Annotated in this window: 74 protein-coding genes and 1 pseudogene (2 of these 75 only partly in view); 62 read left to right on the top strand and 13 right to left on the bottom strand. The window is 32.0% G+C overall.

The features are described 5' to 3' along the window. A protein-coding gene (locus LQ617_RS13180) for a VOC family protein (protein ID WP_037589607.1) crosses the window boundary here: on the top strand, positions 1-373 show its 3' portion. The gene continues 56 nt to the left of window position 1, outside the view; 373 of the gene's 429 nt are visible here — the last part of the coding sequence; the start codon falls outside the window, past its left edge; its stop codon occupies positions 371-373. Between the two features lie 34 nt (positions 374-407). Here the strand turns inward: LQ617_RS13180 and LQ617_RS13175 are convergent, their stop codons facing one another. Together LQ617_RS13175 and LQ617_RS13170 are read right to left on the bottom strand one after the other, a co-directional pair. Then, entirely contained in the window at positions 408-551 is a 144-nt protein-coding gene (locus LQ617_RS13175; protein WP_164961626.1) for a hypothetical protein, read from the bottom strand. A gap of 319 nt (positions 552-870) precedes the next feature. Further along, positions 871-2052, bottom strand: coding sequence for a tyrosine-type recombinase/integrase (locus LQ617_RS13170; RefSeq protein ID WP_239740562.1), 1182 nt, complete (start codon positions 2050-2052; stop codon positions 871-873). 204 nt (positions 2053-2256) lie between these two features. Here LQ617_RS13170 and LQ617_RS13165 point away from each other — a divergent pair, with 204 nt between their 5' ends. Then, positions 2257-2838: a hypothetical protein gene (locus LQ617_RS13165; RefSeq protein ID WP_239722863.1), complete on the top strand. Its 582-nt coding sequence runs from the start codon at positions 2257-2259 to the stop codon at positions 2836-2838. Here LQ617_RS13165 and LQ617_RS13160 read toward each other — a convergent pair. From LQ617_RS13160 to LQ617_RS13140, 5 genes are read right to left on the bottom strand one after another with little or no spacing between them, the layout of a single operon-like run. Continuing rightward, the gene (locus LQ617_RS13160) at positions 2835-3029 is read right to left on the bottom strand and encodes a hypothetical protein (RefSeq protein WP_239705735.1); all 195 of its coding nucleotides are present in this window, start codon (positions 3027-3029) and stop codon (positions 2835-2837) included. The two genes, LQ617_RS13165 and LQ617_RS13160, sit on opposite strands and share 4 nt — an antisense overlap. Positions 3030-3060: 31 nt before the next feature. Further along, positions 3061-3231 carry a hypothetical protein gene (locus LQ617_RS13155; RefSeq protein WP_239740561.1) on the bottom strand — a complete coding sequence of 57 codons (171 nt, stop codon included), beginning with the start codon at positions 3229-3231 and terminating at the stop codon, positions 3061-3063. A gap of 42 nt (positions 3232-3273) precedes the next feature. Beyond that, the gene (locus LQ617_RS13150) at positions 3274-3606 is read right to left on the bottom strand and encodes a hypothetical protein (protein ID WP_204178616.1); all 333 of its coding nucleotides are present in this window, start codon (positions 3604-3606) and stop codon (positions 3274-3276) included. Further along, the gene (locus LQ617_RS13145) at positions 3603-4544 is read right to left on the bottom strand and encodes an exonuclease domain-containing protein (protein WP_204178617.1); all 942 of its coding nucleotides are present in this window, start codon (positions 4542-4544) and stop codon (positions 3603-3605) included. The genes LQ617_RS13150 and LQ617_RS13145 overlap by 4 nt, the downstream gene beginning before the upstream one ends. 38 nt (positions 4545-4582) lie before the next feature. Continuing rightward, positions 4583-4930: a helix-turn-helix domain-containing protein gene (locus LQ617_RS13140; protein WP_239740560.1), complete on the bottom strand. Its 348-nt coding sequence runs from the start codon at positions 4928-4930 to the stop codon at positions 4583-4585. A 164-nt stretch (positions 4931-5094) separates the two neighbouring features. Between LQ617_RS13140 and LQ617_RS13135 the strand changes: the two genes are divergently transcribed. The 3 genes from LQ617_RS13135 to LQ617_RS13125 are packed head-to-tail and all read left to right on the top strand — an operon-like array spanning position 5095 to position 6324. Beyond that, on the top strand, positions 5095-5295 hold the full coding sequence (locus LQ617_RS13135; protein WP_103322270.1) for a helix-turn-helix transcriptional regulator: 201 nt from the start codon (positions 5095-5097) through the stop codon (positions 5293-5295). A 39-nt stretch (positions 5296-5334) separates the two neighbouring features. Continuing rightward, positions 5335-6111: a phage antirepressor gene (locus tag LQ617_RS13130; protein WP_239740559.1), complete on the top strand. Its 777-nt coding sequence runs from the start codon at positions 5335-5337 to the stop codon at positions 6109-6111. Positions 6112-6123: 12 nt separating this feature from the next. Next, positions 6124-6324 carry a hypothetical protein gene (locus tag LQ617_RS13125; RefSeq protein WP_239705741.1) on the top strand — a complete coding sequence of 67 codons (201 nt, stop codon included), beginning with the start codon at positions 6124-6126 and terminating at the stop codon, positions 6322-6324. Here the strand turns inward: LQ617_RS13125 and LQ617_RS13120 are convergent. Beyond that, the gene (locus LQ617_RS13120; protein WP_239705742.1) at positions 6321-6695 is read right to left on the bottom strand and encodes a hypothetical protein; all 375 of its coding nucleotides are present in this window, start codon (positions 6693-6695) and stop codon (positions 6321-6323) included. The two genes, LQ617_RS13125 and LQ617_RS13120, sit on opposite strands and share 4 nt — an antisense overlap. 72 nt (positions 6696-6767) lie before the next feature. Here LQ617_RS13120 and LQ617_RS13115 point away from each other — a divergent pair, with 72 nt between their 5' ends. The 5 genes from LQ617_RS13115 (at position 6768) to LQ617_RS13095 (ending at position 9873) form a co-directional block, all read left to right on the top strand. Then, positions 6768-6968 carry a hypothetical protein gene (locus LQ617_RS13115; RefSeq protein ID WP_070369236.1) on the top strand — a complete coding sequence of 67 codons (201 nt, stop codon included), beginning with the start codon at positions 6768-6770 and terminating at the stop codon, positions 6966-6968. 47 nt (positions 6969-7015) lie between these two features. Further along, on the top strand, positions 7016-7195 hold the full coding sequence (locus LQ617_RS13110) for a hypothetical protein (protein ID WP_239705743.1): 180 nt from the start codon (positions 7016-7018) through the stop codon (positions 7193-7195). Next, positions 7196-7501 (top strand): DUF1108 family protein, encoded by a 306-nt coding sequence (locus tag LQ617_RS13105; RefSeq protein ID WP_239705744.1) that lies wholly within the window; start codon positions 7196-7198, stop codon positions 7499-7501. 87 nt (positions 7502-7588) lie between these two features. Beyond that, entirely contained in the window at positions 7589-9541 is a 1953-nt protein-coding gene (locus LQ617_RS13100; protein ID WP_239740558.1) for an AAA family ATPase, read from the top strand. Beyond that, complete coding sequence (locus LQ617_RS13095; protein WP_239740557.1) at positions 9538-9873, top strand: hypothetical protein; 336 nt, start codon at positions 9538-9540, stop codon at positions 9871-9873. Before LQ617_RS13100 ends, LQ617_RS13095 begins: the two co-directional genes overlap by 4 nt. A gap of 67 nt (positions 9874-9940) precedes the next feature. On the opposite strand, the gene LQ617_RS13090 is transcribed toward LQ617_RS13095, so the two are convergent. Continuing rightward, positions 9941-10168 carry a hypothetical protein gene (locus LQ617_RS13090; protein WP_239705747.1) on the bottom strand — a complete coding sequence of 76 codons (228 nt, stop codon included), beginning with the start codon at positions 10166-10168 and terminating at the stop codon, positions 9941-9943. A 62-nt stretch (positions 10169-10230) separates the two neighbouring features. On the opposite strand from LQ617_RS13090, the gene LQ617_RS13085 reads away from it, so the two are divergent. From LQ617_RS13085 to LQ617_RS12875, 43 genes and pseudogenes are all read left to right on the top strand, one after another. Then, positions 10231-11139, top strand: coding sequence for a recombinase RecT (locus LQ617_RS13085; RefSeq protein WP_239738588.1), 909 nt, complete (start codon positions 10231-10233; stop codon positions 11137-11139). 95 nt (positions 11140-11234) lie between these two features. After that, positions 11235-11837, top strand: a complete 603-nt coding sequence (locus LQ617_RS13080) for an MBL fold metallo-hydrolase (protein WP_239740556.1) — start codon at positions 11235-11237, stop codon at positions 11835-11837. Then, positions 11838-12320 carry a single-stranded DNA-binding protein gene (gene ssb / locus LQ617_RS13075; RefSeq protein WP_239740555.1) on the top strand — a complete coding sequence of 161 codons (483 nt, stop codon included), beginning with the start codon at positions 11838-11840 and terminating at the stop codon, positions 12318-12320. It abuts the gene before it with no gap. A 32-nt stretch (positions 12321-12352) separates the two neighbouring features. After that, positions 12353-13273: a DnaD domain-containing protein gene (locus tag LQ617_RS13070; protein WP_239740554.1), complete on the top strand. Its 921-nt coding sequence runs from the start codon at positions 12353-12355 to the stop codon at positions 13271-13273. Next, on the top strand, positions 13248-13964 hold the full coding sequence (locus LQ617_RS13065; RefSeq protein WP_239740553.1) for a hypothetical protein: 717 nt from the start codon (positions 13248-13250) through the stop codon (positions 13962-13964). The genes LQ617_RS13070 and LQ617_RS13065 overlap by 26 nt, the downstream gene beginning before the upstream one ends. Next, the gene (locus LQ617_RS13060) at positions 13961-14383 is read left to right on the top strand and encodes a RusA family crossover junction endodeoxyribonuclease (RefSeq protein ID WP_239740552.1); all 423 of its coding nucleotides are present in this window, start codon (positions 13961-13963) and stop codon (positions 14381-14383) included. Before LQ617_RS13065 ends, LQ617_RS13060 begins: the two co-directional genes overlap by 4 nt. Continuing rightward, entirely contained in the window at positions 14383-14781 is a 399-nt protein-coding gene (locus LQ617_RS13055) for a hypothetical protein (RefSeq protein WP_239740551.1), read from the top strand. Before LQ617_RS13060 ends, LQ617_RS13055 begins: the two co-directional genes overlap by 1 nt. 106 nt (positions 14782-14887) lie before the next feature. Beyond that, positions 14888-15115 carry a hypothetical protein gene (locus tag LQ617_RS13050; protein WP_239740550.1) on the top strand — a complete coding sequence of 76 codons (228 nt, stop codon included), beginning with the start codon at positions 14888-14890 and terminating at the stop codon, positions 15113-15115. 3 nt (positions 15116-15118) lie between these two features. Then, on the top strand, positions 15119-15502 hold the full coding sequence (locus LQ617_RS13045) for a hypothetical protein (protein ID WP_239740549.1): 384 nt from the start codon (positions 15119-15121) through the stop codon (positions 15500-15502). Continuing rightward, positions 15503-15694 carry a hypothetical protein gene (locus LQ617_RS13040; RefSeq protein ID WP_239740548.1) on the top strand — a complete coding sequence of 64 codons (192 nt, stop codon included), beginning with the start codon at positions 15503-15505 and terminating at the stop codon, positions 15692-15694. 3 nt (positions 15695-15697) lie between these two features. After that, positions 15698-15898: a hypothetical protein gene (locus tag LQ617_RS13035; protein WP_239740547.1), complete on the top strand. Its 201-nt coding sequence runs from the start codon at positions 15698-15700 to the stop codon at positions 15896-15898. Continuing rightward, positions 15895-16095 (top strand): hypothetical protein, encoded by a 201-nt coding sequence (locus LQ617_RS13030; RefSeq protein WP_239740546.1) that lies wholly within the window; start codon positions 15895-15897, stop codon positions 16093-16095. Before LQ617_RS13035 ends, LQ617_RS13030 begins: the two co-directional genes overlap by 4 nt. A 74-nt stretch (positions 16096-16169) precedes the next feature. Further along, complete coding sequence (locus LQ617_RS13025; RefSeq protein ID WP_239740545.1) at positions 16170-16568, top strand: hypothetical protein; 399 nt, start codon at positions 16170-16172, stop codon at positions 16566-16568. Next, the gene (locus LQ617_RS13020; protein ID WP_239740544.1) at positions 16568-16777 is read left to right on the top strand and encodes a hypothetical protein; all 210 of its coding nucleotides are present in this window, start codon (positions 16568-16570) and stop codon (positions 16775-16777) included. The genes LQ617_RS13025 and LQ617_RS13020 overlap by 1 nt, the downstream gene beginning before the upstream one ends. Then, positions 16764-17222 (top strand): nucleoside triphosphate pyrophosphohydrolase family protein, encoded by a 459-nt coding sequence (locus LQ617_RS13015; RefSeq protein WP_239740543.1) that lies wholly within the window; start codon positions 16764-16766, stop codon positions 17220-17222. Before LQ617_RS13020 ends, LQ617_RS13015 begins: the two co-directional genes overlap by 14 nt. Before the next feature lie 33 nt (positions 17223-17255). Beyond that, a complete protein-coding gene (locus tag LQ617_RS13010; RefSeq protein ID WP_239740542.1) occupies positions 17256-17657 on the top strand; it encodes a sigma factor-like helix-turn-helix DNA-binding protein in 402 nt (133 codons plus the stop codon). A 133-nt stretch (positions 17658-17790) separates the two neighbouring features. Beyond that, entirely contained in the window at positions 17791-18150 is a 360-nt protein-coding gene (locus LQ617_RS13005; RefSeq protein WP_239733730.1) for an HNH endonuclease, read from the top strand. A gap of 162 nt (positions 18151-18312) precedes the next feature. Next, entirely contained in the window at positions 18313-18795 is a 483-nt protein-coding gene (locus tag LQ617_RS13000) for a phage terminase small subunit P27 family (RefSeq protein WP_239705765.1), read from the top strand. Further along, positions 18779-20506 carry a terminase large subunit gene (locus LQ617_RS12995; protein WP_239740541.1) on the top strand — a complete coding sequence of 576 codons (1728 nt, stop codon included), beginning with the start codon at positions 18779-18781 and terminating at the stop codon, positions 20504-20506. The genes LQ617_RS13000 and LQ617_RS12995 overlap by 17 nt, the downstream gene beginning before the upstream one ends. 11 nt (positions 20507-20517) lie before the next feature. Beyond that, positions 20518-20718: a hypothetical protein gene (locus LQ617_RS12990; RefSeq protein WP_239740540.1), complete on the top strand. Its 201-nt coding sequence runs from the start codon at positions 20518-20520 to the stop codon at positions 20716-20718. A 5-nt stretch (positions 20719-20723) separates the two neighbouring features. Next, positions 20724-21980 carry a phage portal protein gene (locus tag LQ617_RS12985; protein ID WP_239740539.1) on the top strand — a complete coding sequence of 419 codons (1257 nt, stop codon included), beginning with the start codon at positions 20724-20726 and terminating at the stop codon, positions 21978-21980. Further along, complete coding sequence (locus tag LQ617_RS12980) at positions 21970-22539, top strand: HK97 family phage prohead protease (protein ID WP_239740538.1); 570 nt, start codon at positions 21970-21972, stop codon at positions 22537-22539. Before LQ617_RS12985 ends, LQ617_RS12980 begins: the two co-directional genes overlap by 11 nt. Positions 22540-22640: 101 nt before the next feature. Beyond that, on the top strand, positions 22641-23885 hold the full coding sequence (locus tag LQ617_RS12975; protein WP_239740537.1) for a phage major capsid protein: 1245 nt from the start codon (positions 22641-22643) through the stop codon (positions 23883-23885). A 41-nt stretch (positions 23886-23926) separates the two neighbouring features. After that, on the top strand, positions 23927-24079 hold the full coding sequence (locus LQ617_RS12970) for a hypothetical protein (protein ID WP_239740536.1): 153 nt from the start codon (positions 23927-23929) through the stop codon (positions 24077-24079). A 22-nt stretch (positions 24080-24101) separates the two neighbouring features. Continuing rightward, positions 24102-24434, top strand: coding sequence for a head-tail connector protein (locus LQ617_RS12965; RefSeq protein WP_239740535.1), 333 nt, complete (start codon positions 24102-24104; stop codon positions 24432-24434). After that, entirely contained in the window at positions 24424-24756 is a 333-nt protein-coding gene (locus LQ617_RS12960) for a phage head completion protein (protein ID WP_239740534.1), read from the top strand. The genes LQ617_RS12965 and LQ617_RS12960 overlap by 11 nt, the downstream gene beginning before the upstream one ends. Further along, positions 24756-25136 (top strand): HK97-gp10 family putative phage morphogenesis protein, encoded by a 381-nt coding sequence (locus LQ617_RS12955; RefSeq protein WP_239740533.1) that lies wholly within the window; start codon positions 24756-24758, stop codon positions 25134-25136. The genes LQ617_RS12960 and LQ617_RS12955 overlap by 1 nt, the downstream gene beginning before the upstream one ends. Further along, positions 25133-25507 carry a DUF806 family protein gene (locus tag LQ617_RS12950; RefSeq protein ID WP_239740532.1) on the top strand — a complete coding sequence of 125 codons (375 nt, stop codon included), beginning with the start codon at positions 25133-25135 and terminating at the stop codon, positions 25505-25507. The genes LQ617_RS12955 and LQ617_RS12950 overlap by 4 nt, the downstream gene beginning before the upstream one ends. Before the next feature lie 11 nt (positions 25508-25518). Next, positions 25519-26193 (top strand): annotated as a pseudogene (locus tag LQ617_RS12945) (major tail protein); the annotation flags it as partial. 157 nt (positions 26194-26350) lie between these two features. Further along, positions 26351-26800 (top strand): hypothetical protein, encoded by a 450-nt coding sequence (locus LQ617_RS12940; RefSeq protein WP_239740531.1) that lies wholly within the window; start codon positions 26351-26353, stop codon positions 26798-26800. 41 nt (positions 26801-26841) lie between these two features. Beyond that, positions 26842-26982 carry a hypothetical protein gene (locus LQ617_RS12935; RefSeq protein WP_239740530.1) on the top strand — a complete coding sequence of 47 codons (141 nt, stop codon included), beginning with the start codon at positions 26842-26844 and terminating at the stop codon, positions 26980-26982. A gap of 56 nt (positions 26983-27038) precedes the next feature. Beyond that, positions 27039-32036 (top strand): phage tail tape measure protein, encoded by a 4998-nt coding sequence (locus LQ617_RS12930; RefSeq protein WP_239740529.1) that lies wholly within the window; start codon positions 27039-27041, stop codon positions 32034-32036. A 14-nt stretch (positions 32037-32050) separates the two neighbouring features. Beyond that, positions 32051-33538 (top strand): phage distal tail protein, encoded by a 1488-nt coding sequence (locus tag LQ617_RS12925; protein ID WP_239740528.1) that lies wholly within the window; start codon positions 32051-32053, stop codon positions 33536-33538. Positions 33539-33559: 21 nt separating this feature from the next. Further along, positions 33560-37750, top strand: coding sequence for a phage tail spike protein (locus LQ617_RS12920; protein WP_239740527.1), 4191 nt, complete (start codon positions 33560-33562; stop codon positions 37748-37750). Beyond that, positions 37747-37920, top strand: a complete 174-nt coding sequence (locus LQ617_RS12915) for a hypothetical protein (RefSeq protein ID WP_239705781.1) — start codon at positions 37747-37749, stop codon at positions 37918-37920. Before LQ617_RS12920 ends, LQ617_RS12915 begins: the two co-directional genes overlap by 4 nt. A 41-nt stretch (positions 37921-37961) precedes the next feature. Beyond that, the gene (locus tag LQ617_RS12910; protein WP_239733699.1) at positions 37962-38255 is read left to right on the top strand and encodes a hypothetical protein; all 294 of its coding nucleotides are present in this window, start codon (positions 37962-37964) and stop codon (positions 38253-38255) included. Positions 38256-38312: 57 nt separating this feature from the next. Continuing rightward, on the top strand, positions 38313-38729 hold the full coding sequence (locus LQ617_RS12905) for a G protein-coupled receptor family protein (protein WP_239740526.1): 417 nt from the start codon (positions 38313-38315) through the stop codon (positions 38727-38729). After that, on the top strand, positions 38713-39108 hold the full coding sequence (locus LQ617_RS12900) for a hemolysin XhlA family protein (RefSeq protein WP_239740525.1): 396 nt from the start codon (positions 38713-38715) through the stop codon (positions 39106-39108). The genes LQ617_RS12905 and LQ617_RS12900 overlap by 17 nt, the downstream gene beginning before the upstream one ends. A gap of 11 nt (positions 39109-39119) precedes the next feature. Continuing rightward, positions 39120-39371: a phage holin gene (locus LQ617_RS12895; protein WP_239740524.1), complete on the top strand. Its 252-nt coding sequence runs from the start codon at positions 39120-39122 to the stop codon at positions 39369-39371. A 52-nt stretch (positions 39372-39423) separates the two neighbouring features. Then, a complete protein-coding gene (locus tag LQ617_RS12890) occupies positions 39424-40803 on the top strand; it encodes an SH3 domain-containing protein (RefSeq protein WP_239740523.1) in 1380 nt (459 codons plus the stop codon). 590 nt (positions 40804-41393) lie between these two features. Then, positions 41394-41909 carry a type II toxin-antitoxin system antitoxin SocA domain-containing protein gene (locus LQ617_RS12885; protein WP_204243466.1) on the top strand — a complete coding sequence of 172 codons (516 nt, stop codon included), beginning with the start codon at positions 41394-41396 and terminating at the stop codon, positions 41907-41909. Continuing rightward, on the top strand, positions 41896-42303 hold the full coding sequence (locus LQ617_RS12880; protein ID WP_239740522.1) for a hypothetical protein: 408 nt from the start codon (positions 41896-41898) through the stop codon (positions 42301-42303). Before LQ617_RS12885 ends, LQ617_RS12880 begins: the two co-directional genes overlap by 14 nt. 167 nt (positions 42304-42470) lie before the next feature. After that, positions 42471-42647, top strand: coding sequence for a hypothetical protein (locus LQ617_RS12875; protein WP_481816978.1), 177 nt, complete (start codon positions 42471-42473; stop codon positions 42645-42647). A gap of 90 nt (positions 42648-42737) precedes the next feature. On the opposite strand, the gene LQ617_RS12870 is transcribed toward LQ617_RS12875, so the two are convergent. The 3 genes from LQ617_RS12870 to abc-f all read right to left on the bottom strand — a co-directional run bounded on the left by LQ617_RS12870 (position 42738) and on the right by abc-f (position 46422). Next, entirely contained in the window at positions 42738-42986 is a 249-nt protein-coding gene (locus LQ617_RS12870) for a GlsB/YeaQ/YmgE family stress response membrane protein (protein ID WP_049320909.1), read from the bottom strand. 490 nt (positions 42987-43476) lie between these two features. Then, complete coding sequence (locus tag LQ617_RS12865) at positions 43477-43761, bottom strand: YjcQ family protein (protein ID WP_239740520.1); 285 nt, start codon at positions 43759-43761, stop codon at positions 43477-43479. 738 nt (positions 43762-44499) lie between these two features. Beyond that, positions 44500-46422 (bottom strand): ribosomal protection-like ABC-F family protein, encoded by a 1923-nt coding sequence (abc-f, locus tag LQ617_RS12860; RefSeq protein ID WP_239740519.1) that lies wholly within the window; start codon positions 46420-46422, stop codon positions 44500-44502. A gap of 162 nt (positions 46423-46584) precedes the next feature. Between abc-f and LQ617_RS12855 the strand changes: the two genes are divergently transcribed. The 8 genes from LQ617_RS12855 to LQ617_RS16030 all read left to right on the top strand — a co-directional run bounded on the left by LQ617_RS12855 (position 46585) and on the right by LQ617_RS16030 (position 53695). Beyond that, entirely contained in the window at positions 46585-47217 is a 633-nt protein-coding gene (locus tag LQ617_RS12855) for a redox-sensing transcriptional repressor Rex (RefSeq protein ID WP_025905057.1), read from the top strand. Positions 47218-47228: 11 nt separating this feature from the next. Beyond that, positions 47229-47453 (top strand): twin-arginine translocase TatA/TatE family subunit, encoded by a 225-nt coding sequence (gene tatA, locus LQ617_RS12850; RefSeq protein ID WP_025905058.1) that lies wholly within the window; start codon positions 47229-47231, stop codon positions 47451-47453. Between the two features lie 74 nt (positions 47454-47527). Next, a complete protein-coding gene (gene tatC / locus LQ617_RS12845; protein ID WP_103361776.1) occupies positions 47528-48307 on the top strand; it encodes a twin-arginine translocase subunit TatC in 780 nt (259 codons plus the stop codon). Positions 48308-48432: 125 nt separating this feature from the next. Continuing rightward, entirely contained in the window at positions 48433-49500 is a 1068-nt protein-coding gene (locus LQ617_RS12840; protein WP_025905060.1) for a YeeE/YedE family protein, read from the top strand. An 18-nt stretch (positions 49501-49518) separates the two neighbouring features. Next, on the top strand, positions 49519-49743 hold the full coding sequence (locus LQ617_RS12835; protein WP_025905061.1) for a sulfurtransferase TusA family protein: 225 nt from the start codon (positions 49519-49521) through the stop codon (positions 49741-49743). A 126-nt stretch (positions 49744-49869) separates the two neighbouring features. Next, positions 49870-50823: a LacI family DNA-binding transcriptional regulator gene (locus LQ617_RS12830; protein WP_239740518.1), complete on the top strand. Its 954-nt coding sequence runs from the start codon at positions 49870-49872 to the stop codon at positions 50821-50823. 67 nt (positions 50824-50890) lie between these two features. After that, the gene (locus tag LQ617_RS12825; protein WP_239740517.1) at positions 50891-52372 is read left to right on the top strand and encodes a glycoside hydrolase family 32 protein; all 1482 of its coding nucleotides are present in this window, start codon (positions 50891-50893) and stop codon (positions 52370-52372) included. A gap of 189 nt (positions 52373-52561) precedes the next feature. Beyond that, positions 52562-53695: an SdrH family protein gene (locus tag LQ617_RS16030; RefSeq protein ID WP_275590282.1), complete on the top strand. Its 1134-nt coding sequence runs from the start codon at positions 52562-52564 to the stop codon at positions 53693-53695. A gap of 633 nt (positions 53696-54328) precedes the next feature. On the opposite strand, the gene LQ617_RS12815 is transcribed toward LQ617_RS16030, so the two are convergent. After that, positions 54329-56029 carry a M3 family oligoendopeptidase gene (locus LQ617_RS12815; protein ID WP_239740516.1) on the bottom strand — a complete coding sequence of 567 codons (1701 nt, stop codon included), beginning with the start codon at positions 56027-56029 and terminating at the stop codon, positions 54329-54331. 113 nt (positions 56030-56142) lie between these two features. Between LQ617_RS12815 and LQ617_RS12810 the strand changes: the two genes are divergently transcribed. Then, on the top strand, positions 56143-56967 hold the 5' portion of the coding sequence (locus LQ617_RS12810) for a phosphate--AMP phosphotransferase (RefSeq protein ID WP_239740515.1). The gene runs 603 nt beyond the window's last position; only the first 825 of its 1428 coding nucleotides appear in the window; the start codon lies at positions 56143-56145; its stop codon lies beyond the right edge, outside the window.

The raw sequence follows: 56967 nt of genomic DNA, 5'->3' as shown, positions 1-56967 counted from the left end.
CGAAGAAAAATTAGGTGCAACGGATATTATGAGAGTTCCGGGTAACCATGAGATGTTTAAAGATGCACCTGATGAATTTAAATTGCCCGAATCTTTTACAATGAACGCGAGCTTTAACTTATTAGGGAAGACATTTTTATGTAGTGACACTTGGCAAAATAAAGATATTAATAACGAAGGCGCTCAAGCATGTTTTCAGTTTAATTATAACGATGAGCAGGATAGAGAAGCTGTCATCGAATTGTTTAAGAAAGCAGAAGAAGCGGGTTGTAAAATTGATATGCCTTTAAACGAGGTAGAGTGGTCACCACTCTTTGGTTCATTCCAAGATCCATTTGGTGTAACTTGGATGGTAAATGCATATACAGAATAATATAAGAGGACGTTCAAAATTTTGAACGTCCTCTTTATTTGCGTGCATATTTGCCTTCGCTATTCGTATAGTCAGTATAATCTTTTATACGTTGATCATATTCTTCTTTAGTTATAATTTTATGTTTCAATAGTTCCTTAGCTTTCGTTGTATAATTTTCAATGTTAGATTGTTTCATAAATCATCATCCCTTCTGTAGCATACACAAGACCAATTAATCAATGAAATTTAACTCTAAGCACATCATTAACTTCAAAATAAAAGTAGAATTTATAACTAAAGTCTATAAACAAGAAAATTGGTTACATAAATTATAAGTCTTAATTGATATTAAATCTAGCCTAATTGATAAATATATTAATATTTTAGTCATTTCAACATTTAGAATTTAAAATATTTACACAAAATACATGAAGGTCACGTATTCATCATAAAGTCAATACAGAACATTTGTACTTGTGCACAAAGTCAAGCATGTTCGCCCAAACCCCTTGGTATCAAAGGGATTGAGCGTTAAATGGAATGACTTCCGACACTTCTTCCGACAGTATTTTTGAAAAAGCATCTGAAACGTCACGTTTGGCACTATCAATGATATGGCCATAAGTGGACTCAATCATCTTAGGTGTATTGCCTAAACGTTCAGCAACATAGAATATAGACTGATTACCTTTTAATAATAATGTAGCATGAGAATGCCTAAAAGCATGTGCATGGATTTTTATATTTAAATCCTCAGACATCTGATTGAATGCTTGATAAATGATTGTTCTAGAAATAGGCTTTAATCCATAATTACCAACAAAAATTGCTGAATGGATATCGATAGGGGCATTACGATAAAAAGATTTATTCTCGATGTATTTTTGATATTCTTTCAACATTTTTATCAATTCAGGATCTACGTGAATAGTTCTTTTTGAACGTTTCGTTTTTGTTTTTGTAAAATTGTCATGGTCATTTCTAGATTCTCTAATACTGATTGTATTATTTTTGAAATCAATATCTGTCCATCTCAAAGCTTGTAATTCACCGATTCTCATACCAGTATAGGTGAGTGTATAAACAATAGTTTTATAAACAGGTTCCATACTATCTGCATAATTTAATATACTTTTTAAGGTGTTCTGATCATAAAATATTGGTTGAACATCTTCTTCTTTGAAATGCATTTTTCCAGATATTTTATTTCGTTTTAATTTTTCGTTATCTACCATGAAGTCCAGAATCGCTATAAAGGTACAATAGATATTATATGTTGTTCTATAATTAACTTTCTCTTGAAGTGGATTGATTAGACTAGTTTGTACTTCATAGGGTGTTAACCTTGATAAATAGGTTTTACCTACTAAAGGGATGATATGATTATTAATATAGTTTTTGTTATTTCTTAGTGTTGAATTTGCCCAACTAGGACTTTTAAATTCAAAATACATTTCAGCAGCATGCTTAACTGTAATTTTGTCAGCTTCTATAACTGAATAATCTTGTTCTTCAATATCTGTTTTTAACAACAACACTTCTCTATATGCAGCTTTTTCAGTTAAGAATCCACTTTTTTGTTTCTCTTTTCGTTTACCATCCAAATAGTATTTGAGCCTATAGCAATAACGTTTATCACCATTTGTGGTCTTATAACTATATACATTTTCATATTTTTTCGACTTAATATATTTCATAGAAACTACCTCCAGTTAAGTTTGGAGACTTGGGGAGGTCGTTAAGTCTTAGGTTATCACCGCCTTTCAATGTATAAAACTACATTTATTTTTATAAGTAAAAATCACCTGTTATATGATTTATGTATAACTTTTACTTATGAACAAATAATTAATCTGTTATTTGTTCTTATGTTATAATAGGGTAAAAAGTAGGTGATTGTATTGGAAATTATCTTGTTATTATCAAGTTCAGGTGTAGCCGGACTTCTAACTTATATTTATTTAGATTATTTGTCATTTTTTGATACAGAAAAAAATGAAATAAAGAAAATGATTTCTATTATGTTTTCGCTTGTTAACGTATCTATTTTCTTTCTAGTTCAAAATTGTATAAACGTACTCGAATGGGGAACATTAACTAAATATCTGGTTACCATATTATTAGCAATATTTATAATTATATTATTAAATATCTATGTTTATCCTAAAATGTTTAAGATGTTTAGGAAATATATGAATAAGCAAAGAATAGCTGAAGGCTATGCACCTTTTGTTAAGTCATCTGCAATAGATAGTATTTTACAAAAAAATGCTAAGTTTTATATAGAGCGGTATAATAACATAAAAGATGATCCTATTTATCAAGGAATATTGAATAAGCATGAATTAACAGAAAATCTTGATTCAATATTCATTATTGAACCGACTCCTAAATTAAAAGATAAATCGCATATATCTATTTCTTATATTTATCAACCAAACAATTCTGATTATTATTTTAAAATTTATCAAATTAACGATTAATCTTTGTTTTTATAATCATCACCAAATAAAGATTCCATTGTGGATTCTGAAGGACGTTGAAAATCAGAAGTTCTATTTCTATAATTTTTTCTTACATTGTCATTGTTTCTTTTTTCTCCATTACTTGGACCACTACCTAAATGACCAGGCTTTTTGTTATTACTATTTTGGTTATTATTTCCTTTACGCACACATAACACCACCTTTCAACGTCTAACATAGTTAGACGTTTTTATTTTCGTCTTTCATCATTTTGTCATAATCAGATGCAACCATCTCTAACCATTTATTTGTTTCTTTTTTATTTTTATGGCCAGGATTGATTAATTTCAATTGATGACCAGCATCAGTCAAAATATAAATGTGTGTATCTGTAAATTTTAATATTTTCATTGATATCCCCCTTATAAGAAAACCTCACGAAGTGTGAGGTAGTTAGTTGATTTCGTAATAAATAATATGTCCTTCGATTTGATAATCTTTTATTATTCTATTTGAATATCCAATTGCTTTCTCTTTTTTTATTAAGTCATAAAATTTCAATTCTAATTCTGTTGGTTCTTCTTCTTTAATTACATCTTCTTTGCGTGCAACTCTAATTGGTTTATTTTCAAAAACAAAAGAACCGGATTGAGTTTTTTTAGATTTATTCACTCCAACATATATAGACAGCAACAAGTTATACCCATAATAAGCATCGTTTTGGTATTCGTTATTAACCTCATCTATTAAAAAGACGTGCTTTTTAGTATATATTTTTTTGATCATTTTTTAACCTCATTTATAAAATTTAATAATTCTGCTTCAGTTACCAATTGTATCTGCTTACCTTCATTTATTAGCTTTCTAGCTTTTCTTTGTTTTGAAACTAAACCATTTTCATCCATATATTTTTCGTCTTGAACGCCTTCGACTAATATATGTGTTGTAGCAGAGACTGTACTTCTGACATTCGCGCCATTTTTTCTAACAAGAACCATTAATTCTGATTTTGATATCTCAAAATCACCGGTAAATACAATGTTTTTATTTGCTAATAGCGAATTATTATTTTCAGGATTGATTTTGTTAATATCAGACACCTTTATATTGGTTGAATTAAAAGTAAAGTTAGAAAATGATTTTTGTATATTAGTTAAACTACTAAAACGAATATATTGTTTCTTCATACCTTGAATTAATTCTAATATACTTCGAGTCCCTTGTGATTCAGCTAGTTTTATTAAAATAGTAGACAAAGCATGTACATCATATTTTGCTGAATGTAAATTTTTCTTGTCTATATCATATAAGTCACATAAACTATCCATACTTACCGAAGTTTTACCATGAAAATATTTAAAAATATTCACGCTATCAATATAAATAAAATTTTGTGGTTGTATCCCGCAAGTTTCTAAAGTTGAATTTAAAACAGAAATATCGAAATTCGCATTATGAGCTATAACAATTTGAGAATCTGCTATTAAACTCCGGATTTTTGGATATATAATTTCAAAGGTAGGCGATTCGAAAATAACTTCTTTTGATATTTTGTGTATTTTAGCATTTGATAAACTATATTCATCATTTGGCGGATGTATATACGACGAGTAAATTTCTATAATCTCAAAATCTTTAATCAATGAAATAGCAATTTCACAAGGGCTATTTGTGTTTTTATTCATTGTTTCAAAATCTAAAACTGCAACATCATACTTTTTCATTCTACACTTCCTCCATTCGTTTTAATTTTTATTAATTGCTATAAATTATTTTGTTGCGACTTTAAAAACTTCACATATTCCAATACTTTTTGCATTTCATCTTCGTCTAGGTCACTTACTTCACCATCAAGATGTGCTGCGATCGTAGTTGGTTGATAAGTAGCTTCTTTCTTCTGTTCGGTTATAGAAGATTTAGGAACATTAAAATACTGGGCTAACATTTCTATTTTATCAATTCTAGGATATTTAGTTTCTTGTATCCAATTAGATATAGTTGACTGACTTACGCCTAATTCCTCAGATAATTCTTTTTGAGTCACATTTTTTCTATTCATAAGACTTTGTAGATTTTCTGATAAAATTTTTCTAGCGCTTTTATATTCCATAGTTTTTGCTCCTTTAATATTACTTAATGTAATATTAATTTACCACATATCAATTTACTTTACAAGAAGAAATATCACTTTTAGGAAATTCTAATTACTTTAAGTGTTGACATATTACTTTAAGTCATAGTAGTATTGAGTTACCGAAAGCGAGGTGAACAAAAATGCCACAGACTTTTACTATAAAAACATGGCGTATTAATGCCAAAATGACACAACAAGATGTTGCTGATCGATTAGGTGTTAGTAAACCAACAGTCATCAAGTGGGAACGTGAAGATGCGGTACTAAAGAATTTAGAAGTATATGCACTTGCATACTTATTTGGTGTTAGTGTGGACAATATTCAAGTTAAAATTTTATGACCAATATCACTTTAAGTGATAATATAAGGAGGAAACAGGATGAACGAATTACAAATTTTCAATTTTGACTCAAATGAAGTGAGAACAGTAGTTGTAAATGAAGAACCATATTTTGTAGGTAAAGATGTAGCCAAAATCTTAGGTTACAAAAGAACGGCGGATGCAATAAAACAACATGTATATTCAGAAGATAAAGGGGTCGGTAAAATACAGACACCTGGTGGATTACAAAAAACAACACTTATAAACGAATCAGGTTTATACAGTTTAATCTTTTCATCAAAGTTAGATTCAGCTAAACGATTTAAACGTTGGGTAACATCTGAAGTATTACCAGCAATACGCAGGCATGGGATATATGCAACAGATAGTGTGATTGAACAAACAATACAAAACCCAGATTACATTATTCATGTATTGACAGAATTTAAGAAAGAAAAAGAACAACGTATGCTGCTACAACAACAAATAGGTGAGTTGAAGCCAAAAGCAGATTATTATGATCAAATCTTAAAGAGTAAAAAGCTTATAACTGTAAATGCTATTGCTAAAGATTATGGCATGACAGCACAAGCACTAAACAAAGTTTTACATGAATTAAAAGTTCAATTTAAGCAGTCTGGACAGTGGTTATTATATGCGAAATATCACAATAAAGGATACACGCATTCAGAACCGCATAAGTATATAAGGAAAGATGGTACAGAGGATTTTAGTTTGCATACAAAATGGACGCAAAAGGGTCGTATCTTTTTATATAACTTGTTAAAAGAAAACGGTATTTTACCAATGATTGAAAAGAAAGTTGAAGTATAAGGAGGAAACACAATGAATGAATTAAAGCTTAATTTGGAAGAAAGTGCAGTAGAACGTAAGATTTATCAATTAATTCACGAATACGGATTATCATATGAGCAATTTAAAAAAGTATTTTTGTTGGTTGATAGACGTATAGTACATCACATTCAAAACACCGAGATATCAAAAGAAAAAAGACCTCTTGATTTAACAAGAGGTCATGAAGGTTAGTTATTTAGCTCTAGGTCAAGATTAGAATCAACATAGCCCAAAACTGGATGTAGCTTTTCTTTAAATTGATCGAAGTTAATCAAAGTATGTTGATGTGAATGATTGTCTCGAACACAATCTAGCGCCTCTTCATAGACTTCTGTAAAAGCTTTTACAACTTGAGTAAATTCGTAACGATATAAGTCTTCCTTACTTCTAACATAAGATTCTAAAGTTACAAAGTAAGAATTAGCTTTTGATAAATAATGAAGTGCCAATAATTCATTGTCATTATCAACAATTTGTTCAATGGCTTCCTTTGTATCGTAATATCCAGCAACCACTAACTTTCTTAAATATTCTTTTTCTTCTGAGAAATCAAATATGCTCATGGTAAACACCTCCCTTCACATAGGGATAACTAAATTATACCAAAAGAAAAATAAAAGAGGATGTGATCTTTCATGCCGAAAGGAGACTGGCTAGTTGATGCAGAAGAAATTAAAGAACGAATGTGCATTGGAGAGAAATTCTTTAGAAATCACATCGTGAAAGATAGTCGGATGAAAGCAATTGAGATTAAAAAAACAAACAGAAAATCCTGGTGGCCATCTGACAAAGCAAAAGATATATGTATACAAATAATGTACGAGTATGATGCTTAAACAAATTGGAGACTTGGGGAGCATACTCGGATAGGAGAGGAAAACAAATGAATATAGCATGGAACATCATGAAGTACCCAGCTTTAACGTTAGCAATAGTAATTGAATTTTTTATTATATCGTCGTTTAGTACAACACCTATTGAGCATTCGTTTCTATTTTGGATAGTGACGGTAGCAGGATTTGAAATGGCTGATCAAATATTTTTAGAACAGGAGGAAATGTAATTGTCATATTTTAAAACAGGATCACAAATTATTAGAACTGAGTATCACTATGGATTCAAATTTTTGCATCGTTATGAGGTCATTAACGAAGAAATCATATTAGTTAGAGTTTTTAGTTTAAATCATGAAGAAGTATATGCAACAGAAATATATATTGAGGATTCTGTTGAAGCTGCTTTTGAAGAATTGAATGATTCAATTTTAAGTTGGATTGACGACAACACAAGCGAAGTAGACGCACTAATGGTCGAAATACTAAAGGGCAGTAACAAACCCTATGATTTTAAAATTAAGGCACGATATTAAAAAAAGCCTAATCCAACGGCAATTGGAAAAGGCACAATTTCAAATAAAAATACACGTACAGAATAACACGGAGGAGGACATTAAGCAATGCAATTAAAATTAAACAAATTAGTAATGGAGAATTTTGCAGGCTTTGAAAATCAAACTTTTGAATTTAATGGCCAAGATGCAGATATTTTTGGCCAAAATGGTACAGGCAAAACAACAACGGCTACAGCATTACAATGGTTGCTATTTGATAAAGGATTAGATGGTTCAACAAAATCATTTAACCCAGTACCAGAAAATGAAAAAGGCGAAGAACAGTATGAGTTAATCCCCACAGTTATAGCTGAATTTGAAATTGATGGTGGATTACTAACACTTAAGAAGGAATCACACCCTAAGTATTCAACGAACCAGAAAACAAATCGTAAAGAATACAACCGAAGTAGAACGAAGTATCAATATATAAATGATGAAAAAGTAAAAGTTACTGATTTTAAAAATAGGGTTGCTGAGATTATAGATGAAGATGTGTTCAAGCTCATTACAAATCCTGGTGCTTTCAATCAATTAGATTGGAAAGTACGTCGTAATTTACTATTCGAAATTGCAGATGACATAACAGATGATGATGTCATTGCTAGTGATTCAGAACTAGAAGGATTGAATGAATTACTTACTGATCATGATATTGAAACTAAAAAGAAAATTGTTGGAGATAAGATTAAACAAATCAATCAACAAATTAAAGATATCCCAACACGTATCAATGAAGCATCACATTCATTGGTTGAAGTAGAAGAATTGAACAAATCTGATTACAAGCAGCTAGAAGATAACATTCAAACACTTGTTAATAAGAGATACGAGTTGCAGAACGGAAGTGCAGAAATTGAGTTACGTAATCAAGTAAAAGATAAACAAGCAGAATTAGAACGAATCAAAAGAGACCACTCATCTACTACTGAATCAAGAATTCATTCACTTATGAATGAGTTTAAAGCAGAAGAAAGTACTATTTTGAATTACAAATCAAAAATTAAGAATAATCAAACTCAGATTCATTATGAAGAAGGTAGAAGAAAAGAACTTTTAGCAGAACATAAAAGATTAAAGTCTGATTTAGAAATGGCCAAAAATCACAAGTTTGAATATGTAGATGAAAAAGTTTGTTCATGTTGTGGCCAAGAGTTGCCAACAGAAAAAGTGGAAGAGGCAAGAGAAAATGCACTCAAAAAGTTTAACAAAGAAAAGTCGCTTCAACTTGAGGTTATTACAGGGTCTATGGAAAGAGTATTGGCAGACGGTAAAAAGATTAAACCAATCATTGATGCACTAGACGAAGAAAATAATAAACATCAAAAATTAATTGATGAAGCTGCAGAGAAGTCTAAAAGAATCAAAAGTAAAATTGATAGCCTGAAATCACAAATCACAGATGTTACACAATCAAGCGAATATCAAGAAGTTCAAAGAGATATTGATGAACTCAATAAAAAACGTATGAATATTCAAGAAGAAGTAGATGATCAACTTGATGAATTAGATTCACAACTAAATGAATTAAGAGCAGAAAAAGAACATTTGGATAAATTGAAGTCGATAGCTGCATCTAATGAGAATATCGAAAAACGAATTCAAGAATTAAGAAATAAAGAAGATGAGTTATTAGACGAGAAAGAAGTTTATTCTGGTCAACTTTACAAACTAAATAAATTTACGATTACTAAAATCAATAAATTAACCGATAACATTAATCAAAAATTCAAGTATGTAAAATTCAAATTATTCTATACACAAGTTGACGGAGAAGTTAAAGAAACGTGTGAAACAACTGTGAATGGTATTGAGTACCACAGGGGATTAAATAGCGCTAAAAAGCTTAATGCAGGACTAGACATCATTAATACGTTGTGTGATCACTACAAAATTAACGCGCCAATCTTTATTGACAATGCTGAATCAGTAATTGATATCTTACCAACAAAATCACAACAAATCAGATTAGTTGTAAGCAAAGAAGATGAAGCATTGAGAATGGAGGCAACTAAATGAAATATGAACTAGGTGATTATGTACAGATTAGTAAACGTTGGAAGAAGACAAATAACCATCCATTTAAATCTGAAGTGGATGTTGACGGTTATCAAGAAGTAATTATTAGAAAGAAAATTGATTGTAATGCGTCTGGATTCATCGCTGGATTCAGATATGGATTAAAACAAATAGCCACTTTTGAACTTAATGAAAATGACTTTATTAACGAAATGGTTGAAATAGAATCAAGTTCAATTGATGTCTACCTGGTAGCAACACGAATGAATTGTCTATATGAAGTGAGTAAAGAAGATATCCAATTAATTAAAGACGTTTCTGAGATTTATTGAAACAGTATAAAAAACAAACACTCTTAACCATATTATTAGCTACTGACTAAGAGTGTTATACCAAGTGCTATTCATCCACTAGTATAGCTTTAAAAAGTTCTTGGATAAGCAAACGTGTTGTAACGTCCCTAGCTTTCATCTGAGTCATGATTCGCAGCTCATTATCAGTTAAATTTGGAAAGTTAGAAACAGTACTCTCATAGAGAGTATTAAGGAATTCATCATCATTAAAAACTAAATCATCTACAAAATCAGATTTTGCATCGTATAAATTTTGAAATTGTTCTTCAGTCATGTTGTCACCACACTTTCATATGAAATTAATTTAATTATACACAATAAAAGGAGTTAGTATATATGACAAATAAAAATGAATTATTAGTAAAAAATCAAAAAATGGGAGATAGCGTATTAGCACGTGTTAAAAGTTTAGAAACACAGGGTGATTTAAAGTTTCCAAAAAATTATTCACCCGAAAATGCAATGAAATCAGCAATGTTAACATTACAAGATTTAAAAGGATCTAAGAAAGACGGTTACAAACCAGCATTAGAATTTGCTAATCCAAACAGCATTGCCAATGCGTTAATGGATATGGTCGTGCAAGGGCTAAATCCAGCTAAGAATCAGGGTTATTTCATCATGTACGGAGATAAAGTTCAGTTCCAGCGTTCATATCTAGGTACGATGGCAGTTACAAGACGAGTTACTGGTGCTAAAGAAATAAATGCTGAAGTTATCTTTGAAGGTGATGAAGTTAAATACAAAACAAAGAACGGTAAAATCGTCGATTTAGAACATTCTCAATCATTTGGAAACAGAGATAGTAAAAAAATCATTGGTGCATATGCAACTGTTGTGTTTGAGGATGAAAGTAAAAACTATACAGAGATTATGAGCTTCGAAGAAATTGAAGAAGCATGGAAACAATCTCAAATGGTATATGACGGCAAGTTCAAGGAAGATGGAACGCATAGAAGATTCCCCCAAGAAATGGCCAAAAAGACTGTAATTAATAGAGCATGTAAGAAACTATTAAATAGTTCTGATGACAGTAGTCTTTTATCAAGTGAAATTAAAAATAGAGACAACAGACAACGTAAAGAAATTTTAGATGCTGAAGAAGAAGCAAATGCCAATAAAGAATTATTAGAATTCGAAGAAGTACCACATAAAGAGGCAACAGATGTTACAGATTTTGAAGAAGTTGAAGAGATTAAAGAAGAACCTGCGCAACAAACAACAGAGGATGAAGAACCATTTTAATTGATGTTATAGCAACTGGTTCGAGTGGTAACTGCTATCGTATTTCAGATGGCAGAACCACACTTTTATTAGAAGCAGGAGTGAAGTTTGAAAAGGTGCAAAAAGCTCTTCAATACAGAACGAGAGACATTGCAGGTTGTCTCATCACTCATGAACATGGTGATCACGCTAAATATACAGATCAGTATTTAAAGAACGGAATTAATTGTTACATGACCAAGGGAACAAAGGAAGCAACGGAAATTCAAAGTCACAGACTGTATTCAGTAAAAGCTAAACAGGAAACAAGAATTGGGACATGGTCAATTTTACCTTTTGAAATAGAACATGATGCAGCTGAACCAGTTGGCTTTTTACTAAAAAGTACACAAGGTTATAAAGTCTTGTACTTAACAGATACAAAGTATTGTAAGTATAGTTTTAAAAGTTTAACGCACTTGATGTTAGAAGTGAATTATATCTACGAAAAAATGCAAGATAATGTGCAAAAAGGCTCTATTCATCAAGGATTGGCTAACAGGATAATGGAATCACATTTTAGCTTAGAATATGCATTAAAACTATTAAAGGTGAATGATCTGTCTCAATTACAACAGATTCATCTAATACACCTTAGTAATACCAATTCCGATGCACAATTAATCAAACAGAAGGTACAAGGAGCGAGTGGTGTACCTGTCTATATTGGAGGTTTATAAATGGATAATAATGATTGTAAGTTTATTGGCCGAATAACAAAAGACTTAGAGCTAAAAGAATCAACAAATGGCACAAAGTACTTACTATTTGATATTGCGGTTCAAAGAAGATTTAAAAATAATGAAGATGAATATGAGAGTGATTTTATTAATTGTATTGCCTTTAATAAAACTGCTGAATTTATAAACAACTATGCAAAGAAAGGCTATTTAATAGGTGTTGAAGGTGAGATACAAAATAATAATCATGAACGTCAAGACGGCACGATTAATTATGGTACGCAATTGAAAGTAAATAAAGTGAATTCTCAAATTCTATTTTTGAATAAAGAAAAATCTAGTAACAGTACTAATCAATCAAGTAATGCTCAAAGTGGTCAAAGAAATAAAACGAATCAAGGTTCGTATCAACCAAATGGCAGTAACCCATTTTCAAATGCCGATGGACCGATAGATATCAACGACGATGATTTGCCATTTTAATTTAACCAGTTTTGAAAGTGAGGTGTGGAGTTATGACTGGTTGGATTAGTTTGCATAGATCAATTGAAAACCATTGGACTTTTAAGGAAAATAGAAAGTTTTCTAAATTTGAAGCTTGGATTGATATTTTGCTAATGGTCAATCATAAAGATAAAAAAATTGTGTTAGGTAATGAGTTGGTCTTTGTTAAACGAGGTCAAAAAATAACCAGCATTAGAAAACTTTGTGAGCGTTGGTCTTGGTCAAATAATAAAGTTAAAAACTTTTTAAAATTATTAGAAGAAGACGGAATGTTGATTGCAAAAAGCGACGCAAAGAAGACACTCCTAACCGTTGTCAATTATGACATCTACCAACATGAAGATTTAGAAAAGCGACGCAAAAGCGACGCGAATGCATCGCAAGTGCATCAGGTAAGCGACGCAAATGCATCGCAAACGCACACAAACAATAATGATAATAAGGAGAATAATGAAAATAATGATAATAAGGAGAATAAGAAGTCGTCGAACGTCTTCGACTTTTATCAAGATTCAGGATTCGGAATTATTAATCAATACACTGCACAAGACATCACTTACTATCTTGAAAGCTTTGAGAATGATTCAGACGAAATAGTGACAGCTGCACTTAAACTAGCGCTTGATAGAAATAAAGTGAACTGGGGATATGCTAAAGCGATTTTAAAAGATTGGTTAAACTCTAATCTTAAATCAATCAAGGATGTACGAGCATATGAACAACAAAAGTTGGCCAACTTTAAAAGTAAAAGTGGCCAGAATAATAATAACCAATCAAAAGAGAAAACACCTGAATGGTTATTAAAGCAAAAACAAAAAAATCAAGATAATCAAAACGAAGTAAATAAAAACTCATCAGACTTTGAAGCAATGAAAAAGCAAATGGAAAAAGAAATAATGGAATGGAGTGAAGAATTTGGGCGTACTACTTAAAGGTAAAACTATAGGAGAAGTATTTGATTTACTACAAGAATTAAAATCAGTTAAAGCTGTTGCTGAAGAAATTGGTGTAACACCTGGAGCAGTTTATAGTTTTAGATCAGAACATCATAAAGCATTTAAAAAATTAAAAGAAGAGTCGGAAGTTAAAGAAAATGAAAATAAAACAACTAATACTAAATTAACTACAAAAACTATAGAACCAGAGAAGATAGTAAATGATCAACAAAATGATGAGTCAACAACAAAGGTTGCTATTGCTAGAAAAATGGTTTTAGAGAAAGAAAATAAGTCACTTAATAAAAAAATAAATCAGCTAACATCTGAAAAGAATCAATTACATGGTCGTATTAATTTGCTTGAAGACGAAATTAAAGTGATTAGTGATGAAAAGACGGAACTGAGAAATGAGTATGAAAAGCTGTCACGTGATTATCAGAAGATTAACGAAGACAAAGTGTCATACAAAAAGCAGTTAGAGGAATTAGTTAAGGAATCTAATAACATTTTGTCAGAAGCTAAGAAATATCGTGAGGCAAACAAAGAATATCAAAACAAATTAGCTCTGCTTAGTGAAAGACATACAGAACAATCAGAAGTTGATATTGAACGAATACAACATGAATTAGCATTTTATAAGGATCATGCGTTGCTATATTACCAGAAAGTAATTGAAGTATCATGACGGTTCATTCATTTACAATACTGTTCAAAAAAAACGTAAAACATCTAGATAAACCAATGGCATCCCCTAGACCGAGATTTAGGAATGTAGGTAAGTTTATTCAAACTTACATGCCTACTAATTATACGAAACACAAACAATTTATAAAAGAACAAATGCCGGAACTAAATATTGATGATGCAATCAAGCTGACTTTATTGTTTGAATTCCCAATGAATAAGTCATGGTCTAAATCATTAATAAAAAGAATGATACATGCATTTAAAAAGAATAAACCAGACATTGATAATTTGGTTAAAACATTTATGGATGCAGCAAATGAAAAGATATGGACTGATGATGCACTAGTCGTTGAATTACATTGTGCTAAAAGATACGCAGAAGTACCAAAAATAAAAGTTAAAGTGGAGGAATTATAATGAGAAACATTCAATTTGCAGATGAATTAATTAAAAAAACGTTTGGTGAAAGTGAACAAGACGGAGTGGTAAGAAAACAATTTAACGCTACTGATAAACATGTGACTTGGTCAATAGAGTTTTTCGCATACGAAGCAACAATTGTATGTACAGCAAGTAAAGCAGGTACTAAATTTAAAGTTTCTGGAGATAATGTTCCAAATGGTTTTATTACTCAACAATATCAAAGAGTTGAGTACATTAGACAAGAACTATTTAAAGATGAAGTAGAAAATCCAGATCAATTAACATTAGAAGATGTTGATAACGAAGAAGAACAAGAGCAAACAGAAAATGAAACATTATTTGATGGCGGAGAAGAGAAAGTTGAAGAATTATCAAACGAAGAAATCCAATAAAACAAAGGGTGGCGCTAGTCAACCTGATAATTTAGAACGTGTACAAGAAGTATTGAATAGGAAGTGAACGATCATCAAAAAATTCAAGTATTGCAATGATAACGAAATGGATCAAGTAGTTAAACGTTATAAAAACGGTGGCAACAATAACAACATCTATGTTTGTCTATTTGATACTGGACAGGTAGAAACTATTGAAGTATTTAGAGATGATATCGGCTTTTCAGTGTTTGATTCAGAAAAAGAAATGCATGAGTACTTTGGAACTACTGTAAAGCCATATGTTAAAGATTTACTCGAAGGGAAACAATTGAATTTATTTCAGGAGGGTTAAAACATGCCAAAAATAAAAATTGAAAAAGAAATGATTTTACCAGAGTTATTAAGCTGGGCGATTGAAAACAAAGAACAAGCAAAATATAGAGACTTTAGAAGTGAAAGCATGCGTGTAAGATTTAATGGAAGTGGTCTTCCACAAATTATATTTGATAAACAGTTTTTACCGATTTATGAAACATTTAATGTGAGGACTAAAGAAGAAATCACAGAGGATACGCAAATACCTAACTTACGTCATTTAACAAAGTATGGCTTTACTAAAGCGACACATACTAGGTCAATTAAAGAAGCTAAAGCCGATAATTCAGTAGCTTTCTATATACTCGATGACGACTTAACTATGATACTTATTTGGACTAAAGAAAAAGGTTTGGTGAAGTGAATGAAACAATATATTGAGTTCAGAGATTATGAAGATGACCGAATGAATAGGGAACGTACAGCAGTTGAAAGTCTAAATGAATTTAAAATGGAATTTCCAAGTGCAAAAGTCGTTGGATATAATACACAAGTTTATTTTAATGCAAATAATAAAGAACGTACTTTTATTTTAGTCGAATATGAGGTGGATTAATTTATGAAATCCTACAAAAAGAAACAAATCATTAAACATGCACTTATCTACTACATGAATAGAGAAGGTGCTAGTAAAGCAGATTTATATACGGAAAAACTGGTATTACGAGATATTGAACGAGATATTGTATTGATGAAAGATGAATATGATATCCCGATGACTGATAGAGACAAACAAATTTGGGAGGAATTACAGCTATGAAATTCTACCTAATCACACTAACAATATCGCTCATAGCACTATACTCATTTATCAAACGATCATATAAGTATGCGAGTGTGCAAGATAGTATAGACGTCGAAAGTTACGCAAGTGATATGTCAGCACCAATCGATTATGAAGACACACAAGCATACAAAGATAACGAGCCGTGGTTTTCAGGAATGGGGCGTTGCTAATGTTAATCGCAGCGACATTATTTTTAGTAATTGTATTAGCACTTATATTAATGGCAGTAATGGAGGGATAAGGAATGCCGTCAGTAGAAGAACAAATGAACCACATAAGAAACAAAGATGAACTTATTAAATGGCTGATCAATGAATATTTTATTTTATCTAACAAAGCATATGGTCAAAACTTTGAGGATGTAATAGAAAAAGAAATAAATGTTATTAAGTCTAAAGCTGGAACATTAATGACATCCTGTGATTCAACATATGACTATGAATATACGAATAAGCAAGTATTGCATAGTTATTATAATTATTCAGGTGAAAAAGCTGGTATTGAGGAACTTTATGAAGTGTACAAAAAAGCAAGGAAATTCAATAAAATTCATAATGCAATCAATGCACATTGGATAGAATATCCAGAAGATTGGATGCCTGAAGTTTATATGATAGTTAACGATAATAAGGAGGAATCTTGATGCTAAACAAAAACATTAGAAATATGATATTTGAATTAACTTTAGAAGATTTTAAGAAGCAAATACAAACTGATGAGAATAGATTAGGTTTCTGCCGAATGAAATTAATATTTGATGAAATGGTAAATGCCGGTTTTACAGAGGAACAAGCATTTAAGTTTATTATCCTACATATGAAATCGGAGGAAGATAATAATGGAACTCAATAAGTATCAAGAGATAGCATTAAGAACACATAACGTTGAACAGAACATGAGTGAGGCTTTAACTAATTATACTTTAGGTTTAACAGGTGAAGCGGGGGAAGTTGCAGATAATATTAAGAAGCATATTTTCCATGGCCATGATTTAAACAAAGATGAAATCGTAAAAGAATTAGGTGATGTACTTTGGTATGTATCATCATTAGCAAGTATGTGTAATGTGACGCTAGATGAAGTTGCAGGGCATAACCTAAACAAATTAGGTAATAGATATCCAAATGGATTTAGTCCTTTAAATAGTATCAACAGAGTTGAAAGTTTTAAGATAGGCGACAAAGTTTTGTTTGGCGGTAAAGAATACAACGTTGATAGCATTGTAGGTAACACATTATTGATAAGTAATGATTTAGATGATCAGCAGGTTAATGTATATGATGTAAAGAAAATGTAATTGGTTTTTTCTTAATAAAGGTGGTGAGATGTATTGTTCGAGTGGCTAGAGTTATACCAGAACTTGGATATGCAACAGCAGGCATTAGAGATAAAAAAAGATATATGCATTGAAGAAATGGAGAGGTGGCACTCAGTAAGTTATGCACGAGCAGACTTAGGAAAGAAGCATGACTTTCATTCTCGCTTACAACAGGTCAGCCGTATTGAGGAGGAGTTAGAGGAATTGAATGAGAGGATAAAAAAGTTAGAAGAACAGAAGGAAAGAGTATTAAGTTTGTTGGACCGTTTCCAAGGTATAGAACACAAGATACTTAGAAAGAAATATGTAGATGGTATGACATTACAAGAGATTGCATATGACTTAGGTTATAGTGAACAATACATTAGAAAGAAACATGCTGAGTGTATCAAGAGAATCAAGTTCATTAGTTAGTAGTCAACGTTGTCAACAAACAGTCTACACAAACTATTGATTAATCATGATATTGTAATAACATAGAAAAATTATACGAAGGACTGACACATTGTGTTGGTCCTTTTAATTATGCAATGAAGGAGTGATTGGTATTGGTATCATGAGACGTTGTAATCATCCAACATGCAACAAACTTATATCACACAACCAAACATACTGTGATGATCATAAGCAATACACTAACAAAGCATACAATGATGCAAGGCAAAGGAATAATCCTGAATACTTAAATTTTTATAAACGCAAAGAATGGTTAGATAAAAGAGAAATTGTATTAATCAAAAACGATTATATTTGTGTATCTTGTGGCGGAATAGCTGAAGTAGTAGACCATATAATCCCGACAAAAGTAGATTGGTCGAAACGATTAGATGAAAAGAATCTACAGCCATTATGCAATGAATGCCATAACAAAAAAACAAAAGAAGATTTAAAAAAGTACGGAATGTGAAAAAGATAAAATAAAAAATATGTAAAAAAATAAAATTCGAAAAAATTAAAAGTCCCCCACCAACTTTGACGGGGCATCGTCGAAATCTTTACGGAACGGGGCAGACCTTTCTTTCGGACTTTTTCCCTTTTTTAAACCGATTTTACAAAGGAGGTGGTTTGGTTGGCTGGAAGAAGACGTGTTGCGACTGATGTCACAAAAAAGAACTTAACAAAAGATGAAATCAGACAACGTAAGCAAGAAGAAGAACTTTTAAATGTCTTTGAGGGAGTACCCGAACGGCCACCGACTTGGTTGAGCAAATTGGCCAAAAAAGAATATAAGCGTATTGTTCCCTTAATGAAAAATTTGCCAATAGCAAACCTAGATTTACAGATTATATGTCATTATTGCGAACAAGTTTCAAGCTATTTAGAACTAACTAAAGACATACAAGAAAATGGATATAATATATTCATCAAAAATGATGAAGGGGAAATTATTAACGTTAAAATTAATCCTTCAGTATCTAAAAGACTAGAAGTGGCGAGAGAAATGAGAGCAGCAGCTAGTATGATTGGTATAAGTTTAGACAGCAGAATTAAAATTGTCGCACCAAAGAAAAACGAAGTTGTAGAGGACCCAATGGATGACTTCTTTAACTGACAATAAATTGATTGATCCAGTTACTTTTTATGCAAAAAAAGTGCTAAAAGGCGACATTTTAGCATCTAGGATGGTCAAAAAAGCGTGCAAACGTCACTTAAATGATTTAAAACGTGATGATTTAGCCTATAATTGGCAACCCAACAAAGCACTACATGTTATCAATTTCATTGAAAAGCTACCAGATATTAAAACAGGTGAACGTCATCCTTTAGCATTATTTCAAAAGTTTATAGTTGGTAGTATTTATGGTTGGCAGAATGATGAAGGACATAGACGATTTAAACGTGCTTATATTAGTATGGCCAGAAAAAACGGTAAGTCTATAATCGTTGCCGGTATTAACCTTTATGAATTGCTTTTTGGGGAAAATCCTAAATTAGGTAGACAGATATATTGTACGGCCAATGCAAAAGACCAAGCTAAGGTCGTATGGGAAATGTGCATGAAACAATTGAATTCATTACGAGAAGAATCGGCCAAAGTATACAACATTACTAAAATTACTGAATCTAAAAACCTGTTGGCAAATAAACGTGACGGTTCAATCTTAAAACCATTATCAAAAGATACAAAAAAACTAGATGGTTTTGATCCATACATTGGTATTCTCGATGAATATCACGAAGCTAAAGATGATTCAATGTTTGAAGTCCTACGTTCTGGTATGATTCAACAAGTTAATCGTTTAATAGCAATTATTAGTACTGCTGGGTTCAATTTGAATGGACCAATGTATAAAGAATATGTGTACTGCGAAGGTTTGATGAACGGAAAGTTTGAAAACGATAACTATTTTGTATATTGTGCAGAAATGGATAGTGACGAAGAAATAGACGATGAAAAGAACTGGATTAAAGCAAATCCTCTACTTGAAGTTGAATCATTTTATGACGTTGCCTTACAAACAATTAAGGACGATATGCAAGAACAAATCGATAAAGGTGAAACACATAAAATAAAAACAAAAAACTTTAATATTTGGCAATCCAATAGTGAATCATCACTAGTTAATATAAAAGATTGGGAAAAAATAAGCGTTGATAATGCACCTGATATTAGTAATAAAGATGTATATATTGGCGTTGATTTATCAAGATTAAACGATTTAACGGGAATAGGTTTTATATATCCTATAGATAAAAAGTATTATGTTGATTCTCACGTTTTTGTTGGTACTAGAGGTGGCATAGAAGCAAAAATAAAACGCGACAAAATAGATTATTTGGAAATGGTCAACAGTGGCACTGCGACTTTAACACGTTCTGTTTATGGGATTATAGATTATGAACAAGTGATTGAATACTTAATAAATTATGTTGTCGAAAATAATTTGAATGTTTTAGGTCTATGTTACGATCCTTGGCACTCAGAAACGTTTTTGACTGCCATAGAAAATCGGAAAGATATTAAATGGCCATTGATAGAAGTAGGACAATCATTCAAAGTAATGTCTCAACCTATTAAAGACTTCCAACTTGATGTAATTCAAGAAAAGATAATACATGCTAACAACCCAGCCTTGGATGTAGGGGTTAATAATGCAGTTCTTATTTTCGACAAAGAAGGTAACTGCAAAGTTGATAAGTCTATGTATAGGGAAAAGATAGATAGTATTGTCTCAGTACTAATTGCATGGACAGAAGCGAGAATGCATGAGTTCCAAGAAAATTGGGATGAAATTTATGCAAGTGATGAATTTGGATTTTAGGAGGTGCATCGATGAATTTAAGTAAAATTAAAGACTTCTTTTTGTTAATGGTTGCCAATTTAACAGGCATTCTTTTTTTATTAGGTTTAACCTTGGTTAATATTGCTATGTATTTAAGGTTTAATGAAACAATTGGACTTGTAGTGACAGGCTTAACATTAATTTTAATTGCATTGATTGTTGAACACGAATCTAAACCAGAAAGGAGGTAAGATGATTGGGGATTTTTATTGGTAATAGAAATAGATCAATTGATATGGAACAAATAGATATAGTAAAAGCAACAAAGATATTTCCAGGAATTGAAGGTGCTCCAGTACTAAATGAATATGACGGGGTAGATGCTATAAAAAATACAGACATTTTTACTGCTGTAAGTATGTTAGCAGGCGACTTAGCAAGAATGGATATTCAAATATGGAAGCAAGGTGTTCATGAAGAAAATAATTATTTGGAAAAGTTGATTAATGTACGACCAAATGACTATTACAATGGATATCTTTTCAAATTTATTGTTTTTGCTAATGCTATGTTAACAGGCCATGGATATTTCAGAATCATTAGGGATACAAAGTTTAATCCTAAAAAATTGGTATTCATGAAAACGTCAAAAGTAAATTTAAAAGTAGATGATAATGATACGCTCTACTTTGAATATAAACCAAATCATAAGGATGTTATAAAGTTAGATTACTATGATGTTGTTGATATTAAATTTCATTCATTAGATGGATTTAAAGGTATCTCACTTTTAGAGTCCTTATTAAAGACTTTAGAAACAGATCATTACGGTAGACAATTTCTAGGTAATTTCTTAAAGAATGGTACACATGCAGGTGGAATTTTAAAAATGAAAGGTGTACTTGATAATAAAGCAGCAAGAGATAGAGCCAGAAAATCATTTCATGAACAATATAGCGGGACAAAACAAGCCGGAAAAGTCGTTGTTATGGATGAGTCGATGTCGTTCGATCAGTTAGAAGTCGATACTGAAATACTAAAGCTTATACGTGACAATAAATCATCAACACGAGAAATTGCAGGAGTTTTTGGAATCCCACTTCATAAGTTCGGTATTGAACCAACAAATATTAGTATTACAGATGCAAATTTAGAATACTTATCAACATTAGCACCATATATGAAAGCTAGTTGTTCAGCCTTAGAATTTTACTTTAATTCAGATTTAGATGATTTGGTTAAACGTTTTAGGTTTGATACTTCTGATTTGAGAGTAGTTGACTCAGAAACGCAGGCAAAAATAGATAAAATAGATCTTGAAGATGGCGTCAAGAACCTCGATGAAGTAAGAAAGACAAGGGGTTTACCACCTATAGAAGGTGGATTTGGAGCAAAGCATAGAGTTGATTTGAATCATGTGAATATCGAAAAAGTTGATGAGTATCAAATGAATAAATCAATTGATAAGAAGCATAAAACTAACTTTGAAGGAGGTGAGGAAGATGAAGGATGAAGAAAAAAGAACGATGAACAACATTGAAGTGCGAGCTAAACAAGATAATGAGAAGATGATTATTGGAGGCTATGCACTTAAATTCGATACCTGGTCTGAAGATTTAGGTGGTTTCAAAGAAACTATTTCTTCTAGTGCATTAAATAATACTAATCTAAATGATGTAAGATGTTTAGTTGATCACGAACCGAGTCAAATACTTGGTAGAAGTTCTTCTGGAACATTAAAGTTAGATATTGACGATATTGGTTTGAAGTTTGAATGTACATTACCAAATACTACATTAGCAAGAGATATCTATGAAAATATTAAACTTGGTAATGTTAACCAATGCTCATTTGGATTTATGTTAGAAGATGACGGTGATGAGTGGACATTTGATGATGAGATACGTTCATATAAGCGTACTTTAACAAAATTTAAAGAATTAACTGATGTATCTGTCGTTACTTATCCAGCATATAGAGATACAGATGTAGCACCAGCTCTGAGAAGTATTAAAAAAATGAATTTTGATTTCGAACAAGAAAAATTAAAAACTGAACTTGAATTATTATAAATCGGTGAAGGTTAACACCGTAAAAAATAGATCCAAAAGCTTACTAAATATAGTGAAGCTTATTTTTTATGCAATCAAAAATAAAATGAGGAGGTTCATTTATGAACAAGAAACAATTACTAGAAGCAATAAAAAAATTGAAGTCTCAACGTGATGAAAAGAGGAAAGAAGCATTAAAGTATGTAGAGTCTGACTTAAAAAAAGCAAAAGAACTTCGTGATGAAGTGAAGTCGTTTGATAAAAAAATAGCTGAGAAAGAAGAAGAATTAGCTATTATTGAAGATTTAGAAAATAAAAACTCTGACGAAGAATCTTCAAATAATGAGGAATCTAGTGATAAAAGTGCAGACGTTGGTGAAAAATCATCAGAAAATGAAGAGAAATCAAGTGAACAACGTTCTGTTAAGCGCAATAATCCCAAAGCAACTAAGGACAAAGAAATTAGAAAACAAAAGGAATCTGAAGCGGTAATTAATTTCCGTAATTACCTTCTTACTCAAAATACACGTTCGGTAAAAACAACAGATGAAGGTGTTTTAGTACCTGAAGAAATTTCGAATAAAATAGAAGATTTTACAGATGAATTAGAAGCATTAGATAAGTTAGTAGATGTTAGAAACGTTAAAACACCAATTGGAAAATTTCCTGTCAGAACTGATGAAACGAAGAAAGCGGGATTACCTACTGTTCAAGAATTAGAAGAATCTCCTGAGTTAGGTTTAAGAAAGTTAGGAGAACAAAAATATGAAATCAATACTCACCGTGGACTTTTAAAAGTGTCTTGGGAAGCACTTGATGACGGCGTAGAAGTTGAAAATATTATTGTTGAAGAATTAGCTGAAGAAATTACCGCAACGAAAAACGTTAAAATTTTAGAAGCATTAAAAGGGTTAACTCCTAAGTCGGTTACAACTATTGGGGAAGTTAAAACAATACTAAACGTTGAGTTGAAAAAGCGTTATGCTAAAGAATTTGTTGTTTCATCTGATGTATATGATCAATTAGACCAAATGAAAGATAAAAATGGACGTTATTTATTACAAGAATCTATTACTTCAGCAACAGGATATAAAATGTTTGGTAAAGATATTAGAGTTCTTGATAAAGAAGTGATTGGTGAAAATACTATGTTTATTGGATCATTAAAAGATGCAGTAGTTTTATTCTTAAGAAAGCAATTATTAGTGAATTATGAAATTTGGAATCAATACGGAAAAGTATTCTCTCCAATTTTAAGATTAGATGCTCGATTAAAAAATGACAAAGCTGTTATCAAAGTAGACTTTAATGTTGATGGAGATAATCCACATGGTAATAGTGCAGCAGATGTTATTCCAGAGGCTTAATTTTAAAGCCTCTCTTTTATCAAAATTAGGGAGCGATGTATATGGCCAAATTTAAGGCGTTATTGAAATATAAAGACTTAGAGGTAGGAAATGTAGTAGAGATAGGAGAAGAACTTGAAATGACGGTTAAACGAGCAAATGAAGTTAATAAAAAATTAGAAGTACACGGAAAAATTCTTGAAAGAGTCGAATAAGTCGAGAAACGAGGTGGTTTATATGGAACTCGCTGAACAAGATTTTGACTTATTAAGAAAACATTGTAAGGTTGATCATCATTCTGAAGATAATTTGTTAAAAGCTTATTACGAATGGGCATTTGTTGATATAGCAAGTGCAGTTACAAGTGATTATGAAGAAAATGAAGATTGGTTTCAGAAACATCCTTTATTTCATAGAGCGGTATTTCCATTAACTGCTTATTATTTTGAGAATAGAATCGCATATATTGAACGTAATTTAAGTTATGCACCTCAAATGGTTTTGAGCACACTTCATAAATTACGTGATGCATATATGGAGAAAATGGAGAAATCACAAAATGAAGTTTAGCAGTAGAGATTTAAATGAGAGAGTATCGTTTAATGAGGATGTCAGTAAATCAATCAATGGTCTACCTCAACGTCCAAAACCACAAGAATTATATAGTTGTTATGCCTGCATTCAAGACGCACAAGAGTCTGACACACAAACAAGTATTAATACAGGTAGTAAATTTATTAAGACAATTATTATAAGGGACCCTAGAGGAGATTATAAACCAAGTAATAAGCACTATGTTATACATGATGATGTACGTTACGATGTGAAGTATTATAAGCCTGATTATCGCGATAAGTCTTTCTTAAGAGTGTATTGTGAGGTGGTTATCTAATGGGTGCTAAAATTGAAAAGAATACTATGGAATCTGGATTAAGAAAACAAGTCCGAAATTTTCCGAAGATACAAAATAGGGTTCTTAAAGCTGGAGCATCGTCTTTAATTCCTTTAATGGTCAAGAATACGCCTAAAAGTGAAAGAACAAAACATGCTAAAGACCATGTTGCGATGTCGAACGTTAAAACAGACAGAGACTCTTATGAAAAGTATGTAACTATAGGTTACGAAAGAGGATACAGTCATAGGATACATGTTATAGAATTTGGAACAATGTATCAGAGACCACAATTATTTATCACTAAAAGTGAAAAAGAAGGAAGAAGTATTGTTAATAAGGCAATGGTAACAGCTATGAGAAGAGGCATGAGAAAATGAAAAACATTACAGATGAACTTTATCAACTAATTGTTAACAATGGAGAGATTACAGTAAGTGATAATATTTTTAAATATGTAGTTCCGCAAAATTTTCATGAAACAACTAACAAGCCAATCGTTAGGATTACACCTTTACCATATACTCCGGAAAATTATGCCGACGATCAACAACTTTCAAGAGAATATGATTATCAAATAGACATTTGGTGGTCTGAAAATGAACCGTTTGAACAAGCTGAAATGCTTGTTTTTTTATTGAAAAAAATGAATTTTCAAGCTTATTATCGTGAGCCTTTATATGAAGTAGAGACTTTTACATTTAGAGAGATTATTCGAGCTAAAGCAACGATAATTACATTAAAAAATTAGGAGGCATTATAATGTTAAAAAACTTAAAAGAATCTGAAAGACTATTGAAATTAAATTTACAACACTTTGCAAGCACAGGTGTATCAGGTATTGCAATTGGGGTTTCAAACTTCTATTCGGCACCAATTGAGCAAGATGATGATAAAGGTATTAAATATGGTCCAGGTATGCGTACACGATTCCTTCAAGAAATTGAAGTTGATAGACCACAAGAATCAGAAGATGCATACGGCGATGATATTGTAGCAGCTACTGCTGTATCTAATGGGAAATTAGAGGTAAAAACGACATTTGTTACTGTTCCATCTGACCAAAAAGCATTCTTATCAGGTGCTAAAAAAGGTAAAGGCGGTTTCAAATATAGTGCTGCAGATATTCCACCTGACGTAGGTGTAGTATTTGAACGTCGTAATCATGATGGTTCAAGCGAGTGGGTAGGATTATTCAAAGGTAAATTCACACGACCAGGAATTAAAGGACAAACAAAGCAAGATAAAGTCGAGTTCCAAAATGACGAAGTTGAAGGTAGCTTCATTGATCGCATTTTTGATGAAGCATCACATGTAACTGGATATGATGCAAAAGGTAAAACTGAAGGTCGCGATTATGTATTTATGGAAACATTCGGTAAAACATATGAAGAGTTTATGCAAACTGTTGGAGAACCAGTAGTAGAAGAAGCGAAGAACGCAATTGAAGCGTCTGGAGATGTATCAGAAGGAAGTACTGAGGAAGAAGGAAATACTGAAGGGGAAGGAATTCCTGAAGCATAAAAATAGGGGACGAAAGTCCTCTATTCATTTTTATTTTGGCCAAATTAAAAATTAGAAAGTAGGAAATTAAATGAAACGTACATCAATTGAATTAATTACAGGATTTACAAAAGCAGGGAAACCACAATATAAAAAGTATTTAGCAAAACCGATCCTTACATTGTTTGAAACAATACAAGGCTCTAAATTGTCTATGAAAATGCAAAAAGTATTTAAGGAGCCAGACTTTGATGAACTAACAGAGGAACAATACAAAGAATTATCTGAAACAGAGAAACGAGAATACGATAAGTTACAAGAAGAATATACAGAACAAGTAATGTCGCAAATGGACGTTCTAGATGAAGTGTTTGAATTCATAACTGAAGCATTTGATGAACAATTTACAACAGTTGAGTTACAAAAAGGTTTACCTAGTGGTCAAGAAGGTTTTGAATATTTAGGTTCTATATTGCGAAATATAACAAGTGGCGGAGAACCAAGTGAAACAAAAAAGTTTTTGAACGAGCAGAAGAAATAAATCCTGAAGATTTGACTGTTGAGGGTGCATATAAAAATTATATGAAACTTGCAAAGATGTTAATAGATGAAGGCATGGATCCTCAAAAAGTTGCTAATATGCCTATCCATTTCTTCTTAGAAGTAGTCGAATCACGTATTGAGACAAAACAAAAAGCTACAAGTTTTAAAGACATATTCTAGTCACTCAAAATGAGTGACTTTTTTATTTGCAATTTTTTAAAGAAAGGAGGAATTTTATGCCAAGTCCTATCGGGAATATGGTCATACGAGTTGATTTAGATGGTTCTGGATTTAATAAAGGCGCGACTGGATTACAGAGGCAGTTAAGAATGGTTAGTAAAGAAATGTCAGCTAATTTATCTAAATTCAGTCGTTACGATAACAGCTTAGAAAAATCAAAAGTAAAAGTTGATGGATTATCTAAGCGACAAAGGGTACAAAAAGAGCTCGTAAAAGAATTAAAGCAAAATTACGATAAATTAAGCGCAGAAACAGGAGAAAACAGTGCAAAAACACAAGCTGCAGCATCTAAATATAATGAAGCAGCAGCTAAATTAAATCAATATGATCGCGAACTAGAAGATGCTACAAAGCACATGAAGGACCTACAGGCTCACCAAAATGCATTAAATACAACTTTGGGCAAGTTAGGGAATAGTTTTTCAAAGATTGGCCCACACCTTAAAAATGTAGGAGATGGAATGAAAAATGTCGGTCGTTCTATGGGAATGTATGTTACTGCACCAATTGTAGCAGGATTTGGTGCAGCAGTTAAAGCATCGATTGATTATGAGAGTGCTTTTGCAGGCGTTAGAAAAACTGTTAATGGCAGTGAAAAAGATTATAAAAAATTATCTAATGGCATTATCAACATGTCTAAAAATCTTCCTGTTGCAGCAACAGATATCGCCGAAGTTGGAGAAATGGCTGGTCAACTAGGTATTAAGAAAAGTAACATATTAGACTTTTCTAAAACAATTATTGATTTGGGTGAGTCAACAAACTTAACAAGAGAACAAGCTGCAACAGAATTTGCTAGGTTTGCCAATATCGTTGATATGCCACAAAAGTCATTCAGTAGATTAGGTTCAAGTATTGTTGCTTTAGGTAACAATATGGCTACAACTGAATCTGAAATCATGAGCATGTCTATGAGAATAGCTGCTCAAGGTAAACTAGTCGGGATGACTGAATCAGATATAACTGGTCTTGCTGCTACAATGTCTTCTTTAGGAATTGAAGCTGAAGCAGGTGGTACTGCTATGACAACTGTGCTTAAGAAGATTGATAAAGCAGTTGGTGCAGGCGGCAAAGAATTAAAAGCATTTGCTGATGCTAGTGGAGTTTCGTCAGCTGAGTTCAAGAAACAATGGGAGAAAGATCCGGTAAAAGCATTAGATACATTTATTGGTGGATTGGCCAAATCTAAAAAAGAAGGAGCCAATCTTTCTGAGATGTTAGCTGATTTAGGTATCAAAGGTATTAGAGAATCAGATACCATTTTAAGAATGGCCAATAACCATAAATTATTAGGAAAAGCAGTAAAAATTTCCGGCAAAGGTTGGAAAGAAAATAAAGCACTATCAAACGAAGCCAATCAAAGATACAAAACAATGGCATCTCAATTAAAAATATTGAAAAACAATGTCGTTGCTTTTGGTATTTCGCTAGGCGATGCTATCGCGCCAATCGTTGTAAAGTTAGCTAAGGGATTAACAGGCGTTCTAAAAAGTATGTCTAACATGTCAAATGGTATGAAGATAACAATAGCTGTTGTTGGTTCGTTAGTTGCTGCAATTGGACCGGTGGTGTTTATATTTGGTTCGTTTATTAGTGTCGTTGGTAGTGCGATGACAACATTAGGACCTCTATTAATTGGTATTTCAAAAGCAGGAGGACTAATGGCGTTTTTATCTGGGAAAGTCGCTACAGCAGTTAGACTATTTCCTGCTTTAGGAACAGCGATAAGTTTCGCAGGCGGTCCATTATTGTGGATTGTTGGTGGATTAACTGCTTTAGGTATTGGATTTACAATTGCTTATAAAAAATCTGAGACTTTCAGAAATATTGTCAATAAAGCCGTCTCAGGTGTTATGAACACATTTAAAGCAGCTAAGATTGCACTGCAAGGATTTTTCCAGTTATTCAAAGGCAATGGCCAAGATGGTGTCATTACCCTATCTAAGATATTTCCACCTAATGTAGTAGTTGGAATTACAAACTTTGCAGATAAAATTAAGCGAACCTTTATGCAAGTAGTAAATGCGATAAAAGGATTTGCTAATCAAGTTGGTAGTCAATTATCCACTTTTTGGAGTCAAAATGGTGCCCAAATTACAGAGGCAGTCCAAAATATAGCGAATGTTATATCGACTGTTTTCAAGTTTATTTGGAGTAACATAATACGTCCAATCATGACATTGATATGGAATCTCATGAAATTCATTTGGCCAGCTATTAAATGGCTAATAAAATCAGTTTGGGAAAATATCAAAGGCGTTATTAGTGGTGCTTTAAATGTCATCATGGGTACGATTAAAATATTTTCAGGTTTATTTACTGGCGATTTCAGAAAAATGTGGGAAGGTATTAAACAAATTTTTAAAGGTGCACTTCAATTAATCTGGAACGGCGTACAACTTATGCTCGTCGGTAAGATTTTAGGTGCTGGTAAAGTTTTTGTTCAACTGTTTAAAGGTGTAATCAGTGGTGGTTGGAAATTTATAGTTAATGTTTTCAGAAATGCATTAGGAACTATATACCGTGTAGTAACAGGTAGTTTTACGAAAACTTATAACTTCACCAAAACAATATTTTCTCTTATGAGAACAGCTGTAAATAAAATATTAGAATCTATGAGAAATGGAATTAAAAGAATAGTCCAATCTATATATACAAATATTAAAAATGCCTTCACAAGATCATATAATTCTTCTAAAAATATTTTTGGAAAACTTAAAGATTTCGCCGTTAATTTGTGGAGAAAATTACGCGACTCTGTATCTAATCAAGCAAATAGAATATATATAAATGTAAAAAATAGTTTTACAAGATTGTATGACAAATCGGCTAACTTATTCAGAAGGTTACGTAAATTTTTATCTGATTTATGGGACTCAATTAGAAGAAGAACAGTGGATAAAGCAGTTGCATTATACAGAGGAGTAAAAAGCCAATTCGAAAGATTATTCTCTAATAGTAAAACTATCAATCAGAGAATCAGAAGTTTTATGAGTAGTATATGGCAAGGTATAAGAAGCAAAACTACTGGTATAGCAACTAATATTAAAAATTCTGTTTTAAAAAGTTTTACTGTAATGAGAGATAGATTAAAAGGAATTATTGGTAAAATAAAAGGCCATATTGGTGGAATGGTCAAAGGTGTAAAAAGTGGTTTAAACAAATTAATTGATGGTGTCAATGCAGTAGCGACTAAAATCGGTATGGATAAATTCAAACACATTAAACTATCAACAGGTACTGTTCGACATAACCATGCTCTATCTGATAGCAAAGGAAGATTAAAACAGACAACTAGAGCAATTGTAGGTGATAAAGGACCTGGTAATGGTCCTGGTGGATTTAGACATGAAATGATTGAGTATCCGAATGGACGCCTAGCAATGACACCTAAAACAGATACAGAGGTTATTTTGCCAAAAGGCTCAAGAGTTCATAACGGAACAGCAACTTATAATTATTTGAATACGCCACAGTTTAGCACAGGTACATTACCAAGATTTAGCCTAGGTAGTTGGCTTGATGACAAGAAAAAAGATGCAGGTAAATATGCTGGTAAGAAAATGGCTCAAGCAAATAATGCAGGTAAGCAAATTATTAATGGTACCAAAGACACTGCTAAAGCTTTGAAAAAAGGATTTGATAAAGCTATAGGTGATGTCTGGGACTTTGCATCCAATCCAGGAAAACTAGTAGATAAGGTCATGTCTCATTTTGGTGTAGATTTCGGTAGTCTACCTGAATTACCAAGAAAAATGATGGCAGGAATGTATAAAAAACTAAAAGAAGGCGTAAAAGATTTATTTGCCGGATGGCTTGAAGATAGTGGTGGTGGAGATGGTAGTTCATTCACGAAGTACGCTATTACAACACCATATAGTCCTAATAAAGCGGTAGCTGGATATGGATTTAATGGTGGACGTCATTATGGAATTGATTATGCAACACCAGTCGGTACAACACTGACAGCGCCAACTAGCGGTACTATTTCAAAATTAAGTAACTACGGCGGCGGTACAGTTGCTAAATTATTAAGTGGTAAGTTCACACAGTTCTTTATGCACTTAAAAGATATATTCAAGACAGGTAAGGTTAAACAAGGCGAAAAATTCGCACACACAGGTAACAGTGGTCATTGGACTACTGGACCTCACTTACATTATCAAGTAGAGAAAGGTCATTCAGCAGATATTACTAACAGAAATACAGTGGATCCTGCTAAATTCTTATCTGGAAAAAGTGGAGGTAAACAAGCACCTTCACAATGGCGTTCTACTATTCAAAGAGCAGCAAGAAGAATGAAAGTAAATTTATCTAGCAAAGAGTTGAATGGTATTATTGCTCAGATTGAACGTGAATCTGGTGGGGATGCAGGCATTACCCAGGGTAATATCGGTGACATTAATAACATTCTAGGAACACCTGCCAAAGGTCTACTCCAATATGTACCTAGTACATTTAAAGCTTACGCTGTAAAAGGCCATGGTAATATTTGGTCTGGATATGATCAATTATTAGCGTTCTTTAATAACTCAAATTGGAAAAACGATATACAGTATGGTCGTTCAGGTTGGGGACCAAGAGGACATAGAAGGTTTGCTACTGGTGGCAAGGTATGGAACGGACTATATCATTTAGGTGAAGAAGGTTATCCAGAATGGATAGTTCCAACAGACCCAAGCAGAAGTAATGATGCCTGGAAAATACTAGCTTTAGCTGCAAAAGATTTAGAAAAAACATCACCTAGAAACAAACGGCCGAACAATCTTCCTAATCCTTTAAATCAATCAGGAACAGGAAATTCTAGCCTCGAACAAAAATTTGATGCATTAATAGGACTAGTGGCTAAATTAGTAGAAAGTAATAATGATATAGCAAATAAAGATTATGAGCCTGTAATAGATAAATATAGTTTGGAGAATGAAGTGTTTAAGTTGATTGATAAATATGAAAGAACAAAGCAAAGACGTAGCAGATATAATCCTGCAACGTAACAGGAGGTGTATAAATGCTTGATACAATTATTGTGAACAAGAAAAAACTTGATTGGTTGGTTGTAGAGAGAGGGTTTAATATACCCTCTTTTAATTTTATAACTGAACGAGAAAAAGTTAATGGTAGGGCAGGAAGCGTAAGAAAATCTAGAAATATTGAAGAATTAGAATTTGAGTTACCACTAATCGTGAGAAACGATTATTTATCGCCCGGAGGCAAGAAAAGTCATGATGAAATATTAAAGAAACTAGTCGATTTTTTTAAATATGATGAAGCGGTTGAATTAAGATTTAAATCACAATCTTGGTTTTGGAAAGCTTATTTTGATGGACCAATAGAATTACCTAAAAATCCAAGAGAATTTATTAAATTCACAATCAAAGTAGTACTTTTAGATCCATTCAAATATTCAACTAATGAATATGAAAACACAGCTATATCAGATGAAGTGGTCATAGTTAATAAAGGAACTGCTGATACACCTGTGACTATCGAGGCGAGAGCGCTTAAAAATGCGCCGTATTACATGATAACTAAAAATGATGAGGATTATTTTAAAGTTGGAGTAGACGATGTGAATGAGGTTGCTAAAGATTATTCACCTAACATATTAAGTGACGAATTTAGAACCACAACTGGTTGGACGAAAACTACAAGTGGCAATATATCCGACACACTTTTCGGAGGTATTGTTGGTGGAACATACAAAATAGAAAAAAACGGAGAAGGGTTCGAAGTATCAACTTTTCCTTCTGGAAGTGGATGGATTGGCTCGCAATATAAAAAAGCTTTCTCTAGACAAGCACAAGATTTCAAAGTGACTGTAAAAGCAATTATTTATCAATCAAACAGAGGCGCAGGTAAAGTAGCTTATCATTTGTATGACACAGATAACAGAATACTTGCATCACTAGGTTATATAAATACATCACCTGGTAATCCAAACGGTAAATTTGTGATTACCTTATTTAATCAGAGTGGCGGTGAATCAAAAGTACTTGAAGCAAGAAATGTGCCATTTGTTAACAAAATGAAAACTTTAATTGTTTATATGAGCATTAAAAGAGTTGGCCAATTAATAAAATTAAAGACTTGGTTATTTGATCATAATAAAGACCCTAACAGAATAAAACCACTTCAAATTGTAAATAAGAGCGTAACGGATTCGGGTAATTTTTATCAACGTCCTGTATCGTCAATTGGTGTTTATCAAGCTAAGAGTACAACTATAAATAACTACATGAAAATGCATGCATTAGGCGCTTATGTGTCAGAAAAGTTACCAAAAAAGACTGGTGTAAAAGAACTGTTTATCAAACAAGGTGATTTAATTCAAATAGATACTGACTCTAAAGTCGTAATGTTGAATGAAGAACCTATTCTTGATAAAAAAACATTTGGTAGCGATTATTTTAATGTTGATAGTGGCAAATCTGAATTAATCATTTTCCCACAAGGGGTATTTGATACAACTGTAAAATGGCATGACAGATTTTTATAAGAAGAGAGAGGAGGTATATAGATGATTCATGTTATGAACTTTGATGGGGAAATAATTGATTTTATTTCAAGAAATGATAATGCTTTAGTAAAAGCCCAGCATGTAAGAGATATAATAACCAGAGTAGAAACATTTGATTTTACTATACTTTCATCTCGCACTGAAAAAATGCAAGAAAGGAACAGAATTATCATTCAAGATAAGAACGGTCACTATCGTGAGTTTATTATTGAACGTATATCATCCGATATAGACGGATATACTGAAATTGAGACAGCCGCATCATATTTAAATGATATTTCTAAAGCTAAACCATATGGACCCGGTAAATTAGAAAAGATGACTACAGCACAAGCTTTGTCAGATGTGTTAAAAGACACTGGATGGAAAGTGTCTGACGATACAGAATACGGAGGAATAAGAACAACATCGTGGACTTCATATCAAACTAGATATGAAGTTCTTTTACAATTATGTACTACTTTTAACATGGTATTAGACTTTCATATCGATATAGGTGAGACTACTGTAAAAAATAGATATGTAACGTTAAAAAAGGCGAATCCGATATTTAATGGTAAGGAAATCACTTATGGTAAAGATTTAATAGGTTTAAATAGAAATGTTGATTTTTCAGAAATTAAAACAGCATTATTATGTATTGGTCCTGAAAAGGATGATGGTTCTAGGTTAGAACTAGTTGTAAAAGATGATATGGCTCAATCTTTGTATGGATTACCTGGTCGATATAATTGGGGGATATATGAACCTGAATCAGACGACCAAGATATGACTGAAAGTCGATTGCGCACACTCGGTACTACAGAATTAAATAAAAGAAAATCCGAAGTTATTAGTTATGAAGTCACATCGATTGATATTGAAAAAGAGTTCGAGCATGAAGTAATTAATCTAGGTGATTTAGTACGAATTAAAAATACAGATTTCACACCTCCATTATATGTAGAGGCAGAAGTGACATCAGAAGATTATGATTTGATCAGCAGAGACGTTACTTATAGTTTCGGAGAATATGTTGAATATAAAGAAGCAGATCTTCGAAATGAATTTATAAAGAAATTAAACGATATCCGTGAGAAATTGAACAATAATATAAGTAACTCAAATATGATTATTACTAACAGAATAGAAGAAGAGATAGAAAGATTACAAAAGAGCATTCATCGAGGTTCGACGCCACCTATAAATCCAGAAGAAGGAGATTTTTGGTACGATACAACGAATCCTAAAGTTGCAGTATTGCGTGAGTTTGTGGACGGAGAATGGCGCAATGCATCGGCTCATGATGTTGAACAAATTGGTGGAATGACAAAAGAATCTATTATTTTCAATGAAATAAATGGTACATTCATTTCTCTATCTGTACAACATGCTAACTTAACTAATGAAGTATACGAGACATTAAATAGTGAATACTTAGTTGATGAAGATATTAGAATATTGTTAAGCGATGAATTGGACGGTTTAAATAACATATTTGAAAGTATCAGCTCTTCAGTTAATAGTATGACATCTGAAACAGCAACGATAGGCAAATTGATGGATACACAATCTTTGATAGTTCAGTATCGCGAAAAAATATATACTCTTAATAACGCATTGCTAAATGCAAGAAAGGCAATTGACGAACGTTTTAAATTACTACAATCACAATACACAGAACAAAAATACAACGAGGCAATGCAAAAAGTTGCAGATGTTATTGGGGGTACTTATAACGAAGAAACAGGACAATTAATTGCAGATATACCTAATAAAGAAATGCTTGAAGAAATGCGTGTGACAATCGAAAGTGCAATGGATGAAATGTCACAAGCCAATGAAGCGAAGTTACAGGAATTACAGAATGGTATTACTCAAACAAATCAACGTATAACCAACACAAACGAAGAATTAAGTGCTGGTATTTCTTCAGTTACCAGAAAAATTGAAGGTCTTAAAACAGATGGAAATAACTTAATTAGGTCATTTTTAAGTGACAGTCCAATGTTCGATAGAACAAGAGGCGCAATTTTTGAAAGTGAAACTAAAGCTATACTAAACAATGGTAAGAGATTAGATATTATGTTTTACGATGATTTTGAGAATGAGCTATTGCCTAACACAGATTACACTTTAAAAGTTGAAGAAAGTTCAAACGATATAGAAATGGGTGTGTTTTACAACAAAGGTGGAAATATTGTTGTGGGTTACGCTAACGTCAGAGAAATACAATTTAACACGAAAGACAAGAAAAATATTCTAATTGTTATTAGATCAAAAGCATCTAATCAATTTGTAAATAAAATTTCGTTATATAGAGGTTTAGTTGATTTAAGTTGGACACCTTCAAGTGATGATGTTGAGGAACAGATGAAAGAAATAAAAACATCAATAAAAGAGCAAAGTGCTGACATAAATATACTGAAAGACGGCATCAAATTAAAAGCAGATAGTAGCGAAGTAACGAAAATATACAATGAATATCTAGCACCAATTCAACATCAAGTAAATCAAAATAAAGCAGCGTTAGATATATGGCCAGATCAGATTAACTCGAAAGTATCTCGTGAAGAATATGTTACAAATTTCATGAACGTTGTAGAGATGTTGAATACCGCAAATTCAGAACGAACTCAACTAAGCAATCAGATTAAAGATAGAGTGACATTAAAAGATTATAAAGCAACGGAAGAAAAGCTAGAAACAATGGAAACTTCTATCGAACAAAATGGTCAGGAAATCAATTTAAAAGCAAGTAGTGAAGAACTAAACAAAAGCAATAAAACAATGTCACGTTTATTAGCTGATCTAACCATTAATACAACTACAGGATTATCTTTAGTTTTTGATGGAAACGGGACTATACAAAGTCATACAGTCGGTCCAAATGGAGTTAAAATTGATACTACCAAATTTGTAATTAATGATGGTGACGTAATTGTTCAAAATGGTAGAACTACAATTAAAGATGCTTATATTGATAAATTATTTAGTAAACAAGCCACAATAAATTATTTGAAAGCAATGGATGTTGATTTAAATAGAGCAACTGTTAGTGGTTCTCGTAATGGTGAATCAACAGTTTTAAGTGGTGGAAAAATTCGGTCGACTGGTTCGTTCGCACGAACATTTCCTCAAGGTAGTGTTACTTATGAGGCATTTACAGAATCATGGAATGGTGTTTACCGGTCTGGGTTGATATCGAAGCAGTTTGGGAATCGGAAATTAACTGATATTGAACGCTGGCTTGCTTTAACAGATAAGGGTATAACAACTCAAAGAGAAATTCATAGTCTGTCGCCTGACAAAAATGGCGCACGTTTTATAGATTTCTTTGCTGATGAAAGCTATAACAGTGACGTATACGGTCAAGGTATGCACATTTATTCAGGACAACAACTAACTATTGAATCTGAATATGGTTTGTATCTAAATGCTAACAAACGTTTTTATATTAGGACTGTTGACAGCGGGTTAGAAATAAATAGAGACGGTCAAAATCTAGTATTAAAAAGAACATCACCGTACACATCAGAAATCGGTTCTGGTGGTAGTTATATGGCGATTCAATCGTCTGACGGTGTAGAACAAGGTCATGTTGGTATCTTATCGAACAACCGTAATTTAAGTTTGTCATCTAGTTATGGAGAGGTTTTACTTAAAGGAAGCAAAGTTTTTGCGTTAGATAGTAACGGGAATAATCGAGTGCCTATGTATGCCCAATATTTTAGTGGCGAGAAAGTAATTGGTAACATTGAAGCTGCAGATACAAATATATACGCGATGTGCCATAGTGAATTAAGGGTGGTTAGTAAGGCAGGTTACAATGGTGGAGACATAACATATAAAAATATTCGTTTCAATTCATGGAACGCAATGTCTCATGAAAAATATAAATATGATATTGAAGAATGGAAGTACAACGTTTTAGATATTTATAAGAATGAACTTAAACTACATTCATATAAAGTCAACTCAGAAGCAGGCACTGAATATAATCGAATTCATCATGGTATTATCTTAAGAGAAAATAGTAAATTAGATACATTTCCGGTTGAATGGCGTAATTTAGATGGTTTTGATGGTAATGAAGTATTATGGTGGAATACAAAAGCGATTCAAGAACTTGCATTTGAAAACGAAGAATTGAAGAAACAAATTACAGATATGCAAGTAAAAATTGATGCAATATTGGAGATGATAAAATGATGAAAAAACTAGAAGAATTAACTAAGGAAGAACTTATCAAAGAAGTTCAGTACTTAAATGAATTAATACAAACCATGGTAAATAAAAACGCGCGACTTACATTAGAGGTTGCGAATTATGAAACACAAGAAAGAATGGCCGAACATAATAATCAAACGTCTAACAAATAAGTTAGGCGTTTTTTTATAAAATTAAAAAAGGAGTGTTTTAAATGGAACAATTCAAAGAATTTTATTTAGTTGAAGTAAATAAGAATGGTGAAGAAAGTGCATTAATGCAGAATTATTCAAACAGCTTTGTTAGAGGTGCTAATCCTAATACAGCATATAAATTTAAGGATGAGGCACAAGTCCAACAAGTATGTAAGATGCAAAACATGTTAGCTAGCATATTTCAAAATGGGACAAAAACTTATTATGTTGAACAAGATATAACACGAAACAAAAAACAAGAAAATGGACAAGAATACGTTGAGGATAAAGAAAAAACAGAAGAAACAGAATAATTTATAAGACACTTACCTTTTGGTAGGTGTCTTGTTATTTGTGAAAGTGGGTGGATTATGAACAAACTATCATTATCTGAGATGCTATCAACGACATTGTTATTTGGTTTAGGTGTCTTTAACTTGTGGCGCGGTATTTTTTGGACAGTTGAACAAGAAAAAGTGCTTAATGATTCTGATTTTTATAAAGCATTACATGAAATTATGCCTATATGGATATGGGGAATCTTAATGATCATATCAAGCTTATTTCTAATTGCTGCAAGCTGGTTTATACCGAAGAAAAACCACTTATTCCATTGGATGTTGCTTTTAGGTGGATCTACAAGTTCACTAATGTATCTAATTATGACAAGCGCAAGTTTATTTAACGCTATTAATTGGCTATCACCCATGCAATTTGCTACTTTGTCAGCAGTAGGTGCTTTAATTGCCTTTTTTGGGGGTGCTGAAATATATGTTAGACGAAAGTAAATACGTATTAAAATCAGACCACATAGATGACATTGGAAGATTAACAGGCAAAATAAAAGACGTAGACAGTAAACATATGCAGTTACACAATGACTTGAAAATAATCATTACAGGTTTAACAAACAACACAAACACATTAACAGAAACAAGTAAGAGAACAAATCGTATTTTGGAAAGTATTGATGAAAAGATGGACGGATACAATGACCGTATTAAAGATGTTGAATTTAATGTTGCTTCAACAACAAAACGTGTAGATAATATTGAGCATTCTGTGTCTGAACGTAAAAAAGGCAATGTGCAAATTTGGGTCGCAATAATAGGTACCTTAGGAACTGTTATTGTTGGGGCGTTAGGTTTTGCACAAATATTCTTCTAAGGAGTGATTAAATGAATAGCGATAAACTTAAACAGTATATAGCAATGTTTGGTGGCTTTGTTGGTGCTTTATACTTAGCACTTAATGCGTCTGGTATAAGCGCTGAATGGATCAACCCAGAGAAAGTAGATTTATGGCTTAATGTACTTAATGCAGGTTTACCATTCGTTTTAGTAGCTTATGGCGTGTATAAAAACACTTATCTTGTCACTACTAAAGCAAAGAAACAAGAAGAAAAATTAAAAGAATTAGATATGAAATAAGTCGGCTAATTAGTCGGCTTATTTTAATACGATTAAAGGAGTGTTACGAATAATGAAAAAACGAGATGGTGTTAAATGGGCTGTAAGCAATATAGGTAATAGGCTTACAGACGGACAAGAATATGGAGCTCAATGTGCAACATTTGTAATAGAGTTTACCAAAAAGCATTGGAAAGTTCATCCAACTGGTAACGCAAAAGATTTTATCAACTTCAAATGGCCAAAAGGTTTCCAAGTTATAAAAGGTAAAAATCAAATACCACAACCAGGTGATATCTTTGTATTCGACGGAAAACATGGACACACAGGTATTGTAACGGAGGCTAATACTAAATATTTTAATAGTATAGACCAAAATTGGTTTAATGCTAACTTAAACACGGGCAGTCCCGCAGCATTTGTAGAAGACCATGAATATACAGACTTTTTAGGTGTTATCAGACCACCATATGAAGATGCTGAAAAAGGTGCAGTTAAGAAAGCTACTAAAATAGAAACAATTAATAAAACGATCAACTATAAAATGGCTAATCGTTCAGGAAATTTAAAGGGTGTTGTCATTCATAATACAGCAGGTAGCGCTACTGCTAAACAAGATTATAACAACTTGCAAAGTACATCTATTGCTCGCTATGAAGCTGGTATTGCACATTACTACATTGATAGAAATACAGTTTGGCGAGCGATTGATACGTACAGTGTTGCATGGCATACAGCTAATCAAGATGGGAATAATAGTTATATTGGTTATGAAGTGAATGAGTCATTAAATGCTAGTGATAAAAATTTCTTAGCAAACGAACAAGCAACATTTAAAAAAGCAGCTGCTGATTTACTATATTATGGTTTACCTGTTAATCGTTCTACAGTTAGATTACATTGTGAATTTGTACCAACTGCATGTCCACATAGAAGTATGACAATTCATACAGGTTGGAATCCAGTTACAAAAGGTGCTGCGCCATCTAATATTGTTAATCAGTTAAAAGACTACTTTATCAAAGAAATTACAAAATATTATAATAATCCGTCATTACCAGCAGGTAGTCCATCAACTGATGTAGTTGTGAAAGCTACAAAACCATCAACAGTTAAACCAAATCAAGCTAAAACAAATACAGTTGTATCTAAAAATGTAGGTAATGGTTGGAAGAAAAATAAATACGGCATTTTGTGGAAAAAAGAAAAGGGTACGTTCACTTGTAAAGCTAAAGATGGAATAGTTACAAGATATAAAGGACCAAGTATTCATAATCCTATTGCTGGTGGATTAGAATATAATCAATCAGTTAATTACGATGAAATACAAGACTATGAAGGTTATATCTGGATTAGTTGGGAAGTATACAGTGGTGCAACTGTTTATATGCCAATTGGTAAGTCAAATGGTAAAGGACAACGAGTTGGTAGTGCTTGGGGTACATTTAAATAAAAAGTTATGATATAATAAAATCATAGAGTAATTACTTGGTTACTCTCTCAAATTTCATAGACGTCAAAAGGCCCTATCTAGCGGAAACTAGGTAGGGTTGTTTTTTAAATTAATCATGTTATAATCATTTTAGATTTGATTACTTCTCCCGATTTAATCTATCTAATAATTTGTTTCTATCATACACCTCACTTTTGTGGGGTGTTTTTTTATTTGATTAATTAACATTATTGTAGTATTAATATATATAGGCACGTAAAAGTGCTACCATATGACGAATTTCCCTTCCCCTGCCCTATCACTATGATTGATGGGGTATTTTATATTGCAATATTTAGCATAATTTGGTAATTTAGTAATACAAGGATTAGCTTAACACCCATTTTGTTTATCCTTGTACAACTAATATAATCTTTTTTTGTTTGGCCACTCTAGGAAACCCTTCATTGACTAGAGTGGTTTTTGTATGGAATAAAAAGAAGAAAGAATCACATATTGTACGAAATGTTTACTTTTTGTAACCTTTTTTGAACGTATGTATTGAATATGTTACGATAATACCTTATATTTAATCTAAAGGAGGGATAGTCGTGGCTAATGTTATAGATGTTGCAAATTTCTTAATTTATTCATATGAACAAAGAACAGGTTCTAAATTTGAAGATAGTGAATTGAAATTACAAAAGTTAATATATTTAGCGCAAAGGGAATCTTTAGCTTTAACTGGAGATGTTTTGTTCAATGATAGAATTGAGGGATGGAAACATGGTCCGGTTATACCTAAACTTCGTTTTTATTTAGAAGAGGAGTACCATCCGTGTGAAACAGATAAACTTAATGAAACTGAAAAGTATATCGTTAATAATGTGATTTCTCAATATGCTCGATACTCTGGATGGTATTTAAGAGAACTATCACATGAAGAGATATCGTGGCAAAGAAGTAGAGTTAATTTAAGTGAAAATGCACCCGGTGATAAAGAAATAATTCCTAAAGATATTATAGAAGACGCTAAAAAGATTAGAATATATGATCATGAATATGACATGTATATTGACGAATTTGAAGATGTTAACGAGGAGGAAGTGACATTTGGTTTCAGCTAAGACTCCTCAAGAATTGATAAACAAAATAGTCTATACAAGTTTTCCATTTTTTGATATACATTCAAAAAAGAAAAAATATAAATCACGACCAGTATTAATAATTGGTGCTGAAAAGAACAAGTTTGAATGTGATTTAACTATGCTACCAATTTCTACTGTTTCAAATAAAGAGCATTTGGATCCAAATTTTGATATTAATATTGGATTGATAGAATGTCCAAATTTAACAAGCATTACTCAAGATGAATGCTATGTTAGAACTCACAAACAATCTACTGTGCACTCAAAAGATATTATAACTTCAAAAAAATTTGATGATTTAAAACTAGAATATAGTGAGAAAATTGTGGGAATAAAAGAAAAATTACAAGAATTTAATAGCACCTTGTTTTAGGGTGAAATTCTTTAGTATACAATGCAAGAAACCCACCTTAATTGGTGGGCTTTTTTATGCTATAATATACATAGTAAAGGTACATATCTGCGGAGTGTATCAGAGGTTAACTGTTGCGACGGTTGTCTTTTTTTTATGTTTATATATTCATGTAGTAAAAAGATTAACTGAACTTCTTTTCAGTTACTAAAAAAGATGGCTACTTGTGGGCAGAGTTCGAATACCCAAGTCATCCAAAAGCTGGACGATTCTATTGTGCATTAGGACCTATTATACATAAAGAGGAGAAGTTAGAAAAAGAAACAAAATTATGGTTTGACTTGAAGATTACAAGTAAAAAGTAGTATTAAATATTTACTCTATTTAGTTTACCGGCTAGCTAGTTCATACACACAAACCCCACTTCTTTAACACAGAGTGGGGTTATTTTTCATTTATTTTCTTATAGCTTTTAATATAAACGATAGAACTAATATTAGAATAATTGAACCAATTAGTGCAGGGAAGATCGCGACTCCGCCCCAAACTGGACCTAAATCACCTAAAAGAGAGCCACCAATTGCTGAACCAATTAATCCGGCTATAATATTTCCGACTATACCTCCAGGTATATCTTTACCTAAGATGACGCCTGCAAGCCAACCAATTAATCCTCCAACAATTAACATTAAAATAAATCCCATAATAATTTCCTCCTTAATATGAACTATATTATATATAACCAAATCGAAATTGACTTAAACTTTTTTGTTCAAAAATATTAAATATGTTAGTCTATAAGCAGACATATTAAACACAATATGACGGCGAGCCTACTCATATAATTAAGTAGGCTATTATTTTGACTAGATTATCCATAGTGATATAATTAAATTAGTTTAAACCTATTATCTCCGTTTTAGTTTTAAACTCATATTTGGTAATACCTTTTTACACCTCACTAATAAGTGGGGTGTTAATAATTTGAATTAATACTAAAAGTGTAGTATTACTATATATAAGCACTTATATAGTGCTGGATTTTCATATATAAATAACCATTAACTTGCCCTGTCACTTTTTTTGTGATGGGGTTTTTATTATGTTACAATGATTATAGGTTTGTTTCTCTTCCAAATATAAACAAATCTAATTAAGTTATCCTATGCCCTGTCACTTTGTGTGATAGGGTTTTTATTTAATCCAATCTCTAATTTCTTTAGCTAAATTAAATGACTTTCCAAGAGCGCTATTATCTCTCAAATACTTTTCTCCAGATTCTGTAATACAAGTAATACCCTTATCAAACCAGATTAAGTTATCTCCTTTAGAATAACCAGTGATATAGCCTTCTCGTTTTAAGAAAAACGATTGCTCAGTAAAATCGTCTTGAACTATACCAAAATCATCTGCTGTAATTCTATTTTTCCCTTTGTCTACTTCTTTCAACATCGCATATCTTAACTTTTGTTTATTCAAAATAATCCCTCCATTTATTAACAATGCTACTCTATACCAATAATACAATCCATATTTAATAACACTTTCTCACCATTCTCTAGTACCTCTAACTTGCTATGCTCACTATCAAACTTATTAATTTCACACTCATTAAACACCTCATATAGAATTAATAGTCACACTATAAGAACAAGTATTATTTTGATAGAATTTGATTCCTAATAGCAGCCTCATTTTTAACAAATCCCCAAGTCTCCGACATATTTTTTAAAATCTCATATTTAGCAAGCTCTTTTAATTCTAAGTGTGAGGGTACTTATCAACAAACCCTATCTTACTTGTCCAAGTGACAATTGTGAATAAGTTTAGCTTCCGACAGTTGTTCCGACAGTTTAGGTATAAATAGGGGGTAAATAGGGATAAAATAAACATTTTGTTCGTATAAAAACGAACGCTTAAAAATCAATATAAAGACCGTTGTTATAAGGTTTTTAACGTATTCATGATAAAGTCAATACAGAACATTTGTACTTGTGCACAAGTTAACCACATTTTGTGGATAACATTAGTATAAGTTTTTAAATATTTGTGGATAAAACAGTTGATTTAGATCGAAATTTTACATTTTACTTGTGGATAACTAGGATAACTTTGTGGATTACTTGAAAAATAAGACTTTTTGATGTGTATAAAGATGTGCTTAATTATTTCAGAAAAAAACGACTGAGGTGTAAAATTTACCTCAGTCGTTTTTCGTTAATTTAACTTACTTTCAAGTTCTTCCCATTTTTCCATGTTTTCTTCGAGCAAACGTTCTGCTTCAACTCTTAAGTTATTAATTTCATTACTTTTTTCAATATCATTAAATATCTCTGGTAACGTAAGTTGATGCTCATAGTCAGAGATTTGTTCTTCATATGTGGAAATATTATTTTCAATTTCTTCTAACTGTCTTTCAAGTTTACGCTTTTCTTTTTTTAGTTGCTTTTGATTTGCGTAATATTGATCGTCTTTAGCCGTTTCAGTAGATTGGATGTCTTCTCGTTCATAACGACTAATAGCCTCACGTTGTTCTAGCTTTTCTAAATAATATTGGTAATCGCCTCTAAATAATTCATTTCCACTTTGTGTGATGTGGAAAATATTATTTGCTAGTTCGTTAATAAAATAACGGTCATGTGATACAAAGAGTAATGTACCTTCAAAATTTTGCAAAGCTTGTTCCAACATTTCTTTAGAATCGATATCTAAGTGGTTGGTAGGTTCATCTAGAATGAGTACATTGTTTTTTTCTAACATGAGTAAAGCGAGTTGAAGTCTAGCTTTTTCTCCACCAGATAAATCATTAATGACTTTTTTTACTTCTTCTTGAGTAAATAAAAATCTACCTAAAATCGTTCTTATATCTTTCTCAGGCATATGTGCATACTGATTCCAAACATAGTCTAAGATTGTCATATTAGAAGTGAATTCTGCTTGTTTTTGGTCGTAATAACCAATTTGAATATTAGAACCATAAACAATATTCCCACCTAAAGCAGGTATTTTTTGAGCAATTGTTTTAATCAACGTAGATTTACCAATACCATTTGGACCAATTATCGCAATACGATCATGACGCTTCACTTCTAAGTTGATAGGTGGTGTAATGCTTTTAGAATAACCGATATCTAAATTTTGAACTTTAAGGACATCTTCACCTGTAGCTTTAGTTATTTCAAAATTTATTTGTGCACTTTTAGCATCAAGTCTCGGCTTTTCGATTCTTTCCATTCTTTCTAGTACTTTACGACGACTTTTTGCCATGCCACTTGTTGAAGCACGTGTAATATTTTTTTCGACAAAAGTTTCTAACTTTTTAATTTCACTTTGTTGTCTTTCATATTCAGCCATGACTTTTTCGTAATGTGCATCTCGTTCTTTTAAGAATTTACTATAATTACCGACATACTTTTTAACAGAACCTAAAGCGACATCATATACTTGATTGACTATTTTATCTAAGAAGTATCTGTCGTGACTGATGATAACGATTGCGCCTTTAAAATGAGTTAAATAATTCTCTAGCCATTCAGTTGTTTCCATATCTAAATGGTTTGTAGGTTCATCGAGTAACAGTAAATCAGGTTCACTTAATAACATTTGAGCCATAGATAATCTTGTTTTTTGGCCTCCGCTAAATGATTGAATTTGTCTATCAAAGTCAGATTCTTTAAAGTCTAAACCTGTTAATACGGTCTTAATTTTGCTTTCGTAATTATAGCCATCCATTAATTCATATTGATTAGATAACGCTTCATATTGTGACAACTTTTCTTTATATATGTCTTTGTCATATTCATCAGCATGAATACTTAACCAATCTGTTAAAGTTTTCATTTTATCTTCAATATTGATAACGTCTTTAAATGGTTTTTTCATTTCATTCATAACAGTGTCATTAGAATCTAATGTCATTTGTTGAGTAAGGTATCCCATCGTAACTTGTTTACCTTTAGAAATATTTCCTTCATCATACGACTCAACACCAGCGATGATTTTCATTAATGTTGTTTTTCCCGCGCCATTTCTACCAACAATAGCGATTCTTTCACCGGTTTTTACTTCGAAATCTACATCAGAGAATATAACTTCTCCATCATAAGATTTCTCTAATTTATTTATTTGTAAAAGTATCATGTTTACACCTCTCTATTAGTTATTATTTTACATGAAAACGAGTGATAATTGTATGTAAATCACATACAATATTTATATAGTTATTTTACGTGAAGTTTGTTATAATTAAGCCATTAGATGTGAACGCAATCACATTATTTTATATTGGAAAAGGTGAGGATTTTGGCAAAGAATGATGTGAAGATCCCTAAAGCAACTTTGAAACGTTTGCCTCTTTATTATAGATTTGTTAGCACATTGCATAATTCTGGCGTAGATCGTGTTTCATCGAAAGAATTAAGTGAAGGACTTAAAATTGATTCAGCTACTATTCGTCGAGATTTTTCGTATTTTGGTGAATTAGGTAAAAAGGGTTATGGTTACAATATTAGTTATTTACTTAAATTTTTTAGAACAACGCTTGAACAAGATGATATGACTAAAGTCGCAATCGTTGGTGTTGGTAATTTAGGTACTGCACTTGTGAATTATAACTTTACTGTTAATGATAGAATGCAAATTGTAGCTGCTTTTGATCAATCAGAAGATATCATTGGTAGTATGGTTGGTAAATTAACTGTAGATAGTATGGATGATTTTGAAAAGGTAGTTGAAGAAGTAGGTATACAAGTTGTAATATTAACAGTACCACAACAAGCAGCTCAAAAAGTTGCGGATCGTATAACATCTTCGGGTATTACTGGTATTTTGAATTTTACACCTCAAAGAATTAATGTACCTGAGAAAGTGCAGGTTCATCATATAGATTTAGGAATTGAATTACAATCTTTAATCTTCTTTATGAAGAATCAATAGGAGGGTATCAAATGGAAGCTTTAATGTTTATTAACACACTTGGTATTTCAGGACCAGTCAGTTTATTATTTATAGGGGTAGTTGCATTAATTATATTTGGACCAAAGAAATTACCACAATTCGGTAGAGCAATGGGTTCAACTTTGAAAGAATTTAAAGATGCGACTGATGGCATGACAAACTTTGATGAGAAGAAAAGCACTCCAGAAGATGGCAAAGATAAAGAAGTTAAATAGAATTTTATTTAACAGATGTTCCCAAGAATGTGGCGGGTTTCCTGCCACATCTTTTTTAGATTGGAGGTAAGACGGTGGATAAAGACAATTTAACATTTGTCGAACACTTAGAAGAACTTCGTGGACGTATTATGATTATTGCATATTTCCTTGTTGGTGGTCTCATCGTTGGCTTTTTCGTAGCTAAACCTGTTATTTTTTATATAACAAACGATGATTTCACACAAACATTAGAACTCAATGCATTTAGAATAACGGATCCATTAACGATATACATAACAATGATAATTGTAATTGCATTTATCATAGTATCGCCTGTTATTTTATACGAATTATGGGCATTTATATCTCCAGGTTTACATCCGAAAGAACAAAAAGTGACATTAAGTTATATTCCATTTAGTTTGATTTTATTTGTAGGTGGTTTATTATTCTCATACTTTGTGATTTTTCCGTATTTAATTTCATTCACAATGGGATTAGCTGATGATATGGGGATTAAGCAAACAATCGGGATTAAAGAGTACTTTAGTGAAATGTTTAAATTTACTATACCATTCGGATTTGTCTTTCAATTACCAATTTTATTACTATTTTTAACGAGATTAGGTATCGTTACACCGATGTTTTTAAAGAAAAATAGAAAATATGCGTATTTTATTTTACTTGTTGTGGCTGCGTTAATCGCACCACCTGACTTTATGACACATATGTTATTTACATTACCAATGATTTTACTTTATGAAATCAGTATTATTATTTCAAAAATAGGCTATAAAAAATATTTAAAAGCAGAGCAAAAATTAATGGAAGAAGAACTTGGGATGGATGAAGAAGATAAAGAGCAGCTGTAGCTTATTGCTATAGCTGTTTTTTTATTGAATTGTCTGATATTTGTAATCAAATGTTAACTTGAATATGTGTTGTATATGATATATTATTATTCCTATCATTGTAATAGGAATAAGGAGTTGTTTATATGGTTTGGATGATTATAAGTGGACTTATAGTCGGAATATTACTTGGCTTTGTTATGCAAAGAACACGTTTTTGTTTAACAGGCGGGTTTAGAGATATGTATGTACAGAAAAATAATAAAATGTTTTATGCTTTATTAATTGCAATCTCTATTCAAAGTATTGGATTATTTACACTAGTTGGATTAGGTGTATTTAAGCTAGAAGCAGAAACATTTCCATTAGTAGGTACGATATTTGGATCATTTGTATTTGGTATCGGAATTATCTTAGCTGGTGGATGTGCGACTGGGACTTGGTACAGAGCAGGCGAGGGATTAATTGGAAGCTGGATAGCCTTAGTATTATATGGTGTAACAGCAGCAATTATGAAATCTGGACCATTAAACCCTGTTCAAGAAAAAATTAATTCATATAGTGTTGTTAACTCTAATATGGCAGAAACACTTAATGTACCTGTATGGGTATTGATTGCTATTTTAGTGATTGTTACAGTTTATTTTGTGACAAAGACTCTCAAAAAACCAAAAGTAGCAATTCCTCAATTAAAACAAAAATATACTGGCATTCGTCATATCTTATTTGAAAAAAGATATCACCCATTTGCAGCTGCAATTGCAGTAGGGATAATAGCTTTAATTGCTTGGCCAATGAGTGCTTCAACAGGAAGAATTGCTGGCCTTGGTATTACAACACCTTCAGCAAATATCGTACAATACTTAGTTACAGGTGATGCTTCATTAATAAACTGGGGCGTATTTTTAGTACTTGGTATATTTATCGGTTCATATATTGCAGCAAAAGGTTCAAGAGAATTCAAATGGAGAATGCCAGATACTAAAACTATAAGAAACAGTGTTATCGGTGGTGCTTGCATGGGTGTTGGTGCATCATTAGCAGGTGGATGTTCAATCGGTAATGGTTTAGTTTCAACAGCAGCTATGAGTTGGCAAGGTTGGGTTGCTTTACCATCAATGATCGTTGGTGCATGGTTTATGAGTTATTTCATCTTTGTTAAACCTAGAAAAGCAAGACAAACTAAGACACAAGTAAGTACACAAAGTATTTAATAAAAGGAGTCAATATATATGGTACATGAATTAGGTACAGTAGGAATGGTATGTCCGTTCCCTTTAATAGAAGCACAAAATAAAATGGATGAATTACAGGTAGGCGAACAATTGAAAATTGATTTTGATTGCACGCAAGCGACAGAAGCACTTCCAAATTGGGCAGCAGAAAATGGCTATCCAGTTACGAATTATGAACAACTTGGAGATGCTTCATGGACAATAACGGTTGAAAAACAATAAATTATATTTAACCTAGAAACAAAGACATTAGGCTTTGTTTCTAGTTTTTTTTGTTTAAAACTGCATTTTATTTATAAAGAATTGGAAACGGTTTTATGATAAAATAAATGACTGAGAGGTGTATACATGAAGACGATTAAAGATATTGCTAATATGGCAGGTGTTTCTAAAAGTACAGTTTCTAGATATTTAAATGGCGGCTCCATTAGTAAAAGTACAAAAGAAAAAATACATAAAGTAGTAGAAGAAACAGGATATAAACCGAATCAATTTGCTCAAAGTTTAAAGGCTAAGAGAACAGGTCTGATCGGTGCAATTGTACCTAGGCTAGATTCCTATGCAACAACTGAAACGTTAAAAGGTATTGAAACAACTTTACTTAAACAAAATGTTCAAACAATGATTGTAAATACAGATTTATCAAAAGGTAGAGAAATTGATTCTATTTATATGTTAGCTAAGCGTAAAGTGGATGGCATTATTTTGATGGCAACGAACATTTCTGAAGAACATATGAAAGCAATTGAGTCAGTTGAATGCCCGATTGTTATTGTTGGTCAATCTCATGAATCACTTTTATCGATTGTTCACGATGATTTCCAAGCAGGTAATCAAGTTGCAGAATGGTTATTGAAACATCAAAAGCACAATATTACATATATCGGTGTTTCTGAACATGACATTGCAGTTGGTAAGACGAGAAAAGAAGGCCTGTTTGTCCCACTAAAGGATCAAGGCATCAAACCAACATTTATTGAAAGTAGTTTCAGTATTAAAGATGCTCAGATATTGGGTAATGATATTAAGTTGAGAGAAGACGAAGTTATTGTCGCTGCTACGGATAATATAGCATTAGGTATATACCATACACTTTTAAAAAGAGAAGTTGATATGCCAACGATTATTGGATTTGGTGGAAATAAGATGACAGAAATTGTGGCACCTCATATTGGAACTGTAAAGTTTAACTATTATTTAGCTGGTGAGACAGCTGTTCATGTATTAAATAAAAGTATAAATCACGAAACGGTAGATAAATTAAATATTATTGAAACACAATTTGAATGGTTAAAAAATTAAGCCTTTCAAGTATGCTAAAATATATATATTATGGAACCGGTCTAAATCGGATGTAAGGAGAATGATAATGGTAAATTGGACACGAGAAGAAAGATATAAAAAATTATCAGACATATCTGATGAAGCATACAATGAATTAATAGATAAAGTAAATGCGTCAAAATGGCGTCAAACTTTTCATATTCAACCAAAAACGGGATTGTTAAATGATCCAAATGGTTTGGTATATCATAATGGTGTTTATCATATATTTCATCAATGGTTTCCGCTTGGTGCAGTACATGGTTTGAAGTATTGGTATCATTATACAAGCAAAGATTTATTAGAATTTAAAGATGAGGGAATCGCTTTAGCGCCTGATACAGAATATGATAGTCACGGTGTATATTCGGGTAGTGCCTTTGATTATGATGGTAAGTTATATTTAATGTATACGGGAAATGTGCGAAATGAAAATTGGGATCGTAAATCTGTCCAAATGATTGCTGAACAATTAGAAGATGGCACTTTTAAAAAGTTTGATCAGCCAGCTATTCCAAACAAGCCAGATGGATATACTGAACATTTTAGAGACCCTAAAGTATGGTTTGAGAACGGAAAGTACTATGCAATATTTGGGATTCAAAGAGAGAATGAAACAGGTACGGCTGTTATATATGAATCTGAAAATATTCAAGATTGGAACTTTAAAGGCGAAATCGAAACACAACTGCAAAACTTTGGTTATATGTGGGAATGTCCAGATTTATTTAAGTTAAATGATAAAGATGTATTTATCTTTTCACCTCAAGGTATTGAAGCGGAAAATAACCAATTCGAGAACATCTATCAATCTGGTTATTTAATTGGTGATTTTGATATAGATACGTTGAAGTTTGAGCACAAAGAATTTGTTGAATTAGACCAAGGATTTGACTTTTATGCACCACAAACATTCTTAGATGAACATGGTGATAGAATTTTAATTGGTTGGATGGGACTTCCTGAAATAGATTATGCTACAGATGAAGAAGGTTGGGCACATTGTTTAACGATTCCAAGAGTATTAACAATTGAAGAAGGCAAACTGAAACAAAGACCTATAAAAGCACTAGAAAAATTAAGAACAAATAAAGAAACTGCTGAAGGTTATGCTAATAAACATTCAGTTAAACTTCACCCATATGAAGGTAAACAGTTTGAATTAATGATAGAGATTTTAGAGAATGAAGCTAGCGAAATATACTTTGATTTAAGAGTTTCTAAAAAATGTTCAACGCAAATTATTTATAATACACGTTCTAAACAACTTACTTTAGATCGATTTGAAAGTGGTATTGTGAGTGAAGCGGTTGAGAAGACAACTCGTACAACAACTTTAGATAACGACTTAAAAGAACTGAGAATTTATAGCGATACATCTAGTTTAGAAATTTTCGTTAACGATGGTGAAAAAGTATTAACAACGAGAATATTCCCTGATGAAGATGCTGTTAATTTCAGAACTTCTACAGAGTCTGGCCAAGTTTACTTGAAGTTTACGAAATATGACTTACAACTAAATAATTAAATGAATCAAAAACACTTGTTGTTCTGATACAGCAAGTGTTTATTTTAATATCAGTAAATTGTAAGAAATATGAATAAGTTATTACAAAATATTAATTCTGTGTAACATATGGCGTTCAAGCATAGAAAACAAAGAAACATTCCTTTATACTTTAACTATTAATTAATGTAGAGGAGGGGAAGAATTTTTATGAAGATATTTAAAAATGCTATGATTTCAACATTACTATTATCTTCTATGGCATTTGGAGTAGCACACGGGAATAATACAGATGCAATAGAGAGCAATGAATCTAGTACAAAAGATACTTCTCCGAACACAACTCAAGAACAATCGAATCAAAATATAGAAGCACAGCAATCCAAAGAAACTGATTCAAATAGCGAACAAAATAGTAAAACTGAGGAAACAACTACTGAACCGAAGTCAGAAGAAGATTCAAGCACTGAGGAACAGTCATCAGAAGAACCTACTAGAGATAAAAAGTCTGAACAAAAATCAGATGAAAAGCCAAGTAAAGAAGAACCAACAACAGAAGAACCAAGTACAGAGCCGAAATCAGATCAGAAACCAAGTACAGAAGAACCGAAGACTGATGAAAAGCCTAGTACAGAGGAGCCATCAACAGAAGAACCGAGCACTGAAGAGCCAAAAACAGATGATAAACCAACATCAGAAGAACCAAGTACAGAAGAGCCAAAGACAGATGATAAACCAACAACAGAGGAACCAACAACTGAAGAGCCAAGTACTGAACCAAAGTCTGGTGAAAAACCGAGCATGGAAGAACCTTCAAGTAATGATAACAATCATCAAGTACCACCACCGAACCAATCCAATAGTGGGAAACCATCTTCTGAAGAACCTAAAACTAATGAACCAAATTCAAATAGCAATAATGATCAAAATGTAAATCAATATAAACCAACAATGCCAGCATATCCAAATACAAATGAAGTAGGGGATGAATATTACAATCCGCAATACACTGATGAAAAGGCGCCTAAATTTATACCTGGCCATTCAGAAGCGTATTATAGTAAATTGGATGAAGATGTACTAGCGCTTGTAACAAGTAAAGTTGGTAGTAGACCTGATTTAGCACAACCAAAATTTAAAAAGACTAATAAAACGACTGAAACTACTTCTGTAGATGATGATGATACTAAAACAGAAACAACTCAAACTACGACAGAAAGTTTTGAAACAGCTTCTGACGACAAAGGTATTTCTAAACCATTCATCATTGGTATTTCAATCGCAATCGTACTAGTATTAGGATTCATCATATTATTCATAATGCGAAGATTTTCAAAATCATAAATAAAAATAAAGTATAAGTGAGTCTGGGGCAGAAATGTTCTAGACTCTTTTTCATATTTTTAGAAATAGGATGCTGAATATTGCAAGTGAGGCATGACTAGCAATGTTGGAGGACCTCGTATTTATCAAGATTGTCCAAACAAGATAAATAGGAGCATTGTATTTATCAAGACTAGTGAAACAAGATAAATAGGGGCATTCTATTTATCAAGACTAGTGAAACAAGATAAATAGGAGCGTTGTATTTATCAAGACATACCAAACTAGCAACATAGAACTCCTGTATATTGCAAGACATACCAAACTAGCAACATAGAACTCCTGTATGTTGCAAGACACACAAAACTAGCAACATAGAGATTCCGTATGTTGCAAGACATATCAAACTAGCAACATAGAACTCCTGTATGTTGCAAGACTGACCAAACTAGCAACATAGAGATCCCGTATGTTGCAAGACTCCCTAAACAAGCAACATAGAAGCCCCGTATGTTGCAAGACTCCCTAAACAAGCAACATAGAACCTCACGCTTACATTGATTTTTCCAAATAAAAGAGACTGGCACATAATGTAATGTCTCAGTCTCTTCTAGTATCTTGGAAGTAGACTTCTGTCCAGCTCCCACCTTTTTATTAAAATTCACTTTGATCAATATTCTGTGTTGCTTTGTATAATGTTTCTATAATGGATTTTACAGTACCTTCTTCAAATGGAGATTGTAACTGAACAGATGCCATAATATCAATAAATGATTGTGAACCGCCGATTTGACATATTTTTAAGTAATCAGACCATGCTTGTTCTGGATCATCTTCTTGTTTAATGAAAAATTGCATTGCACAAATTGTCGCTAATGTATAATCAATATAATAAAATGGTGATGCAAAAATATGACCTTGTCTATGCCAGAATGCACCATTTTCAAGATGTTGAATATTGTCATAGTCTACACTTGGGAAGTATTTATTTTCTAAATCAGACCAAGCTTTTCTACGTTCTTCTGAAGAAATGTCTGGGTTCTCATAAACAAAGTGTTGGAATTCATCCACTGCTACACCATATGGTAAAAATTTAATATTATCTTCTAAGTGTGCTAATTTAAATTTATCCGTATCTTGTTTGAAAAATAATGACATCCATGGATAAGTTAAATATTCCATGCTCATTGAATGAATTTCACATGCTTCTGAAGTAGGGAAGTAATATTCCGGCACAGAATACTTCAAGCTTTCAAATACTTGGAAAGCATGGCCAGCTTCATGTGTCATAACTTCAATATCACCTTGTGTGCCATTAAAGTTCGCGAAAATGAATGGTGATTTAAAATCATTTATGATTGTACAATATCCACCACTTTCTTTTCCTTTTTTAGCTTCTAAATCAAATAATTGTTTATCAATCATAAAATCTATAAAATGACCAGTTTCTTTAGAACGTTCATGGTACATTTTTTTAGCATTTTTCACGATTTCTTCTGTAGATATTTGTGGTTTTGGCGATCCCGTTTTAAAAGTGAAATTATTATCGTAAGCTTTTAAACTGTCAACACCAATACGTTTTGCATGCTGTGATTTGATGTCTTCAGTAATAGGTACGACATGTTCTTTAACTTGCTCTCTAAAAATTTTTACATCATTTGCGTCGTATCCAATTCTTTGCATTCTATCATAGCCAAGTTGAACAAAGTTCTCGTATCCTAATTTTAAAGCTATTTCATGTCTTGTTTTTACAAGATCATCATAAATACGATCTAAATCCTCTAGATGATCTGCAAAAAACTGTTCTCTCGCTTTAAATGCATCTTTTCTAATTTCTCTATCTTCGTTGATTAAGTACTTACTGAATTGTGATAAGTTCAAATGTTCACCGTTATATTCAATATCTGCTGAAGCAATTAATTTATCATATTCGCTTACTAATTTATTTTCTTTAACAAGTAAGTCATTAATAGAAGGATTATATGTATTAAGAGCAACTTCTGCTAAAGAAAATAGTTGTTGTCCAAAATGCGTAATTAAATCATTTTTAAATTTAGATTTTAATAAAGATTGATAGAATAAATGGTCTAAATGTTGTATTTTAGGCATTGTTTCATCAAAGAAATCTCTTTCTTTATTATAATATTCATCATTTGTATCGATAGATGCTCTTATGTAAGCTAGGTTATAATGTGTATCAGTATGGTTTCTAATCTTATTAATTTCATTAATCGCCTCAATTGCTTGATTGACCGTTTCTGCATTATCGAATTCATTTAATAATGATTTGGTTTGTTTTTCTTTTTCTTCAATATTGATTTGTTCATATTGATAATCTTTAAAAGTTAACGTCATGTTAAAACCTCCCTTAATACATTTATTATAACATTTCTTTGTTGTAATTTTATTGAAAATTGCGAAAATAAAGGTAAAAGCATATAATATGAAATGAAAAGAGGTGTATATAAATGACTAAAAATAATGAACAATTATCTTTAGAAGTAGCAGCATTAACGAGGAAGACAAAAGAACTTGGAATTCCTATCATGATTGTATTTGAAGGTGTTCCCGCATCAGGTAAGACGAGACTATCAAATGAACTTCTTTTAACACTTGATGCTAAATACACACACTTTGTACCGATGAAATCACCTTCAGAAGATGATCTAAGATATCAATTTTTACAGAAGTATTGGAACAGTTTACCTTCAAAAGGTGATATCAATATTTATTTTAGAAGTTGGTATGCATATTATATAGAATATCAAGCAAACAAAATAAAGAATTCTATATACAATAAATATCATGCTTTACGCAGACAAATCCAAGACTTTGAATCGATGGTCCAAGATGATGGCTACGAAATTATTAAGTTTTATATTGAGATTAGCGATAAAAAGAGAAAAGAACATTTAAAAGAAATGAAAGAAAATCCATTAACAAGTTGGAAGGCGCAAGAATACGAAAGTGCCATTAATGATGATGTATATCATAAAGAAATGCACAAAATACTGAAAGCATCACCTGATGAATGGGAAATCATTGATTATACGGAAAGAGAAGAAGCTATCAATTTGATGTATAAACATATCATCAATCGATTGAACAACGCGATTAAACTACATAAAAAGAAAGACAAAGTAATTGATGGCGATTTTACGGAAGATTTTAAAACAGACCTATTTGATCAATCTATAGATAAAGTAAGTAAAAAGACATATAAAGCTCTTATAGGTGACTTACAAGATAGACTGAAAGAATTGCAATTTGCATTATACGAAAGAAAAATTCCG

This window comes from Mammaliicoccus sp. P-M59 (genome assembly GCF_022386135.1).
Classification (GTDB): Bacteria; Bacillota; Bacilli; order Staphylococcales; family Staphylococcaceae; genus Mammaliicoccus; species Mammaliicoccus sciuri_A.
Note: the sequence above shows the minus strand (reverse complement) of the source record. Positions and strands in the feature narration are given on the sequence as shown.

Excerpts from the sequence above, each read along its gene's own strand:
- LQ617_RS13175 (WP_164961626.1), bottom strand. The coding sequence starts at position 551 with ATGAAACAATCTAACATTGAAAATTATACAACGAAAGCTAAGGAACTA.
- LQ617_RS13170 (WP_239740562.1), bottom strand. The coding sequence starts at position 2,052 with ATGAAATATATTAAGTCGAAAAAATATGAAAATGTATATAGTTATAAG.
- LQ617_RS13155 (WP_239740561.1), bottom strand. The coding sequence starts at position 3,231 with ATGAAAATATTAAAATTTACAGATACACACATTTATATTTTGACTGAT.
- LQ617_RS13150 (WP_204178616.1), bottom strand. The coding sequence starts at position 3,606 with ATGATCAAAAAAATATATACTAAAAAGCACGTCTTTTTAATAGATGAG.
- LQ617_RS13145 (WP_204178617.1), bottom strand. The coding sequence starts at position 4,544 with ATGAAAAAGTATGATGTTGCAGTTTTAGATTTTGAAACAATGAATAAA.
- LQ617_RS13140 (WP_239740560.1), bottom strand. The coding sequence starts at position 4,930 with ATGGAATATAAAAGCGCTAGAAAAATTTTATCAGAAAATCTACAAAGT.
- LQ617_RS13135 (WP_103322270.1), top strand. The coding sequence starts at position 5,095 with ATGCCACAGACTTTTACTATAAAAACATGGCGTATTAATGCCAAAATG.
- LQ617_RS13130 (WP_239740559.1), top strand. The coding sequence starts at position 5,335 with ATGAACGAATTACAAATTTTCAATTTTGACTCAAATGAAGTGAGAACA.
- LQ617_RS13125 (WP_239705741.1), top strand. The coding sequence starts at position 6,124 with ATGAATGAATTAAAGCTTAATTTGGAAGAAAGTGCAGTAGAACGTAAG.
- LQ617_RS13120 (WP_239705742.1), bottom strand. The coding sequence starts at position 6,695 with ATGAGCATATTTGATTTCTCAGAAGAAAAAGAATATTTAAGAAAGTTA.
- LQ617_RS13115 (WP_070369236.1), top strand. The coding sequence starts at position 6,768 with ATGCCGAAAGGAGACTGGCTAGTTGATGCAGAAGAAATTAAAGAACGA.
- LQ617_RS13110 (WP_239705743.1), top strand. The coding sequence starts at position 7,016 with ATGAATATAGCATGGAACATCATGAAGTACCCAGCTTTAACGTTAGCA.
- LQ617_RS13100 (WP_239740558.1), top strand. The coding sequence starts at position 7,589 with ATGCAATTAAAATTAAACAAATTAGTAATGGAGAATTTTGCAGGCTTT.
- LQ617_RS13095 (WP_239740557.1), top strand. The coding sequence starts at position 9,538 with ATGAAATATGAACTAGGTGATTATGTACAGATTAGTAAACGTTGGAAG.
- LQ617_RS13090 (WP_239705747.1), bottom strand. The coding sequence starts at position 10,168 with ATGACTGAAGAACAATTTCAAAATTTATACGATGCAAAATCTGATTTT.
- LQ617_RS13085 (WP_239738588.1), top strand. The coding sequence starts at position 10,231 with ATGACAAATAAAAATGAATTATTAGTAAAAAATCAAAAAATGGGAGAT.
- ssb (WP_239740555.1), top strand. The coding sequence starts at position 11,838 with ATGGATAATAATGATTGTAAGTTTATTGGCCGAATAACAAAAGACTTA.
- LQ617_RS13070 (WP_239740554.1), top strand. The coding sequence starts at position 12,353 with ATGACTGGTTGGATTAGTTTGCATAGATCAATTGAAAACCATTGGACT.
- LQ617_RS13060 (WP_239740552.1), top strand. The coding sequence starts at position 13,961 with ATGACGGTTCATTCATTTACAATACTGTTCAAAAAAAACGTAAAACAT.
- LQ617_RS13055 (WP_239740551.1), top strand. The coding sequence starts at position 14,383 with ATGAGAAACATTCAATTTGCAGATGAATTAATTAAAAAAACGTTTGGT.
- LQ617_RS13050 (WP_239740550.1), top strand. The coding sequence starts at position 14,888 with ATGGATCAAGTAGTTAAACGTTATAAAAACGGTGGCAACAATAACAAC.
- LQ617_RS13045 (WP_239740549.1), top strand. The coding sequence starts at position 15,119 with ATGCCAAAAATAAAAATTGAAAAAGAAATGATTTTACCAGAGTTATTA.
- LQ617_RS13040 (WP_239740548.1), top strand. The coding sequence starts at position 15,503 with ATGAAACAATATATTGAGTTCAGAGATTATGAAGATGACCGAATGAAT.
- LQ617_RS13035 (WP_239740547.1), top strand. The coding sequence starts at position 15,698 with ATGAAATCCTACAAAAAGAAACAAATCATTAAACATGCACTTATCTAC.
- LQ617_RS13030 (WP_239740546.1), top strand. The coding sequence starts at position 15,895 with ATGAAATTCTACCTAATCACACTAACAATATCGCTCATAGCACTATAC.
- LQ617_RS13025 (WP_239740545.1), top strand. The coding sequence starts at position 16,170 with ATGCCGTCAGTAGAAGAACAAATGAACCACATAAGAAACAAAGATGAA.
- LQ617_RS13020 (WP_239740544.1), top strand. The coding sequence starts at position 16,568 with ATGCTAAACAAAAACATTAGAAATATGATATTTGAATTAACTTTAGAA.
- LQ617_RS13015 (WP_239740543.1), top strand. The coding sequence starts at position 16,764 with ATGGAACTCAATAAGTATCAAGAGATAGCATTAAGAACACATAACGTT.
- LQ617_RS12995 (WP_239740541.1), top strand. The coding sequence starts at position 18,779 with ATGACTTCTTTAACTGACAATAAATTGATTGATCCAGTTACTTTTTAT.
- LQ617_RS12990 (WP_239740540.1), top strand. The coding sequence starts at position 20,518 with ATGAATTTAAGTAAAATTAAAGACTTCTTTTTGTTAATGGTTGCCAAT.
- LQ617_RS12980 (WP_239740538.1), top strand. The coding sequence starts at position 21,970 with ATGAAGGATGAAGAAAAAAGAACGATGAACAACATTGAAGTGCGAGCT.
- LQ617_RS12975 (WP_239740537.1), top strand. The coding sequence starts at position 22,641 with ATGAACAAGAAACAATTACTAGAAGCAATAAAAAAATTGAAGTCTCAA.
- LQ617_RS12970 (WP_239740536.1), top strand. The coding sequence starts at position 23,927 with ATGGCCAAATTTAAGGCGTTATTGAAATATAAAGACTTAGAGGTAGGA.
- LQ617_RS12965 (WP_239740535.1), top strand. The coding sequence starts at position 24,102 with ATGGAACTCGCTGAACAAGATTTTGACTTATTAAGAAAACATTGTAAG.
- LQ617_RS12960 (WP_239740534.1), top strand. The coding sequence starts at position 24,424 with ATGAAGTTTAGCAGTAGAGATTTAAATGAGAGAGTATCGTTTAATGAG.
- LQ617_RS12955 (WP_239740533.1), top strand. The coding sequence starts at position 24,756 with ATGGGTGCTAAAATTGAAAAGAATACTATGGAATCTGGATTAAGAAAA.
- LQ617_RS12950 (WP_239740532.1), top strand. The coding sequence starts at position 25,133 with ATGAAAAACATTACAGATGAACTTTATCAACTAATTGTTAACAATGGA.
- LQ617_RS12940 (WP_239740531.1), top strand. The coding sequence starts at position 26,351 with ATGAAACGTACATCAATTGAATTAATTACAGGATTTACAAAAGCAGGG.
- LQ617_RS12935 (WP_239740530.1), top strand. The coding sequence starts at position 26,842 with ATGAAACTTGCAAAGATGTTAATAGATGAAGGCATGGATCCTCAAAAA.
- LQ617_RS12930 (WP_239740529.1), top strand. The coding sequence starts at position 27,039 with ATGCCAAGTCCTATCGGGAATATGGTCATACGAGTTGATTTAGATGGT.
- LQ617_RS12925 (WP_239740528.1), top strand. The coding sequence starts at position 32,051 with ATGCTTGATACAATTATTGTGAACAAGAAAAAACTTGATTGGTTGGTT.
- LQ617_RS12920 (WP_239740527.1), top strand. The coding sequence starts at position 33,560 with ATGATTCATGTTATGAACTTTGATGGGGAAATAATTGATTTTATTTCA.
- LQ617_RS12915 (WP_239705781.1), top strand. The coding sequence starts at position 37,747 with ATGATGAAAAAACTAGAAGAATTAACTAAGGAAGAACTTATCAAAGAA.
- LQ617_RS12910 (WP_239733699.1), top strand. The coding sequence starts at position 37,962 with ATGGAACAATTCAAAGAATTTTATTTAGTTGAAGTAAATAAGAATGGT.
- LQ617_RS12905 (WP_239740526.1), top strand. The coding sequence starts at position 38,313 with ATGAACAAACTATCATTATCTGAGATGCTATCAACGACATTGTTATTT.
- LQ617_RS12900 (WP_239740525.1), top strand. The coding sequence starts at position 38,713 with ATGTTAGACGAAAGTAAATACGTATTAAAATCAGACCACATAGATGAC.
- LQ617_RS12895 (WP_239740524.1), top strand. The coding sequence starts at position 39,120 with ATGAATAGCGATAAACTTAAACAGTATATAGCAATGTTTGGTGGCTTT.
- LQ617_RS12890 (WP_239740523.1), top strand. The coding sequence starts at position 39,424 with ATGAAAAAACGAGATGGTGTTAAATGGGCTGTAAGCAATATAGGTAAT.
- LQ617_RS12870 (WP_049320909.1), bottom strand. The coding sequence starts at position 42,986 with ATGGGATTTATTTTAATGTTAATTGTTGGAGGATTAATTGGTTGGCTT.
- abc-f (WP_239740519.1), bottom strand. The coding sequence starts at position 46,422 with ATGATACTTTTACAAATAAATAAATTAGAGAAATCTTATGATGGAGAA.
- tatA (WP_025905058.1), top strand. The coding sequence starts at position 47,229 with ATGGAAGCTTTAATGTTTATTAACACACTTGGTATTTCAGGACCAGTC.
- LQ617_RS12840 (WP_025905060.1), top strand. The coding sequence starts at position 48,433 with ATGGTTTGGATGATTATAAGTGGACTTATAGTCGGAATATTACTTGGC.
- LQ617_RS12835 (WP_025905061.1), top strand. The coding sequence starts at position 49,519 with ATGGTACATGAATTAGGTACAGTAGGAATGGTATGTCCGTTCCCTTTA.
- LQ617_RS12830 (WP_239740518.1), top strand. The coding sequence starts at position 49,870 with ATGAAGACGATTAAAGATATTGCTAATATGGCAGGTGTTTCTAAAAGT.
- LQ617_RS12825 (WP_239740517.1), top strand. The coding sequence starts at position 50,891 with ATGGTAAATTGGACACGAGAAGAAAGATATAAAAAATTATCAGACATA.
- LQ617_RS16030 (WP_275590282.1), top strand. The coding sequence starts at position 52,562 with ATGAAGATATTTAAAAATGCTATGATTTCAACATTACTATTATCTTCT.
- LQ617_RS12815 (WP_239740516.1), bottom strand. The coding sequence starts at position 56,029 with ATGACGTTAACTTTTAAAGATTATCAATATGAACAAATCAATATTGAA.